This window comes from Piscibacillus halophilus (assembly GCF_900110685.1).
Classification (GTDB): domain Bacteria; phylum Bacillota; class Bacilli; order Bacillales; family Alkalibacillaceae; genus Piscibacillus; species Piscibacillus halophilus.
Genome location: NZ_FOES01000011.1, coordinates 1 through 57096, shown reverse-complemented (window position 1 = coordinate 57096; position 57096 = coordinate 1). Strand labels below are relative to the sequence as shown.

63 protein-coding genes, 2 pseudogenes and 1 riboswitch are annotated in these 57096 nt (G+C 37.2%); of the genes and pseudogenes, 36 read left to right on the top strand and 29 right to left on the bottom strand.

Annotation, left to right across the window (positions count from 1 at the left end; translation table 11 throughout):
- Positions 1-117: 117 nt before the first annotated feature.
- Positions 118-354, top strand: a pseudogene (locus BMY57_RS07205) (GNAT family N-acetyltransferase); the annotation flags it as partial.
- A 168-nt stretch (positions 355-522) separates the two neighbouring features.
- On the opposite strand, the gene BMY57_RS07200 reads toward BMY57_RS07205, so the two are convergent.
- From BMY57_RS07200 to BMY57_RS16270, 4 genes are all read right to left on the bottom strand, one after another.
- Positions 523-3147 carry a DUF2309 domain-containing protein gene (locus BMY57_RS07200; protein ID WP_091773351.1) on the bottom strand — a complete coding sequence of 875 codons (2625 nt, stop codon included), beginning with the start codon at positions 3145-3147 and terminating at the stop codon, positions 523-525.
- Positions 3147-4688: an NADH dehydrogenase subunit 5 gene (locus tag BMY57_RS07195; RefSeq protein WP_091773350.1), complete on the bottom strand. Its 1542-nt coding sequence runs from the start codon at positions 4686-4688 to the stop codon at positions 3147-3149. The genes BMY57_RS07200 and BMY57_RS07195 overlap by 1 nt, the downstream gene beginning before the upstream one ends.
- 305 nt (positions 4689-4993) lie before the next feature.
- Positions 4994-5368 (bottom strand): Na-translocating system protein MpsC family protein, encoded by a 375-nt coding sequence (locus BMY57_RS07190; RefSeq protein ID WP_091773349.1) that lies wholly within the window; start codon positions 5366-5368, stop codon positions 4994-4996.
- Positions 5369-5615: 247 nt separating this feature from the next.
- Positions 5616-6080 carry a hypothetical protein gene (locus tag BMY57_RS16270; RefSeq protein ID WP_256205266.1) on the bottom strand — a complete coding sequence of 155 codons (465 nt, stop codon included), beginning with the start codon at positions 6078-6080 and terminating at the stop codon, positions 5616-5618.
- A gap of 214 nt (positions 6081-6294) precedes the next feature.
- On the opposite strand from BMY57_RS16270, the gene BMY57_RS07180 reads away from it, so the two are divergent.
- Genes BMY57_RS07180 through BMY57_RS07170 form a run of 3 tightly spaced genes read left to right on the top strand, consistent with a single transcriptional unit; the run spans position 6295 to position 7872 of the window.
- Positions 6295-6786 (top strand): hypothetical protein, encoded by a 492-nt coding sequence (locus tag BMY57_RS07180; protein WP_091773348.1) that lies wholly within the window; start codon positions 6295-6297, stop codon positions 6784-6786.
- A 26-nt stretch (positions 6787-6812) separates the two neighbouring features.
- Positions 6813-7550 (top strand): hypothetical protein, encoded by a 738-nt coding sequence (locus BMY57_RS07175; RefSeq protein WP_091773347.1) that lies wholly within the window; start codon positions 6813-6815, stop codon positions 7548-7550.
- 22 nt (positions 7551-7572) lie between these two features.
- Entirely contained in the window at positions 7573-7872 is a 300-nt protein-coding gene (locus BMY57_RS07170; protein ID WP_091773346.1) for a hypothetical protein, read from the top strand.
- Positions 7873-8008: 136 nt separating this feature from the next.
- On the opposite strand, the gene BMY57_RS07165 is transcribed toward BMY57_RS07170, so the two are convergent.
- Positions 8009-9388, bottom strand: a complete 1380-nt coding sequence (locus BMY57_RS07165; protein WP_091773345.1) for an alkaline phosphatase — start codon at positions 9386-9388, stop codon at positions 8009-8011.
- Between the two features lie 268 nt (positions 9389-9656).
- On the opposite strand from BMY57_RS07165, the gene BMY57_RS07160 reads away from it, so the two are divergent.
- From BMY57_RS07160 to BMY57_RS07130, 7 genes are all read left to right on the top strand, one after another.
- Entirely contained in the window at positions 9657-10052 is a 396-nt protein-coding gene (locus BMY57_RS07160) for a VOC family protein (RefSeq protein WP_091773366.1), read from the top strand.
- 216 nt (positions 10053-10268) lie between these two features.
- On the top strand, positions 10269-10955 hold the full coding sequence (locus BMY57_RS07155; RefSeq protein ID WP_091773344.1) for a DUF4386 domain-containing protein: 687 nt from the start codon (positions 10269-10271) through the stop codon (positions 10953-10955).
- 302 nt (positions 10956-11257) lie between these two features.
- Positions 11258-12034 carry an amino acid ABC transporter substrate-binding protein gene (locus tag BMY57_RS07150; protein ID WP_091773343.1) on the top strand — a complete coding sequence of 259 codons (777 nt, stop codon included), beginning with the start codon at positions 11258-11260 and terminating at the stop codon, positions 12032-12034.
- Complete coding sequence (locus BMY57_RS07145) at positions 12018-12722, top strand: amino acid ABC transporter permease (RefSeq protein WP_091773342.1); 705 nt, start codon at positions 12018-12020, stop codon at positions 12720-12722. Before BMY57_RS07150 ends, BMY57_RS07145 begins: the two co-directional genes overlap by 17 nt.
- Before the next feature lie 15 nt (positions 12723-12737).
- On the top strand, positions 12738-13481 hold the full coding sequence (locus BMY57_RS07140) for an amino acid ABC transporter ATP-binding protein (RefSeq protein ID WP_256205268.1): 744 nt from the start codon (positions 12738-12740) through the stop codon (positions 13479-13481).
- Between the two features lie 136 nt (positions 13482-13617).
- Complete coding sequence (locus BMY57_RS07135; RefSeq protein ID WP_091773340.1) at positions 13618-14244, top strand: flavodoxin family protein; 627 nt, start codon at positions 13618-13620, stop codon at positions 14242-14244.
- Positions 14245-14327: 83 nt separating this feature from the next.
- A complete protein-coding gene (locus tag BMY57_RS07130; RefSeq protein WP_143063797.1) occupies positions 14328-15755 on the top strand; it encodes a LysM peptidoglycan-binding domain-containing protein in 1428 nt (475 codons plus the stop codon).
- A 44-nt stretch (positions 15756-15799) separates the two neighbouring features.
- Here BMY57_RS07130 and BMY57_RS16580 read toward each other — a convergent pair whose 3' ends face one another.
- Positions 15800-17149 (bottom strand): N-acetylmuramoyl-L-alanine amidase, encoded by a 1350-nt coding sequence (locus BMY57_RS16580; protein WP_091773338.1) that lies wholly within the window; start codon positions 17147-17149, stop codon positions 15800-15802.
- A gap of 514 nt (positions 17150-17663) precedes the next feature.
- On the opposite strand from BMY57_RS16580, the gene BMY57_RS07120 reads away from it, so the two are divergent.
- Positions 17664-17879 (top strand): YczO family protein, encoded by a 216-nt coding sequence (locus BMY57_RS07120; RefSeq protein ID WP_091773337.1) that lies wholly within the window; start codon positions 17664-17666, stop codon positions 17877-17879.
- Positions 17880-17918: 39 nt separating this feature from the next.
- On the opposite strand, the gene BMY57_RS07115 is transcribed toward BMY57_RS07120, so the two are convergent.
- Entirely contained in the window at positions 17919-18833 is a 915-nt protein-coding gene (locus tag BMY57_RS07115; protein WP_091773336.1) for a phosphatidate cytidylyltransferase, read from the bottom strand.
- A 98-nt stretch (positions 18834-18931) separates the two neighbouring features.
- On the opposite strand from BMY57_RS07115, the gene BMY57_RS07110 reads away from it, so the two are divergent.
- Both BMY57_RS07110 and BMY57_RS07105 read left to right on the top strand, forming a co-directional pair.
- On the top strand, positions 18932-19483 hold the full coding sequence (locus BMY57_RS07110) for a C40 family peptidase (RefSeq protein ID WP_091773335.1): 552 nt from the start codon (positions 18932-18934) through the stop codon (positions 19481-19483).
- 95 nt (positions 19484-19578) lie between these two features.
- A pseudogene (locus BMY57_RS07105) lies at positions 19579-20926 on the top strand (TrkH family potassium uptake protein).
- 98 nt (positions 20927-21024) lie between these two features.
- Here the strand turns inward: BMY57_RS07105 and BMY57_RS07100 are convergent.
- The 3 genes from BMY57_RS07100 to BMY57_RS07090 form a co-directional block, all read right to left on the bottom strand.
- Positions 21025-21828 (bottom strand): nucleotidyltransferase domain-containing protein, encoded by an 804-nt coding sequence (locus BMY57_RS07100; protein WP_091773334.1) that lies wholly within the window; start codon positions 21826-21828, stop codon positions 21025-21027.
- A gap of 70 nt (positions 21829-21898) precedes the next feature.
- Entirely contained in the window at positions 21899-22465 is a 567-nt protein-coding gene (locus tag BMY57_RS07095; protein WP_091773333.1) for an NADPH-dependent FMN reductase, read from the bottom strand.
- 11 nt (positions 22466-22476) lie between these two features.
- Positions 22477-23532: an LLM class flavin-dependent oxidoreductase gene (locus BMY57_RS07090; protein WP_091773365.1), complete on the bottom strand. Its 1056-nt coding sequence runs from the start codon at positions 23530-23532 to the stop codon at positions 22477-22479.
- A gap of 436 nt (positions 23533-23968) precedes the next feature.
- Between BMY57_RS07090 and BMY57_RS16050 the strand changes: the two genes are divergently transcribed.
- Both BMY57_RS16050 and BMY57_RS07085 read left to right on the top strand, forming a co-directional pair.
- Positions 23969-24106 carry a hypothetical protein gene (locus BMY57_RS16050; protein WP_175616026.1) on the top strand — a complete coding sequence of 46 codons (138 nt, stop codon included), beginning with the start codon at positions 23969-23971 and terminating at the stop codon, positions 24104-24106.
- Positions 24107-24157: 51 nt separating this feature from the next.
- The gene (locus BMY57_RS07085; protein ID WP_091773332.1) at positions 24158-24331 is read left to right on the top strand and encodes a YozQ family protein; all 174 of its coding nucleotides are present in this window, start codon (positions 24158-24160) and stop codon (positions 24329-24331) included.
- Between the two features lie 32 nt (positions 24332-24363).
- On the opposite strand, the gene BMY57_RS07080 is transcribed toward BMY57_RS07085, so the two are convergent.
- The 5 genes from BMY57_RS07080 to BMY57_RS07060 all read right to left on the bottom strand — a co-directional run bounded on the left by BMY57_RS07080 (position 24364) and on the right by BMY57_RS07060 (position 29231).
- Positions 24364-24699 carry a four-helix bundle copper-binding protein gene (locus BMY57_RS07080; protein ID WP_091773331.1) on the bottom strand — a complete coding sequence of 112 codons (336 nt, stop codon included), beginning with the start codon at positions 24697-24699 and terminating at the stop codon, positions 24364-24366.
- Positions 24700-24758: 59 nt separating this feature from the next.
- Entirely contained in the window at positions 24759-25979 is a 1221-nt protein-coding gene (locus BMY57_RS07075) for an MFS transporter (RefSeq protein WP_439895791.1), read from the bottom strand.
- Positions 25980-26055: 76 nt separating this feature from the next.
- The gene (locus tag BMY57_RS07070) at positions 26056-26517 is read right to left on the bottom strand and encodes a DinB family protein (protein ID WP_091773330.1); all 462 of its coding nucleotides are present in this window, start codon (positions 26515-26517) and stop codon (positions 26056-26058) included.
- A 259-nt stretch (positions 26518-26776) separates the two neighbouring features.
- Positions 26777-28033, bottom strand: a complete 1257-nt coding sequence (locus BMY57_RS07065) for an MFS transporter (RefSeq protein WP_091773329.1) — start codon at positions 28031-28033, stop codon at positions 26777-26779.
- 61 nt (positions 28034-28094) lie between these two features.
- On the bottom strand, positions 28095-29231 hold the full coding sequence (locus tag BMY57_RS07060) for a winged helix-turn-helix domain-containing protein (protein ID WP_091773328.1): 1137 nt from the start codon (positions 29229-29231) through the stop codon (positions 28095-28097).
- A 117-nt stretch (positions 29232-29348) separates the two neighbouring features.
- Here BMY57_RS07060 and BMY57_RS07055 point away from each other — a divergent pair, with 117 nt between their 5' ends.
- The 3 genes from BMY57_RS07055 (at position 29349) to BMY57_RS07045 (ending at position 30602) form a co-directional block, all read left to right on the top strand.
- Positions 29349-29750, top strand: coding sequence for an HI0074 family nucleotidyltransferase substrate-binding subunit (locus BMY57_RS07055; RefSeq protein ID WP_175615956.1), 402 nt, complete (start codon positions 29349-29351; stop codon positions 29748-29750).
- Between the two features lie 81 nt (positions 29751-29831).
- Positions 29832-30113, top strand: coding sequence for a hypothetical protein (locus BMY57_RS07050; RefSeq protein WP_091773326.1), 282 nt, complete (start codon positions 29832-29834; stop codon positions 30111-30113).
- 117 nt (positions 30114-30230) lie between these two features.
- Positions 30231-30602 (top strand): YckD family protein, encoded by a 372-nt coding sequence (locus BMY57_RS07045; RefSeq protein ID WP_091773325.1) that lies wholly within the window; start codon positions 30231-30233, stop codon positions 30600-30602.
- A gap of 29 nt (positions 30603-30631) precedes the next feature.
- Here the strand turns inward: BMY57_RS07045 and BMY57_RS07040 are convergent, their stop codons facing one another.
- Positions 30632-30871 carry a DUF2164 domain-containing protein gene (locus tag BMY57_RS07040; protein ID WP_091773324.1) on the bottom strand — a complete coding sequence of 80 codons (240 nt, stop codon included), beginning with the start codon at positions 30869-30871 and terminating at the stop codon, positions 30632-30634.
- A 38-nt stretch (positions 30872-30909) separates the two neighbouring features.
- On the opposite strand from BMY57_RS07040, the gene BMY57_RS07035 reads away from it, so the two are divergent.
- Positions 30910-31731 carry a hypothetical protein gene (locus BMY57_RS07035; protein WP_091773323.1) on the top strand — a complete coding sequence of 274 codons (822 nt, stop codon included), beginning with the start codon at positions 30910-30912 and terminating at the stop codon, positions 31729-31731.
- A gap of 36 nt (positions 31732-31767) precedes the next feature.
- Here BMY57_RS07035 and BMY57_RS07030 read toward each other — a convergent pair whose 3' ends face one another.
- Positions 31768-32163, bottom strand: a complete 396-nt coding sequence (locus BMY57_RS07030; protein WP_091773322.1) for a secondary thiamine-phosphate synthase enzyme YjbQ — start codon at positions 32161-32163, stop codon at positions 31768-31770.
- Positions 32147-32587, bottom strand: coding sequence for a VOC family protein (locus BMY57_RS07025; protein ID WP_091773321.1), 441 nt, complete (start codon positions 32585-32587; stop codon positions 32147-32149). The genes BMY57_RS07030 and BMY57_RS07025 overlap by 17 nt, the downstream gene beginning before the upstream one ends.
- A gap of 221 nt (positions 32588-32808) precedes the next feature.
- Between BMY57_RS07025 and BMY57_RS07020 the strand changes: the two genes are divergently transcribed.
- Both BMY57_RS07020 and BMY57_RS07015 read left to right on the top strand, forming a co-directional pair.
- Positions 32809-33999 (top strand): CynX/NimT family MFS transporter, encoded by a 1191-nt coding sequence (locus BMY57_RS07020; protein ID WP_091773320.1) that lies wholly within the window; start codon positions 32809-32811, stop codon positions 33997-33999.
- 17 nt (positions 34000-34016) lie between these two features.
- On the top strand, positions 34017-34832 hold the full coding sequence (locus BMY57_RS07015; RefSeq protein WP_091773319.1) for a putative RNA methyltransferase: 816 nt from the start codon (positions 34017-34019) through the stop codon (positions 34830-34832).
- A gap of 228 nt (positions 34833-35060) precedes the next feature.
- Here BMY57_RS07015 and BMY57_RS07010 read toward each other — a convergent pair whose 3' ends face one another.
- Positions 35061-35300: a DUF362 domain-containing protein gene (locus BMY57_RS07010; RefSeq protein WP_091773318.1), complete on the bottom strand. Its 240-nt coding sequence runs from the start codon at positions 35298-35300 to the stop codon at positions 35061-35063.
- Positions 35301-35820: 520 nt separating this feature from the next.
- Here BMY57_RS07010 and BMY57_RS16045 point away from each other — a divergent pair.
- Positions 35821-35964, top strand: coding sequence for a hypothetical protein (locus BMY57_RS16045; protein ID WP_175615624.1), 144 nt, complete (start codon positions 35821-35823; stop codon positions 35962-35964).
- Positions 35965-36118: 154 nt separating this feature from the next.
- Entirely contained in the window at positions 36119-36865 is a 747-nt protein-coding gene (locus tag BMY57_RS07000) for a metal-binding protein ZinT (protein WP_091773316.1), read from the top strand.
- Positions 36866-36931: 66 nt separating this feature from the next.
- Here BMY57_RS07000 and BMY57_RS06995 read toward each other — a convergent pair whose 3' ends face one another.
- On the bottom strand, positions 36932-37303 hold the full coding sequence (locus tag BMY57_RS06995; RefSeq protein ID WP_091773315.1) for a VOC family protein: 372 nt from the start codon (positions 37301-37303) through the stop codon (positions 36932-36934).
- 113 nt (positions 37304-37416) lie between these two features.
- Between BMY57_RS06995 and BMY57_RS06990 the strand changes: the two genes are divergently transcribed.
- The 4 genes from BMY57_RS06990 to BMY57_RS06975 all read left to right on the top strand — a co-directional run bounded on the left by BMY57_RS06990 (position 37417) and on the right by BMY57_RS06975 (position 42000).
- The gene (locus tag BMY57_RS06990) at positions 37417-38268 is read left to right on the top strand and encodes an MBL fold metallo-hydrolase (protein ID WP_091773314.1); all 852 of its coding nucleotides are present in this window, start codon (positions 37417-37419) and stop codon (positions 38266-38268) included.
- A 125-nt stretch (positions 38269-38393) separates the two neighbouring features.
- Positions 38394-38503: riboswitch (SAM riboswitch) on the top strand.
- A 97-nt stretch (positions 38504-38600) separates the two neighbouring features.
- Positions 38601-39656: a homoserine O-acetyltransferase MetX gene (metX, locus tag BMY57_RS06985; RefSeq protein ID WP_369678852.1), complete on the top strand. Its 1056-nt coding sequence runs from the start codon at positions 38601-38603 to the stop codon at positions 39654-39656.
- A gap of 23 nt (positions 39657-39679) precedes the next feature.
- A complete protein-coding gene (locus tag BMY57_RS06980) occupies positions 39680-40999 on the top strand; it encodes an O-acetylhomoserine aminocarboxypropyltransferase/cysteine synthase family protein (RefSeq protein WP_091773312.1) in 1320 nt (439 codons plus the stop codon).
- Positions 40999-42000: a homoserine dehydrogenase gene (locus BMY57_RS06975; protein WP_091773311.1), complete on the top strand. Its 1002-nt coding sequence runs from the start codon at positions 40999-41001 to the stop codon at positions 41998-42000. Before BMY57_RS06980 ends, BMY57_RS06975 begins: the two co-directional genes overlap by 1 nt.
- Positions 42001-42185: 185 nt before the next feature.
- On the opposite strand, the gene argH is transcribed toward BMY57_RS06975, so the two are convergent.
- The 3 genes from argH to argF are packed head-to-tail and all read right to left on the bottom strand — an operon-like array spanning position 42186 to position 45783.
- Positions 42186-43559, bottom strand: coding sequence for an argininosuccinate lyase (gene argH / locus BMY57_RS06970; protein ID WP_091773310.1), 1374 nt, complete (start codon positions 43557-43559; stop codon positions 42186-42188).
- A 16-nt stretch (positions 43560-43575) separates the two neighbouring features.
- The gene (locus tag BMY57_RS06965; RefSeq protein ID WP_091773309.1) at positions 43576-44814 is read right to left on the bottom strand and encodes an argininosuccinate synthase; all 1239 of its coding nucleotides are present in this window, start codon (positions 44812-44814) and stop codon (positions 43576-43578) included.
- Between the two features lie 39 nt (positions 44815-44853).
- Positions 44854-45783 carry an ornithine carbamoyltransferase gene (gene argF, locus BMY57_RS06960; RefSeq protein ID WP_091773363.1) on the bottom strand — a complete coding sequence of 310 codons (930 nt, stop codon included), beginning with the start codon at positions 45781-45783 and terminating at the stop codon, positions 44854-44856.
- A gap of 413 nt (positions 45784-46196) precedes the next feature.
- Between argF and trhO the strand changes: the two genes are divergently transcribed.
- The gene (gene trhO / locus BMY57_RS06955; RefSeq protein WP_091773308.1) at positions 46197-47174 is read left to right on the top strand and encodes an oxygen-dependent tRNA uridine(34) hydroxylase TrhO; all 978 of its coding nucleotides are present in this window, start codon (positions 46197-46199) and stop codon (positions 47172-47174) included.
- Positions 47175-47584: 410 nt separating this feature from the next.
- Here trhO and BMY57_RS06950 read toward each other — a convergent pair whose 3' ends face one another.
- Together BMY57_RS06950 and BMY57_RS06945 are read right to left on the bottom strand one after the other, a co-directional pair.
- A complete protein-coding gene (locus tag BMY57_RS06950) occupies positions 47585-49000 on the bottom strand; it encodes a PH domain-containing protein (protein ID WP_177176345.1) in 1416 nt (471 codons plus the stop codon).
- On the bottom strand, positions 48993-49475 hold the full coding sequence (locus BMY57_RS06945) for a PH domain-containing protein (RefSeq protein WP_091773306.1): 483 nt from the start codon (positions 49473-49475) through the stop codon (positions 48993-48995). Before BMY57_RS06945 ends, BMY57_RS06950 begins: the two co-directional genes overlap by 8 nt.
- Positions 49476-49603: 128 nt before the next feature.
- On the opposite strand from BMY57_RS06945, the gene BMY57_RS06940 reads away from it, so the two are divergent.
- A complete protein-coding gene (locus BMY57_RS06940) occupies positions 49604-49903 on the top strand; it encodes a hypothetical protein (protein WP_091773305.1) in 300 nt (99 codons plus the stop codon).
- Between the two features lie 54 nt (positions 49904-49957).
- Here BMY57_RS06940 and BMY57_RS06935 read toward each other — a convergent pair whose 3' ends face one another.
- The 3 genes from BMY57_RS06935 to BMY57_RS06930 all read right to left on the bottom strand — a co-directional run bounded on the left by BMY57_RS06935 (position 49958) and on the right by BMY57_RS06930 (position 52274).
- Complete coding sequence (locus BMY57_RS06935) at positions 49958-50680, bottom strand: DUF3231 family protein (RefSeq protein ID WP_439895790.1); 723 nt, start codon at positions 50678-50680, stop codon at positions 49958-49960.
- A complete protein-coding gene (locus tag BMY57_RS16575; protein WP_439895789.1) occupies positions 50665-50958 on the bottom strand; it encodes a DUF3231 family protein in 294 nt (97 codons plus the stop codon). The genes BMY57_RS06935 and BMY57_RS16575 overlap by 16 nt, the downstream gene beginning before the upstream one ends.
- 95 nt (positions 50959-51053) lie before the next feature.
- Entirely contained in the window at positions 51054-52274 is a 1221-nt protein-coding gene (locus BMY57_RS06930; protein ID WP_091773304.1) for an MFS transporter, read from the bottom strand.
- A 206-nt stretch (positions 52275-52480) separates the two neighbouring features.
- Between BMY57_RS06930 and BMY57_RS06925 the strand changes: the two genes are divergently transcribed.
- The 5 genes from BMY57_RS06925 (at position 52481) to BMY57_RS06905 (ending at position 55096) form a co-directional block, all read left to right on the top strand.
- Positions 52481-52810, top strand: coding sequence for a PadR family transcriptional regulator (locus tag BMY57_RS06925; RefSeq protein ID WP_091773303.1), 330 nt, complete (start codon positions 52481-52483; stop codon positions 52808-52810).
- The gene (locus tag BMY57_RS06920; RefSeq protein WP_091773302.1) at positions 52807-53481 is read left to right on the top strand and encodes a DUF1129 family protein; all 675 of its coding nucleotides are present in this window, start codon (positions 52807-52809) and stop codon (positions 53479-53481) included. The genes BMY57_RS06925 and BMY57_RS06920 overlap by 4 nt, the downstream gene beginning before the upstream one ends.
- 76 nt (positions 53482-53557) lie before the next feature.
- Positions 53558-54205 (top strand): SDR family oxidoreductase, encoded by a 648-nt coding sequence (locus BMY57_RS06915; protein ID WP_091773301.1) that lies wholly within the window; start codon positions 53558-53560, stop codon positions 54203-54205.
- Positions 54206-54222: 17 nt separating this feature from the next.
- Positions 54223-54675 (top strand): DinB family protein, encoded by a 453-nt coding sequence (locus BMY57_RS06910; RefSeq protein ID WP_091773300.1) that lies wholly within the window; start codon positions 54223-54225, stop codon positions 54673-54675.
- A gap of 160 nt (positions 54676-54835) precedes the next feature.
- The gene (locus tag BMY57_RS06905) at positions 54836-55096 is read left to right on the top strand and encodes a hypothetical protein (RefSeq protein WP_091773299.1); all 261 of its coding nucleotides are present in this window, start codon (positions 54836-54838) and stop codon (positions 55094-55096) included.
- 26 nt (positions 55097-55122) lie between these two features.
- Here BMY57_RS06905 and BMY57_RS06900 read toward each other — a convergent pair whose 3' ends face one another.
- Positions 55123-56676: a catalase gene (locus tag BMY57_RS06900; protein ID WP_091773298.1), complete on the bottom strand. Its 1554-nt coding sequence runs from the start codon at positions 56674-56676 to the stop codon at positions 55123-55125.
- A 187-nt stretch (positions 56677-56863) separates the two neighbouring features.
- On the opposite strand from BMY57_RS06900, the gene BMY57_RS06895 reads away from it, so the two are divergent.
- A partial coding sequence (locus tag BMY57_RS06895; RefSeq protein ID WP_143063796.1) for a transposase occupies positions 56864-57096 on the top strand: 233 nt, incomplete at its 3' end.

Genomic DNA, 57096 nt, shown 5'->3' with positions numbered 1-57096 from the left:
GGAAGGATGTTTGGCGGTGCAAAAGGGGGGAGAAAGGCATGAGTAAAAGCATGAAAAATTCCTATCCTTTCTTCTTAACCCTTATCTCTATTTTGTAAAACTAGGGGAGAAACAGATAGCCTTGATTTTCTATACATAAATCCAAATTTCATAGGAAAAGGCTTTGGAAAGAAATTGTGGAATTACGTCATTCAAACAGCGCGGGAATTAGGAATAAAGAGCTTCACTATTGATAGTGACCCTAATGCGAAAGGCTTTTATGAAAAAATGGGCGCGAAAAAAATTAGTGAAAACCCGTCTACTGTTTTTGAGGGTCGTATGCTGCCATTTATGAGGTTTACTATTGAAGATTAAGTTTATTTGTTCTTGAACTGCAATTAAATAAGCATAAATGTGAAATTGCACTAAAAATAAAGAAGTATTCACATATAATTTAGGACTTAGAAAAATTCTAAGTCCCTTTAACATTCTAAACCTCTTGTTGAGCTAGAAATCTCAAATATAACAAGTCATTTAAAATAGCTACCAATTTTTCCAACGTCCTTCTGGATCAACATTAGCAAGTCGAACCCATCCATTTTGAACTTTTTCTCGAAATACAGAATCCTCTTTTAGTAATCGTTCTACATATTCGTTAGGGGCTTGGATGACAATCAGCAATCGAAGAGGAGAATGATAGGCTTCGTCATCTGATTTCATGACGGATTGCCAAGGTAATCCAGCTAATAAGTCACTCCCATTCCCCTGCATCACACCGATACCCGAAGTAACGGTTTGAGTAGCTTTATTTCCACTTCCATAATAATGAGGTGCTACCGTGGAAGCATAATATTGCAGGTTAATCCATTGGGATACGGTGCCTGGGCCTGCCATGATGTTAGCTAAGAGATCTCCGTTTTCATCCTGTTTCCAATCATAATTATGAAGGAAGGCTCTACCTTCCAAGTCACATTCCTTAGTTAGCTCACGTTGTCCGATAATAAAAGCAGCATTACGAGCTAACCCCCATTCGGGACGTACTTCACTCCAATCTGTCGCAAATCGGTGTGCCTCAGCAGTCGGTTTATTAAGTTTCCGTTTAAAATTAGGTAATTGGGACAGACGCTCGGCATTTGCATGTTCGCTCACTTTCGGCATAATAGCTTGGATACGATCAAATGCCTCTTTTGCTGCTTCGGAAAGTTCGGGAATATAAATCCATTCTAATTCGTCTACTGTTGTTTTATGCTCAGCTGCTACGAAAACAGTGTCTTCAGGGATTTCAATTCCTTCAGATGAAAGCTCTTCTCTTACCTCTGGAAGGTTACATAAAGTAGCTAACACCTTAGCGTTAAATCCACCAGCCGCTCCACCACAGGCACCACATTCGAGAGCAGAAGCATAAGGGTTGTTTGTGCTCTGACTGCCATGGCCGCAAATTACGACTAGTGGTGCAAAATTAGCTGTTAGCCCCATCAACTTTAATGCTTGGTTCACATATTTCACTTTTTCTTCTTTAGAAAAACCAACCGGTAATTCTTCTTCAGTGTTATGAACATGATCAAGTGATAGTTTTGTATTAGGTTTACGTAACCATGACTCACGAAGCTTATGAATGAAAGGGTCTGCACTTCTTGGTGTAAAGCTACGTGCTACCATTTGTAGAGTAAGCCACGGTCCACTGAGTTCAGGTAAAAGTAGACTCGAAAGTACATTCTGCTTCATATTTTTAAATGTATTACTTAAAGAGTTAACGATTTTCTTACGTTGTTGATAGGAATTAAATGCATTTTCCTCTGCCAACTCTTTAATTTTGTTTTGAGGCTTGAGTATAACAGGTAAGGAAGAATGACTGTGTTTATTCCCGAGTTCACAAGTTGCTATAGGTAAGCCAAAGAAACCGGCGATTCCTATTGTTTCAAATGGACCTTCTTTTTCAAGTTGACGACGAAAAGGTTCTGAACGTACATCAATACAGAATGCTAATTGAGCTAATGTCGATTTTTTATCGTTGGTCTGAGACTGTTTAAAGTTGATCTTTTGGATCAATCGATTGGTATAAGTGAGTTCCCAAGCTTCAAGCCAAATTTTTCGGCGAACTATATCGTCAAATTGATAGGCTAAAGTTAAATATTCGTTTTGTTCAGAAACGGACATATTGGACCATTCCTCAATTGAAAGACCTCCCCAATGGACCCAAGATGCTAAAAGGTGGCCAATCGACACTTTATTTTCAGGAATTGGTTTAGAAATCGGTAAGTAAGGTTTCATAAGAGCATATTCCATAGAAACTCGTACTGCTAAATACTCAGTTAAAAGTTTCTGTTCATGGTTCGATTGTTGTGAGCGCCAAAGCATCATTCCTGCCCATCCAGGTAAGGAAAGTAAATGGCCTTCTAGATAACTTTGTAGTTGTGATTCAGGTATTTCTAATGCATATAGCGCTTTTTTTAATGCAGATTTAGCGTCTTGTGGAAAATCTTTTAAACTGTCACGTTGTTTTTTACTCAGTGCTGGATCATACTGAGTGAGACGTTTCCATGCACGATAGAAGCCGTCCTCACGGTTTGGCATTTTCCAACCTGCTTGGGAATCATCAAGATATAATTTACACCACTTGATGACATGGTAATCGAGAATATCGAGTAATCTTTCACTATCTTGACCTTTTATATGCGAACTTATCGGCTGCATAGAGCCATGATCGATATTATTTGTATTTAGTTCACTAAATTCCTCTGCCAATTTCTCTAACTCATGTGATGATAACAGGTTAGAAGGTAAGGAATCTAATTTTAATGCAGAATGGCAAAAATGTTCTACTTTATCCTGAGAGATATTAAAGGATTGTGAGTCAAGCCAACGCTGTAGGCTTTCTTTCACAAAGGATTCATCTATTTCACCTTTACGCTTTGCCGAAAGGATCATAGAAACACTTGGGTATATATCAACATCACGAGTATGTTTTAACCAACCCGCAACTTGGTCAAAAGATTGCTTTTCAAGTCCCATCCACGGATTACGTGCTGCGAATGTAGAAATTGGCCAAAGAGGTGCAATCACTTGTCTAGCTGATTCAATGATTACGTCAAAATCACTATTTTGAAAGCCAATATTTGTATCCTCCTTTGTTGCGTTTTCATTTTTTAATACGGATGTTACGCTCATCACTTATTACCTCCTTGTTCCAAATTTTGTATAAAGTAGTTAGGATGGGGGTCTACTGCCCTTGGTTTTGCTTCACCTAACTTTAATAACCAAAGATAAAGAACAGTGAAGGAAATTGAAGAACGATTACGAGCAACCCAAGGACCTATAGCACTACCAAATACTAAAAGACTGACGACAATCAATACAATTGACATTGGAGGCTGAGCACTTTCATAAAAGATGGTGTCTAACCAGTTATAAAAAAGGTGACTAATGATGAAATAAACGCCTGCAACACTTCCTAATATGAATAAACCAGCAATTCTACCAATTTTACCTTCTCCAAAAGCAATAAGCTGTGTCCAAGAGAGGGACAACGACCAACCTAAGATGATCGCACTAATCAACTGATACCCCTCTCCAGGAGCCATGAGCCAAAAAGCAACCCCTACTATTAAACCTAAAGCCCGGCCTGCCAGGATCCATAAGTAGGATAGATTTTCATTAACACGATTCGATGCTTCAAAACGACGGACTGCTGAACCAGCTTGTAAAAACAGGGTAGCTTTGAATAAACCGTGTAAAATAAGATGAATAATGGCGGCTATATACGCACCTAATGCACACTGAATGAGCATAAATCCCATCTGTCCAATCGTGGATCCGACTAACTGACGTTTATAGTCAACCTGGACTAAACTAATTCCTGATCCAATCAATACAGAAATACTGGAAAGAATAAGCAATGCAATCGATGCAATATCTCCATTAAAGAGAGGCGAAAATCGAGTAAGCATGATCCCGCCTACATTGACTAACCCAGCGTGCATAATAGCAGAAACCGGAGTCGGAGCAACAACAGACTCAATTAACCACCTTTGGAAAGGAAATTGGGCTGCAGGAATGATTACGGCTAATACAATTAATAAATTAATTCCTGTACTTTCCCAACCTTGGATTTGGGCTAAATTTTCATTTGTTAATGCTAATGATAATTGCCATTGGCCTGTAACTTGAAAAAGCCAAATTACTGCAATTAATAAGGATAGCCAACTTACTGCGAGTAAACGACCAGTCACCTTGGCTGCTTCACTAGCGACTTTCCACTGATTGTTTATTTTTATAAGGAAAGTTAAACCAATGAGAGTTGCTCCCCAGAATGTCACTATCAAGCGAAGATCACTACTTAACCATGCCACTGAAGCAACACATGTCGTGAATGTAAAAAACAAAAAATACTTTCGATAAGAGCGATCTCCCATTAGAAAGCGTACAGAAAATCGTTGAATGATTAATCCAATTGAAAGAACAAAGAAAGCCATTAACCAAGCTAAAGAATCCAAGTGCCAAGGTCCAATATGATCATTAATACCATTAATAGTCGTATTAGCAAAAGCTAATAGGGAAACCAACGGCGGTAAAGTCACGATCCCAATATGAAGGCGAACAAAACTCAAGGGTACTCGTGGGTGTAAATACAATAGTCCACTTAGCCCAGAAGCTATAAGCATAATAAAAAATAATGTTAACAATGATAACGAACTGAGTGAAACTAACATCAAGTATTCTCCCCTCAAAGTAATATAAATATTTCATTAAATATCTTTATAAAAAGTCATACATATTATTTGTCCATTACATGCTTAAGTGAATTGGAATATTTTTACAATAAAAAACCGACAACTTCAAAACTTCAATGATGATTTAAAATCATTGAACTTTGGAAATTGTCGGTTTCACTTCAACTAACTTTCAGTAAGTTTTTTGAAGAGCTCCCTTTATATAGGTCAAATCAATTTTATTTGATTTTTTTATGTAAGTCAAAGAAAAATAAGTTTATGTCAATTTTACCATTTAAACTTTTTTAGGTTAATTTTTTTTGTAAATCACTTGATAATTTAAATACAATTAGACGTTCGCCGTTTTTTGTACTAATATCTGTGTGAAATGTTGTCACTTCTTCACCCGTTAGTTCCTTTATTAATTGACTGAGATCTTGTCGACCTGATTCAACTAAACTGGAACGGGTATTTTTGATAGAGATAGCCCCATCAGTTGTTTTACAGACTCTATATTCAGCGGGGGTTAAAATACCTTGTAATGTAACAATAATCATATCTCTTAGAATATCAGTTTTGACGGAGACTGGTCCGCGCCCGAGGAAGTCTTTTTCCCATTGTGTTAACTTCTGGCTTATTTCGGCCTCTAATGACCCTTTTGTTTTTTTGGAAAGGTCCATAAGTATTATTCTCCTCCTAAACAAAACAAAGATATACTTTACCCTTTATCAAAATAGGATAGATAAAGTATACCCGACAAATCATAATCTTAACCTAAAACATCTAAAGGGACTTTTTTATCAAGTTACCTTATAAAATAACTGGACACTAAAGTCCTTAATGTGAAAAGGTTAATATTAATAATCTTTCGAATGTCTTATTTAATTGTAAATTGAAAAAATATTAACGTCAATATACTTCTAGAATTTAGATGATTTTCCCTCTTTTCTTTGCATCTGCATCCAATCCTGTTCCTATCGCTATACCGATGCTCATTCCAATAGGCATCCCGAGTGCAACATTGTCAAAAAGGAGCAAACCTATTGGGATTCCCAAACTTATCCCAACAGACATAAAGATTGTCATATAATAATTTTCAGAGGTTAAATGGTGTGTTTTTTGTAAATGCGAGGTCACCTGGTTTGTTTTTGTATTGTGATTTTTATAATCTTCTTTGGTGAATTGATGAACTTGAGATGAAATATTTTCAAAATGATTCTCCAACTCAACCAAATACTTCTGGCATTCTTCACAATTGGTAGAAAATGAGTCTAACCTTTTGATGATTCGTATGTATTTGTCCAATTCAAGTTTAGTGACTGTTTTTTCGTCTACGTCATGCTTCATCTCTTCTATATTTTTGATTAATTCTTCTACACGTTCGGGATTCACGGTCTAGCCTCCTAAATGTCCATTATAAGTTGAGAATCTATACTTAGAGTATACCCTAGCGAAATAGAAAGTAGATTGAATAACTTTTCTCTTATATTAACATAGTTACGATTAGTAAATAAGAAGAGCATCATGCTTAAAACCTTATGAAACTTAAATGGTAGTTATAACGTAAGAATAATATAATTTACTAATAGTTAGGCAGGTTATAAAAATGGATGATAGATTGCAACGAATCGTGGATGAAATTTATGAGAAATTTGGATTAACATCATACGTATTGAAGCGTCATCATTTAGATCGACAAGTGGATTGTTTTCAAAATACTTATTACACATTAACAACAGAATGGTTTCCGTTTGGTGTAGAAGAACCAGAAGATGGTTCTAATCCAACTGGTACGGCTGTCATTGAAGTAAATATTCATACGAAACGAGTGTGTTCAGCCGTTTTTGTTCAAGAAACAACTTATGCTGATGGTGTGCAGTTTCCAGATCAAAGGTTGGATACGATTGTATCTTGGATAGAAGATGAAACGGGCCTTACATATGGTGAACAATTTTGTTTGGAAAAAGAAGAGCCTGGTAATTATTTATTTTATTCGTGTTGGCAAGGGATTATAACATCTCCAGTCGGTTCAATAAAGGTTAAGCTTAACTCTGATAACTGTTTGTTGTTTTTTCCATCATTGAGCCTTTTCCTTTAAAGGAATTAATCGAAAGAGATACTTTTATGTTGGAAATAGACCAATTAGAGGAGACAATTTATAAACAATGTCTGTTGCTCGATTACCCAGATATGAATCATGAGACTATTACACCTATTTACGGTTTTGAAGAGGTCTATATTACGAATAAAGGTAAGGAAACTGTATCAATCATACAGGCTCATCCAGCTAGTGTGGTAATAGACTATATCGTAACTTGGGATACGTTAAGTCCATTTTCGTATCGAGAAGAGGAGTTACTTGTAAAACAGGACATTACAGTTGAAGAAGCTTGGAGTAAAGAACCGAGTCCAGATACAAAACCAATCACAGAAGAAGAGAAGCTAGAGGCTATAAAACTAACACGTCAATTTTTAAGTAATTTATATAATGAAGATTCAGGTCGATGGTCTTTGAAAACATTGCACCGTGAAAATGGTTTTATCTTAGCGACTTTAAATCTTGTTAACGATCCATTTCAACTAGGTATACCTAGGAAGTTGGTCATATTTATTAACGCAGAACAACAAAAGGTGATAAATTATATAGATAATAAGTTTTTTCAAGATGTGTTTGCTTCGTACGAGCGTATAGGAAATGTGAAACTCAGTCAAGAAGAAGCTTATAACCTGTTAAAACCTTATATAACCCTCACGCCACGTTACGTTTATCAATCGAACTTGAAGAAGTATGTACTCTGTGGAAAGTTAGACTGTGACATTGGCATTAATGCAACTAATGGAAAAATACAATACTTTGATTAAATAACAGGGATGGAGGATTCACATGGAATGGGGTATTATTCTATTTCTATTAAGCATGTTTTTTACCATGTTTTTAAGAGTCATGCACTTAGAAAGTAAAGTGACAGCACTCGCAAATCAACAGAAGCGTATTGAACAACAAGTCGATTTACCTGAACATCCTGTTTATGAGGATATTCGTGTTAAAATTCGAGAGGGTAAAGAGGCTAAAGCGGTGAAATTAGCACGAAAGACATTTGGATTATCGTTAATAGAAGGAAAACAACTTATCGATGAGTTGAGAAATGAAGCCCTAAATCAGGGGACATCCTCATCGAAATAATCCAGATGTTCCACATTATTTCTGCTACAGCTGTTGCAAATTGTACGTGGCATGCTGTGATGGCTAGAATACCATAATAAATAACCACCTCAAGAATCACTTTCGATTCATGATGTGGTTTTGTGTTCATGACGAATTAATTTATTTTCTTGTGATTCATAAGCTCCATAATCATTTGACCTACCATGTGATTATCATGGAGACCGTGGAATAGTTCAGATTGTGGGCCATAAGCGTAAATATTTACATCGACGCCATCATGGCCACCGGTTGTCCAGCCAGTGCCTGATCTTTTATTGAATATTTCTTCAATCGCGTTATCGATTTCAGTTTCATCCTCTGTTTCAGCTGCTTCTTGTACGGATTGGACTTCATCTGAGTTTAAGTCAAAATCAATATATTCGTTTAATACTTGATCTACGTCTTGTCCTTCAACTATTTTTTCAGCCATGAAGTCAGGGGTGCGTTTAGCTGCTGAGATAGGAGTAGGGTCGAATTGATATTCGCCATCAATTCCTAAAGTTAATCCACCCGTGGAGTGATCGGCGGTTGTGACTACAAGAGTATGTGGATCTTCTTTGGCATATTCAATAGCTACTTCAAAAGCTTTTTCAAAGTCTCTCATCTCGCTCATCGCTGCGACGATATCATTATCATGTCCTGCCCAATCAATCTGACTGCCTTCAACCATGAGGAAGAATCCGTCTTTATTCTGACTTAGCCGCTCAAGAGCTGCATTGGTCATTTCTTCTAAGGAAGGTTGATTTTCAGGACGATCAATGGCATAGTCTAATCCAACAGGAGCGAATAATCCGAGTACTTGGTTATTTTGATCGCTTAAAAGTTCTTCTTTAGTGGTGACATAACTATAGCCATCTTGTTTAAATTCTCCTGCTAAGTTTCGGTCATCTCGTTCGAAATAATCTGTACCGCCACCTAATAAGACATCGATTTTGTGTTCACCATTGATCATTTCATCAAAATAATCGTCTGCGATCTCATTATAGTTGTGTCGGGATTCATCATGAGCTCCAAAAGAAGCTGGTGTTGCATGGTTGATTTGTGATGTGGACACAAGCCCAGTAGATTTTCCTTGTTCTTTGGCTATTTCAAGAGCTGTTGGAACTTCATGAGTCTCCATATCCACTGCAATAGCACCATTATATGTTTTAATACCAGAAGATAATGATGTCGCTGCAGCGGCTGAATCAGTGATGCTTTCTTCTTTGTCCCATGAATAAGTTTTTTGCATTCCAACAAAGTAATCATCGAATGCTGTATTTTCCATGTAAGGTGTGGATGGGTCATCTTTTAAATAACGATAAGCTGTATTATAAGCAGGCCCCATGCCATCACCAATTAAAAAGATGATATTTTTAATCTTAGATTGTCGGTTTTCGCCACGATCCGCTGTTACATTATCATTTGTTAAAGAGAAGCTAGAATAAATCGTTCCTACCAAGGCTCCTATTACGACTACCGTGAATATTTTTTTGAGAAACGTTCTTTTAAACAAACTATTTCCTCCCTTAGAGATTGATCATGTAACATTGGCCAATTAGGAAGTTTCATTATTAACAAAAATTGTGCACAATTTTTAAAAGAACCTCCCTTTAATTTTGATTGTATAATAGAGTTTCAATAGACTCTATAACCTTAGTAAACTATTTACATAACTTTTACATAATGATTTTTGAAGTGAAACTATGGACATATTAAATGGAATATTAAGTCATTTGAATGGTATGATGAATTTAAGTATAAATACGGAGGGTGATTCAAAGATGAAACAAGTAACACCTTTTTTGATGTTCCAAGATGGAAATGCGGAAGAAGCGATGAATTTTTATACGTCACTTATTGAGGATTCGGAAATAACAAGTATTTCTCGGTTTGGCTCTGAAGGTCCTGGGGAAGAAGGGAAGGTATTTCAAGCAACTTTTTCTCTAAAGGGTCAGGAATTTATGTGTTTTGACAGTTTTATTAAACATAATTTCTCTTTCACACCATCGTTCTCAGTCTTTTTAACATGCGATACAGAAGAAGAGCTAGATGAGTTATTCGAAAAGCTAAGTGAAGGTGGAGAAGTATTAATGCCATTAGATAACTACGGGTTTAGTCAAAAGTTTGGATGGGTTAATGACCGATTCGGTATTTCGTGGCAGATTAACCTTCCATAAGAAGGTCATAGTCACCAATTCTGAAGTAATTAATTTTATGAATTAAAGATAGTACGAGTAAATAAATTAATGATTCATTGTTTAGCTGTTCTTTTTAAATAATCCTTATCATAAGCTTATAAGAACAGTTTTTTTGGAATTTACACTTTACTTTTTTAAAACATTAAAATGACTTTTGCGGGATAAGTGGAATAAAGATTATGAGGAAGTGAAAAAATGCTACTTGAACAAGCCTCACAGCAGAAGGCGGCCAAGGTTGCAGGAATTAGTTTGCTGATTATGGCAATTTTAGGTCCCTTTGCTTATTTATTTGTGTTCCAGAGTTTGGTTGTTTATGACAATGCTGCAGAAACGGCACTAAACATCATGGATTCTCAGGGACTGTTTCGTGCAGCGATTGTAAGTCTTGTCATAGTCGTGATTCTTGATGTTATTGTAGCCTGGTCGCTTTATATAGTATTTGAACCATTTCATCGTAATCTTTCGTTGCTAGCAGCAAGCTTTCGAATTGTGTACGCTGCTATGTTTGGTGTGGCGGTTTTCCAGAATTATAACGCGTTAAAAATCTTGTCGGATGCAGAATATTTAGTGGGATGGGAACTAACGGAACGCTATAATCAAGCTATGTTATATATAAATGCGTTTAACAATGGATGGAATATTAGTCTTATTATCTTTGGCATCCATTTATTAATTCTTGGATACTTGGTTTTTAAGTCGCTTTATTTTCCGAAATTTTTAGGGGGCTTAATCATCATTGCTGGATTAGGATACCTCATTGATTCACTTGCCTTGATTCTCTTCGGATCTTATAGCTTTGAGCTTTCCGTGTACACTTTCATTGGTGAGCTGTTATTAATTATCTGGCTTTTTATTAGAGGTAGGAATGGGTTTCCGTCTTAGTTAGTTCATGTCAACTTGTTAAAAATAAAATAGAAATAAAAACGATATTAGGATATAGCTCAGTTCATATTGGACTGAGTTTTTTTGTGAATAAAATACTGCTAAATAATAAGGGTCAGATCACTATTAAAAGAAGTAACAAAACTAATATGAATAAGCCCCAAATATTGCAGATACTAAGGTTAATCAAAACTAAACAAACGTATAATGCCAATTAAAGTAGTATATCAAACACCAAGTCTTCCCAGAATATATATCACGTTTGTTGCCTTTAATTCTGATAAAATTTGGGGGTTATTTACATGAAGAAATCGATGTTTTTATTCTTAACTATAGGACTATTCGTTATGTTTTCTGCTTGTGGTTCTAGTGGAAATTTATATGAACAAATCAAAGAAGAGGGGGTCATCACCGTTGGAACGGAAGGTACATACCCACCATTTACTTTCCACAATGAAGAGGATGAATTAACAGGTTATGATATCGAAGTGATAACAGAAGTAGCAAATCGTCTTGATCTTGAAGTTGATTTCAAAGAAACTCAATGGGATTCCATGTTTGCTGGATTAAATGCGGAACGATTTGATGTCATCGCAAACCAAGTCGGTATTGATGAAGAACGTCAAGCCAAATATGACTTCTCTATTCCATATACTTACTCAGGCGCAGTTGTTGTTGTACCAGAAGATAATAACGATATTACGTCGTTTGAAGACATAAAAGGTAAAAAATCTGCCCAATCGCTAACAAGTAATTTTGGTGAAATTGCGGAAGGACATGGTGCTGAGATCGAATCTGTAGAAGGACTCGCACAGTCAATTGAATTAATTAACCAAGGTCGGGTTGATGTAACAGTTAATGATAAATTGGCTGTTCTAGACTATATGAATCAAAAGCAAGATTCGACTATCAAAATTGCTGCAGAAGAAGAGAATGTTTCAGAATCAGCATTTATGTTTAATAAAGGAAACGAAGAATTGGTTGAAGCGGTTAATGAACAGTTAGAAGAAATGAAAGAAGACGGTACACTAGCAGAAATTGCAGAGAAATGGTTTGGTGAAGATGTCTCTTCAAAATAATGTTTTATTAACTGTAGCAGAGGGTGCAACGGGATGGGAACTGATAGAGAAATCTTTTTGGCCGATGGTTGAAGGGGCGATTAAGTTTACGATCCCCCTTACGTTAATATCGTTTACATTAGGATTAATCATAGCTTTAATTACTGCGGTTATGCGGCTTTCTAATTCGAAAATTTTAAGAGCTCCTGCGATTATTTACGTATCAGCCATTCGTGGTACGCCTTTACTTGTTCAGCTTTTTATCGTTTTCTATGGAATGCCAAGTATCGGATTAACGATTGATCCTTTTCCAAGTGCTGTTATTGCTTTTTCTTTAAATGTGGGTGCTTATGCCTCTGAAATCATTCGTGCTTCTATTTCATCTATTCCAAAAGGACAATGGGAAGCAGGCTATTCGGTTGGTATGACTTATAGAACGACACTTAGAAGAATTATTCTTCCTCAAGCATCAAGGGTGTCTATTCCGCCACTTTCCAACTCATTTATAAGCCTTGTGAAAGATACTTCTTTGGCATCGTTAATTCTTGTAGCAGAACTATTTAGACGGGCACAGGAAATTGCTGCGCGGACGTATGAATTTATGATTATTTATGTAGAAGCGGCGGTTTTATATTGGGTCGTTTGTTTTCTTCTATCTATTGGTCAAGAAGCACTTGAACGTAGGCTTGATCGTTATATTGCAAAATAAGGAGGGTCCAATATGTTGTTATCCATTAAAAGGCTAGCAAAATCATTTGATGACCTTGAAGTACTAAAAGATATTAATATGGATATAGAAAAAGGTACAGTTGTAACGATTATGGGACCTTCAGGATCGGGAAAAACCACTCTATTACGTTGTTTGAATGCGTTGGAGGAGCCTACTAATGGTGTTTTCTCATTTGATGATGGCTTTACACTAGATTTTCAACATAAAATCAATAAGAACGACTTACTGACTCTACGTCGTAAATCAGGGATGGTATTCCAATCTTATAATTTATTTCCTCACAAGACGGCTATAGAAAATGTAACTGAAGGACCCATCATTGTCCAAAGAAGGTCGAAAGAAGAGGTATACGAACAAGCGAATAATCTACTGAAAAAAGTTGGGTTAGAAGATAAAAAGGACCTTTATCCACACCAATTATCGGGAGGTCAACAACAGCGTGTTGGAATCGCTAGAGCATTAGCTATTGAGCCTGATCTTCTATTGTTTGATGAGCCAACATCTGCCCTTGATCCTGAGTTAGTGGGTGATGTCTTAAGTGTGATTAAGGATTTGGCAAACGAAGGGTGGACCATTGTAATCGTGACACACGAAGTCCAATTCGCTCAACAAGTTTCGGACCAAGTTATTTTTATGGATGGTGGGTATATTGTAGAGCAAGGCCCACCTGAAAAAGTACTTCAAAATCCGAGTGAAAATAGAACACAACAGTTTTTACAAAGAATATTGAACCCATAAAAAATCCACAATCAATTTTATTGACTGTGGATTTTCTTATTAATTGAGTCTTTTTATCCTATTTCTTCTAACAGGTTATCCGAAATCATGTTTTATACATTCAATAAAGGTTAATGGACTTGTAAGGAGGGATATCATGACGTCTCTTAAGGCTTTAGTGTTAAATGCGTCGCTAAAATCCTCTGATCAATTGTCCAATACAGAGGTGCTAACTAACGAAGTTCTAGACATTCTTTCAAAAGAAAATGTTGAAACCGAAGTGATTAGGCTGGCAGACTATAATATTTCTTTAGGTATTAGTAAAGATATGGGAGATGGAGATGAGTGGCCGCAAATATTTGAAAAGATTAAGGAAGCGGATATTCTATTAATGGGAACGCCAATATGGTTAGGTGAAAAAAGTAGTTTGGCGACATTAGCTATGGAACGATTAAATGGAAGTAGTGATGAAACCAATCAATATGGCCAGTCCGTTTTTTATAATAAGGTTGCAGGTGTCGTTGTTACCGGGAACGAAGATGGAGCGAAGCATGCCGCAACCTCAATTATTTTCGGACTTTCACATTTGGGTTTTGTCATCCCGCCACACGCTGATGCTTATTGGGTAGGAGAGGCAGGACCTGGACCATCTTATATTGAAGGAGAAGGTCAAAATAATTCATTTACTAAGAAACATGTTGAAATGTTGGCATACAATACACTCCATCTCGCCAGAATGTTTAAAGAGAACCCGATACCTGCTAAAGGGAATTTATTAGATTAGGAAGAGGCTCATTCATTGGGCCTCTATTTTTAATGAATATCTAATTTGTTTCAGGAATATGGATTAGGCAGGGAGGAGTGAGTGTGATGATCGAAGCCCCTGTCCAACATTTTTATACGGTTCAACCAGGTGATACGATCTATCAACTATCACGAAGGTTTGGGGTGACTGTTGAAAATTTATTAGCAGCTAACAACATTTCATCTCCTAACCAACTATTGGTAGGTCAACAGATTTCCGTTCCTCAAACTTTCATTCATTATCGTGTAAGACTTGGAGATACGGTATTTCGCATTGCTCGAATGTTTGGTGTTTACCCAGAGTCCATCATAGCTTTCAACCAATTACAAGCTCCGTACTTTATCTACCCTAATCAACTCTTATTGATCCCACCAGGGTTACCTTATTACACGGTTCAGCAAGGAGATACACTTTTTCAAATTGCTAGAAAGTATAATGTTATAACGAATCGTTCTATTAATACTCAATTAATTCAAGAAGTTAATCAGTTGCCAAATTCTAATATTTTCCCAGGTATGCAGTTAGTCATTCCTTACGCTCCGCCTGGAGGCCAAGGTTTGATTACGTACAACTCGAATCATTCAGGAACTTATGATTTATGGCTTTATAATACCAACAATGGTTCACATCAAATGCTCACCCAAAATCTAACCGATTCATTTACAGTACCTTATTGGTCACATGATCGTCGTCTATTAGCGTTTGTTGGTCAACATTATATAGTTTATGTGTTGGATGTAAACAATGGTCAAATAGCCCAATTAGACCAATTGACACCTGATGACATTTTGACATTAGATTGGTCACCTGATGATCAAAAGATAGTTTATACAAAGAATAACCAAATTGTGATATATGATGTTATAAAGCATGAGTTTCAAACAATTACCAAGCAATTACCAAGAGATGCTCAATGGTTTCCAAATGGTGATCAACTGTTGTATTCAGCATTAGACTCCAATGGTAATAGACAAATGTATAGAGCCAATATAAATGGTGGCGATGAACAACAGTTGACTAATCAACAGGTGCCAGTTAATTTCTTGAGATTATCACCAGATGGGGAAATGGCTTTGTTTACATCTCCAGGAGTGAGTATATCGATTATTCATACACTCGAACTGGATACAGGCAATATGTACAGTTTAGAAGGTGGGCCATTAGGTAGGGATTATAATCCAACTTGGTCACCTAATTCCTCTCAAATAGCTTATAGTTCGAATGATTTTTCTGATTTAAGAGGGTATTATTCGCAGGTTAAAACGGTAGGGAGCAGAGGAGAAAATGATCAAATCAACGCGTTATCCAATTGTTTTTCCACGCCTTTAAGTTGGTCACCTGATGGTCAAAGTCTTATTTATTTATCTGGTTGTACAGAAGAGACGTTTGCTAATTCGATGTGGTATTTAAATCTTAATCATCCTGCACCCATTCAGTTATTTAATGTGAATGGAGTTATAACGTCCATGAGCTGGTCACCTTTGCCATAAATAGAACTGAGAACAACTTGAGGTCCTCAGTTCTTTTAAAAAGGTTACAGATCGATATTTTGATTGACACGATTTAATTCTTTAACCGCGTAAACAATCATGGTTTTATATAAACGAATAATGGATTGACCGTAAGAATCACCTGGAACTGCCCACTTACCATTTAACCCAAACCAAGTTGGAGCACTTGCTCTTGTGACTAAATCAAATCTAGGATCTACAAGTTCTTCTTCTTCTGGCAGCGATCGATTGGATGCATATGCATATAAATGTTGAATGTGCGCTCGAACACCCTCTTCAGGTGTTTCAAAGCTTGCGCCGCTATTTTCAGGACCTGTTGCACCAATTCCAGCATAATTGTTTTGGTCAGGTTGAACGAGACCTGTGAAGCGGAAATAGTCTGTCTCAAGGATTGCTTGAGCAAATGCAACATCACCACGAACACTATACTTTTTTCCTAATTCAAGATAATAATTCGCAATATCGGGGGCGTCTGGATTAACATTTTTGACGAAGCGTTGCATTAGTTCTGGTGATAAATAGGTGGCTCCTTGAATGGTGTGGCCAGTTACTTCACTTTTTTTTTCCTCTTGAGAAGTTGATTCGGTTAAAATATAAGCATCTTGTATTCCAACTGATTTTACCTCTTCTAGGCGCTTTTCAGCATTTTCACGATTGGAGAATGCACCGGCTTGAACACGATACCAGACTGTTCCGGAAATCGTTGTGGTTGTGACAAAGGACTCAATTCCACGATTATCAAGATATTCTACACGACGATCTGCATTGTCGCGTGTTTGAAAAGAACCAGCAATGACTTTATAAATAGCATCTCCATCATCTTCTTTTGGAGTTAAGTTAAATGCTTTTACAAGTCCGTTAACATGTCCTTGAGCTACATCTTGGCGCCAATTTGGATCCCCTATTAACGCAGCATCTTGAGCGTTGTCGATAAATCCATTTTCAGTGAGCATCGCAGACATTGTTGTTTCCCTTAAAACATGAAAATTAGCTTTCTTTTTCCCTCGATTGGATAGTCTATTAAGTTTAATAATTTCTTCATGAATTGTGTCGCGATATTGTGCAGTTTGTGATGAATCTGAAAGGCTACTATGAATATAATCCTCATAACCTCTCGCACTACCATTGAAGGCATTACAGTGAATGGATAAATAAAAGTCAGCTCCCCATGAATTGGCTTCATCAGTACGCTGATTAAGTGTTTTGGTTATATCACTTGTTCGACTCATAAGGACTTCTACGTTTTCATAGTTTTGAGTTAATAGATTGCGAATTCGGAGAGCGATATCGAGGTTGACACTTTTCTCAGTTAATCCATGCCCAGTTGCGCCAGAATCAGTTCCACCATGTCCCGGGTCTAAATAAAGTTTCATTCCATTCCCTCCTAAATAGAGATTTAATACATAATATTATATGAAATCTCTTAATTTTGAAGTGGACCATTATAGTATTTTGGTGAAAATGAGATAGGTATCATAGATAGGTTTTAGTTCAATCATCCTATAGTTGAAGTTATGAGGATAGTGTAGAAACGATTAGTTGGTAGGGCTCTTCTAAAGATTTATTAAAATGTAAAAGTAAGAGCATGATCTAATAGAGGAATTTTTTTCAACGCTTGGTCTTACTCTAATATTGAATGTTATAAAGCAGTTGTGAAGGTGTTCCTCGAATGAGTTCTAGGACCCAGTATCGCCAAAAATGGAATCGACAAAATAAATTAGTACTTTCCATTATCTCACCTCCATTTTGAGTTAATAACGGTTAATTCTAGATTGATTCATAGATTCCTGCAACGTATTAAAATTAATTTTTAAAAATCAGATGTTTAATAAATATCTTAAACAGGAAAACATATAACAAATCCTAATTTAGGTGGTGATTCTGATAATGGATCAGAACAAAAAACATCTTAAGAATAAAGATACGGTTGATAACAAGCGAAAAAGTGTAAACGAAGAACGCCGAAATGAATTGCATAAATATAAAGATGAACAATTAGTCGATGATATTCCGTTAAAAGATTTAGAGATTGAAGAGAAAAATACTAAAAAGAAGACGAATAGTCAAAGTACGTCTCAGTCTGAGCAAAAGTATAACAAGTAAAAAAGAGTCAGGCATTCGGATGCCTGACTCTTTTTGTTTTTACATAAAATCAAAAAAGTAACGGATGACGTGAAAGAAAACAGGCGATGTATAAGCGAGACTATCAACACGACTCAAATATCGGCCTTTCAGAGTCTCCTGTTTTTTATGATCGTTTATTAATAAATCGCGTTTCAAGAAGGAGATCGTGACACATCCTAAAAATCCTGTCACGCTAATAAGGACACCAGATAAGATTCCAAACGTTAAATCAAATACGGTGAGATATGGATATAAGTAATAAGATACAGCAGTGGTGGTGAGTAACGCGACAAAAAATCCTTCCCACGTAATATAAGGATTAGCCGTTGGGACGACCTTGTTTTTACCTATGTAAATGGATACGATATATTGAACGACATCATTAAATTGAGTTAGAACAATGAGAAATAATACTAAGTTAGGACCGTACTCCGGTGAAGCAACTGAATAATACGATAGGTGACTAAGACCAAATACCATTAGCATCAAGCCCCATTGTGTGAAGCTCACCGACCTTAAAAAACCTAACGTCCCTTTTCCGAAGATTCGAGGCAGTGGTAAAAATAAGAAGACATAAACCGGGATAAAGATAATAAACATTCCGTACCAACCAATGTAAATCCAATAAAATTGAAATGGGATGGTCAGATAAGCCCAAAGAAATAATCGACGATCGGATTTTCTTGTTTGCATCATGGAAAAATACTCTCTTAATGCAACTAAGCAAAGGACCATAATCGAGATTAAAGATACAAGTGGATTAAATAATGTTGCAAAACTAAAGACGACGAGCATTCCCCACCAAGTCACGACCCGAGATTGAATAGTGGTGAAGTCTTTATGAGGTTGTTTCTTTTTAATTATATAAAAAGCTGTTGTGGCAACAGTTAATACGAATAGTAAGATGGATAACGTCCAAATCGTTTCGGTCATAAAGTCTCCCCCTCATTTCTAAAAACTGCATTCATTTTACAGGAAATAGTATATAATGAAAAGTAAGAATTTTTTGCATGGGTTAAAGAGGGGATACGATGAGTGAACAACATGTATATATCGTGCTTTCAGATACAGGGACGTTATTTACCAGTTTAATTAAAACGTACACGAGAGCACCTTATAATCACGCGTCTATTTCGTTTGACTCCGAGTTGAAGGAAATGTATAGCTTTGGTCGAAAAAAACCTAGAAACCCTTTACGTGGTGGGTTTGTAAAAGAAAATGTACTCACTGGAACGTATAGCTATTATCCTGAGACGACATGTGTTATCTATAAAATGAAAGTGACAGCTCGAGAGAAGGAGAAGATGAAGCGGATTTTAAATGTCTTTATCCGGAATAACGATAAGTTTTTATATAATTTTTTAGGTGTGGTAGGTGTATCGATTAAGGAACCGATTGAATTTAGTAATTCTTATTTTTGCTCTCAATTTGTAGCAGAAGTTTTAAAGCGATCTGGGATTAGATTGTGGGATAAACTTCCAGCTATGGTCACACCCGAAGATTTTAGAAAAAGTGAGAGGCTTGAATTAATATATGAAGGTAAGCTGTTTGAGTTTGGATCAGTGAAGAAACAGATACCTTAAATCTATTATAAGTATTGTATTTTAAATCTATTAATGTTTTACTATTAAAATAAAAATATTAAAGTGTTTTTCCACTTTATGTGGGGGAATGTTAAATGAAGTTTTTCTCTAAGATCTTTAAAGTTACTCAATTATCAACGATTAGATTAATCGTATTATTTTATGTTTTTGCAGTTATCTTCTCTATGGCACTATTAAGTATTCCATTTTTCCATCGTGAAGGTGTAGAGTTATCATTTATAGATTTGTTATTTACAGCGGTTAGTGCCGTTAGTGTAACTGGATTAACGGTCGTTCCAACAGCCGAGACATTTAATTCTGCCGGGAGTATTGCGTTAGCGGTTGTTTTACAGTTTGGTGGAATTGGAATAATGACTCTTGGTACTTTGATTTGGGTGCTACTTGGGAAGAAAATTGGAATAAGAGGTAGAGCACTGATTCAAATTGATCAAAATCGTGCCACTTTAGGTGGATTAGTTGGATTATTAATTACGGTTTTTAAAATTGTTTTATTAATTGAATTAATCGGGACAGTCATTTTAAGTATATATTTTTTACAGTATTTTGATACCTGGCCAGAAGCTTTACTCCAAGGTTTCTTTGGAGCAGTTAGTGCGACAACGAACGCGGGTTTTGATATTACAGGTTCATCACTGGAGCCATTTGCAAATGACTACTTTGTTCAATTTGTTAATATGTTGTTATTGATTTTAGGTGCAATTGGTTTTCCGGTTTTAGTCCAAGGGAAAACGAGAAATCAACCCTAAATATACCTTTTCATTATTTACTAAATTGACGACCATTACGTTTTTTGCGTTAATATTAATCGGATGGATTTTGATTTTATTGTTAGAAAGAAATGGAATGTTTTTTGCTGATAAAACCTGGCATGAAAAAATGTTTTATAGCCTCTTTCAGAGTGTTACGACTCGAAACGGTGGATTAGCTACAATGGACGTAAGTTTGTTTTCCAACCCTACATTACTCATGATGTGCGCGCTCATGTTTATTGGAGCATCACCAAGTAGTGTGGGGGGAGGAATTCGAACCACCACCTTCGCCATTATACTTTTGGCGATATATAATTTTGCTAGAGGTCGGCAAAATATTAAAGTTTTCGGTAGGGAAATAGCGACTGAAGATATTATTCGTTCTTTTATTGTCATGTCGACCGCTGGTATGTTATGTTTGTCTGCTGTGATTATTCTTGCTCAGATAGAAGAGTTTCAATTAATGCCGATCATATTTGAAGTATCTTCTGCTTTTGGGACGACTGGATTATCAATGGGGATTACTCCAGAATTAAGCACAGCTGGTAAAGTAGTCATTATTTGTTTAATGTTCATTGGAAGGATTGGGATCTTTTCATTTTTATTTTTAATAAGAGGAAATCCAATCAAAGACAATTATCAATATCCACAAGAAAAAGTGATTATAGGTTAATTTAAATGAAGGGAAATAGCTTGATACACGAAAAAACGCTTGGATTAATGATATATCCAAGCGTTTTGCTGTGTTGTTTGACGAAAGCTCTTGTTAGTTCAAGGAGAAATATTGGCCTCATGAGCGAAGTTCTTACAAGCCCATTCTCCTTCTCTCTTGAATAACTCATATACAGATTCATAGTCAGTCGGCGGTTCATCTATCCAATTAAATAGGATGCGAATGATAGCTTCTTTTTCTGGGAAGTGGCGGATAAAGACTTCCGCTTGTTCGTGAAGTCGTGTCGTCCAAACTTGAGAACGTACCATCACCATGGAATAGTAAGTTCGAATGAGTTTGCGTGCGAAGTTTTGTGTATATGTCTTGAAGTCTTGATTGGAAGCTGATTCTAACCTGTTTAGCGCCCTAGTAAGGGACTCACAAATATCACCATTGAAGCGATCAGCAATCTCTGATGTTAGTTTATAAGGACCAAACCGTTCCCCTAAATCCTCTCCATAAACACAAACACACAATTCCTTAAGAAATGCATTTTCGTAATAATTTTCCGGGTCAACTGTATAGTCGTAATATGCAACAGCAATCCCAACATCCCGAACTAGGGAACGATACTTCTTAGACAGTTCATCCGAAAGCGTTTTTAATTCAGTCAACTTGTTGGAACTAAGCTCGCCAGCAAACAGAGCGATAAGATCTAAATCTGACTTAACGGCAACGGCATCACCTCTGGCTACGCTACCGTACAGATAAACACTATGCAATTGTTGATGAAACCAATTTCTAAGACTCTCGACAGATTCTTGAATACATGGCTCATAGATAGGATCAATTTTGTCGATCCTAACATCGCTTACAATAAACCCATTACGATCTAGACCATAACCCGCTCTTAAATGCCTCATTTCAATTTCCGCCTTTTCTCTTATTCGTTTTATCCATTATAACATCAAGAATGTGGACAAATGGCGGTGATTAAAAATCATACTTCGCATCCTCTTCATCACGAATGCGTTGGTATGTTTCAGTTAGGACAACGGTATCTTCTACTAATCGTTCTAAACGGAAAAGAACATCATGGTTAATTATTTCTTTTCGTTGAAAATCCTCTTCTTCAATAAAGACATAAGACTGAACGATTTGCGCTTTCATATAGCTTAGGATCGGTTTTAACTGGTTTTCTAATATTAAATAATGTTTGGGAGAACCAGCTGTTGCTAACATACTCACTACTTTATCACGAAAAGCATTTACCGGAAGTAAGTCAAAAATGTTTTTTAACGTTGCCGGAATAGATGCTTGAAAAATAGGCGTTCCAATGATAATCGCATCTGCTTCCATAAGCGTTTTGGTCACATAGCCGGTATCGCCTTCATATTCAAGGTAATTACGACCATCACTAAATTGAATGTCATAATCGGCTAAATCCAATAAAGTGACGTCGTGGTCTGGGTACTTGTCTTGTAGAACCTGAACGGTATAGTCTATGGCGGTTCGTGTTTTTGAACCAACACGTGAGCCTGATAATGCTACAATTTTCATCTGTCATCCTCCTACTTCTTCGTATACTTTCGAATTGCTGGCAGCACTTCTGAACCAATGGTATCGATGTTTCGTTTTAACCGATCAAAGGTCACTCCACCAAAATCCATCTGAGCGATATAACGTTGGTGACCAAAAAGTTCATGTTGATATAAGATTTTTTCAATGACCTCTTGCGGGCTACCGATGTTCATCACATCGCGCGGGTCAGCTCCTTGGGCGAAGTGTTGCTTTGGAAAGCCTTGGCCGTTAGTGCGCTTCATTCCTTCATTGATATGAGGATAAGTCTCACGCTGGGCTTGTTGGGTCGTTTCCGCAGTATAGAAAAAGCCTGCAGTTGAAACGGGAAAATCAGCTGGATCAAACCCTCTGCTTTCTAAGGCATCACGGTAAGCGTCAATAGAACGTTTGAAAATGGTAGCAGGACCACCTAGATGAGCTAAGTACATCGGAACACCAGCATAGCCTGCTTTACGTGCACTTGCGGGTGTTCCCCCAACTGCACGCCATATCGGCATAGAGCCATTTTTCGGACGTGGTAGAACTTTGGCATTACGAAGCGGTGCTCGATATTTGCCTTCCCAATTAACGATTTCGTTTTCATTAATTTGAAGGAGTAAATCAAATTTTTCTTCAAACAGATCTTCGTAATCTTTTAAGCTGTAGCCTAATAGGTCAAAGTTTCCAACACGTGATGCACGACCAGCCACAATTTCAGCACGGCCTTTTGAAATCAGATCAAGCGTTGCAAAATCTTCATACGCCCGGACAGGATCCAGCGTGCTAATAATCGTAGATGAGCTTGAGATTTTAATCTTTTCCGTCGCTTGTGCAATCGCTGCTAACACGACCGTATGAGCCTGTGTCGTAAAGAAATCCTGATGGCTTTCACCGACACTGAAAAAATCAATCCCCGCTTGTTCAGCAAGTTTTGCTAATTCAATAATCTCATGAATTCGCTGCTCCGCAGAAATTCGTTCACCTGAATTAGGATCTGGTAGGTGATCCCCTAAAGTATATAAGCCAAATTCAAGGCCATTGTTCGGATCTATACGATATTGTTCCATATGAAGAATCCCAACCTTCTTTGTTTTATTATCTAAATTGGAGAATTTATTATCTGTTTTTTGGATTTTATTATTTAAAATTAGAGCTTTATAATCTAATTCATGAAATTTATTATCCAAAATTAAAATTTTATTATCTAATTTCTAATGTTTATTATCTTTTGATTTACATTTATTCTCTAATTTAGAATTGGTACCATAATTTATGATAACTCAATCTGTTATTCAAGTTAATTTCAACGACTTGGAAACGAGAATCAGTTATGTTCGGATTTATACTCAAGTTTATAATTCTTATACTAAACTTTTTTAAGTTCATACTAAACTTTTTAAGCTTCATACTAAATAAAATTCCATTCATACTAAACAAAATGCTGATTATACTGAATAAGACAACCTCTCTCTAACATATTTCTTTATAAAGGAGAGGATGGGAATGCTTAGACATATTGACTGGCAAATGGTCTCTTTTGTTGGTGCTTCGATGTTGAAGGAGTACTGGATTTATTATAGATTACCGCAGGTTTATTATTGGGAAACGCATATCGAATATAATGTTAATAACTCAGCCTAGGTGTATGAACTCAATATCTGTTCATAATAAGAATATGAATGGAGGTTGAGTATGAGTAAGAAGAAAAAGCAACAAGAAGAAAACAAAGTAGCCGAGAAGAATTATGAGCCTTCGGATTATGAGGGACACACTCAATTAGAGGAAGGTCTTGCTGAAACACATGAGCAGGTTTCAGATGGTTATCACGAGGGTACGATTGATCGTGCTAAAGGGAAGGAAGATTAAGAAAGAGCTCCAGTGCAGAACTGGAGCTCTTTCTATGCGTATTCAATCAATTTTTCACATTCATTAGCGCATTTACGGCAAGCTTCAGCGCATTGTTGGCAGTGATCATGGTCGTGTTTGGCACATTCATCACCACAAGCACGGCAAACAGAAGCGCAAAGTTGGGCGTATTCATTTACGAACTGAGTATCAAGGGTTAGAGCTTGTTCAAAATTTGAACAAATGTCTGCGCATTCACGGTCTAATCTTACACATTCAATCATTTGCTCTAAGTCCGATTCTTGAAGGCATGCTGAGTAACAATGATTACATGCTTCCATACATTCGTGTAAAGCTTGTATGACTTGGGCGTATTTTTCGTGGCTCACATCCATACCTCCTTAATAGGTTATATAGATATATTGCCACCCCCAAATTAATCTAAACATCACGAGGCGAGTTTTTCGTCATGAGGTTTTTCGTCTATAAATTTAAAGTATGGAAGCAGAATACCCAATAAAGAAGTTAAACAAATAATGCCACCGATCATGAAATACATAGGTCGGATGCCGTACAGTTCACTAAATACACTTCCCATCATCAAACCGAGTAGCATAGCGCCACGCACAATTAACATTCTGACGGAGACGACTTTTCCCATTAATCGGTTTGGGACAACCTGTTGAACAAGCGTAATATTGTGAATACTAAAAATTGCCATCATAACTCCGCCAATACTTTCAGTAAAAATGGCCAAGTAAATACTATGGTTTAAACCGAGAGCGATAAACGTCATACCACCTATAAATAAAGCGCCAAGCATGAGAAGGCGACGACTGTTGATTTTAATATATCCGATTAGTAATGTTCCAATGACATAACCAATTGGAAACCCTGCAAGGAATAGACCATAGTGGAATTCAGTTCCAGAGAGTACATCAATAATATAAGGGATCCTAATGACAATCGTGACACCGACTCCAAGTTGAACAAAACCTACAAAAATTCCAAGCCAAACAATCATTTTTTGAGTAAAAAAGAATGATGTTCCTTCCACAAATTCTTGAATCCAAGGTTTACGAATGTCTCTTGGACCTCGTTTTTCCTGAACTTGTAAGATTAAAAAGCCGCTCAATAAAAGTAATGTGCTAACCATTGCTAACGTCAGCTCAACACTTAAGTATTGGACGACAACACCAGCGCCAATGGGAGCTACAACCGTCATAACACGTACGGTACTTTCAAGATACCCATTCGCAGTCGCCAACTGTTCTTTATTGACTATCGTCGGCGTTATAGCCTGGTTAGCTGGTACGTAAAGAGGTGTAATTATCCCTATTAAAATTTGAACACCATACAGCTGCCAAACTTCAAGTTGACCCATTGCTAAAGCTAATAAGGGCAATAGAAAAATGATCCCTCTCGTCCATTGAGTCAATACCATAATCCATTTTCGGCTCCAACGATCGATATACGGCCCAATGATCAGTTGAAGAATTAAGGATGTTGCATAATATAGGATCCACATGCTTCCAAGAGCAAATGGGGATCCAGTTAGTCGATAGACTAAAATAGACATGCAAAACGTTCCAAATGCTCCGCCCAGTTCTGGTACGCCATTACCTAGCCAGACCGAGATAAAGGAACGATTTTTCAATAAAGAATTCAATATGGACACATCCCAAGCTTTTTTAAAACAAAGATCTGGACCTCTAAAAATTTCATTTTTATTTGTCCTACCAAGGTTATTTACGAATAAACTTTTTTAAGTCGTTAATGGCTTGAGTGTGCATGCCTTCATGAAAAATAGTCCGACTTAATACTTGTTCGATTGCAAACATTCCCATTTCGGTTGGAGGGAACTCTTCTTCTAGACGATCACCATACATGTCTTTAATTTTGTTTGTCTGTTCTTTTAATAATTGCTTTAGTTCTTCAAATGAAGGTGTGTTCTCATCAAAGTCAGAAGGGTTCGTACCAAAACCAAACCACTGGTTAAACGATTCAGGATACAAGTCATCTTTAGTTAACACCTTAATCCACATATATTGGTCTAGATAAACATGGCCTAAGTTCCAGCGAATATTGTTGTTAAACCCTTCTGGTACGATTTCTGCCTCAACTGCACTTATATCGTTGACATCAAATAATAGCCCCTCACGATATGTTTCAAGTTGATTAAATAAAACTTCATGTCGTTTTTTCATAAAAATAACCTCCTATTCCACTTAAATGTTTCGACAAGGAGGTTCGATATCCTTTATAAACTAAACTTAATTTTTTGTTCTTAAATGTTCAGTAAAAAAATATAAGTTGTTGCAATTATGTAAATAAAAGCCATCACAAAAAGAATGATCGAGTCTTTTCTTTGATTGTTCATTAAAGAAAGGATGGCTTTTACAAAAAAGACAGAAAATTTCAAAACAAAAATAACACCTCCTAATCCAAGGAGGTTTGTGATTCAAATTAAATGGTCTCTTTTAAATGGGTTGGAGAGGGTTCTTGACAAGGCTTTCGCCATAAAAAATTTTTAAATAATATCCCTAAAACACCTATAATTGTTAGGGTGATTCCAATCATTTGAAAAACTAACTTAACGCCAAATATCGTTACTAAGCTTCCTCCGATAATAGGGGCCATCAGAACCATTAAACTGGTGAGCGAACTAAAGATCCCAGATACCCGACCAATAGTGGTGTGATCAGTTTCACGTTGTAATATATAATTTTGTCCTACGGTGAACAACCCAGCTCCGATCCCTGCAGTGAATCCTAAAAGTGTGATTAACATATTCGGTAGTCCATTTAACCAAAAACCTGCTCCTCCAAAACCGACTCCAATAAAAAAGAGACTGCTTCCCAATATTAATCCATATGATTTAAACTCTTTAAACCTGTTTAGAATAAATATCATAGTTAATGCTCCAGCACCTGCCGCACTAATGACTGCCCCTACCAAGCTAGGTTGATTAGGAGCAATTTCTCTTAATAACACAGAGAACTGAATGTCGACCATTTGAATCGCCATAAAACCCAATAGTGAAAACAAAAAGCTCACCACTAATATCCGACTGTTAAGTACATAAGACCAGCCTCCTCGCCATAATTTCCAAAAAGGCTCCTGCGATGTACTTTCTTCACCTTTTGAGGTTTCGGGACTTTTATTTAAAATGGTCATTAATATAATGGCTGAGACGATATAAGCAATGCCATTGAATAATATACAAAGCTTAGCTGATAAAGCCGCAGCTATGGCAGCCCCTACAAATGGTCCAATAATTTTAGTGAATTGATCAGCAGCACCATTTAACGTAATTGCTTTTACAATCAGCTCTTTAGGTACAACATGTTTTATGAGAGATTGCTCAGCTGGATAATGAATGACTGTTAAAGTGGCTCTAACTAATACAATACTTATCGCTGTCCATGGACCTGGAGCTAAAACCAAGATAAACGTCAAAATAGCAGTAGAAATATCCGCAATTAGCATCAATTTAACTTTGTTAAAACGGTCGGCTAATATGCCTGCAAATTGGCTAAGAAAAGCATGCGGAAACGCATATGCAACAGGAATAAGCGCAATGATAAGCGGGTCAGCCTTCCATACATAGCTAAATAAAATCATAATGGCCACCATATCGAACCAGCGGCCTAAAACTGAAATGAAGTATGAACTAAACAAACGTAAAAAAATATCATTTTTCCAAATCGAAAGCTCTGACATAAGACATCCCTCTTTTAAACTTTATTTATTGTCATTTTAAAAAAGAGATGTCAGAGGAATATCAGATGTATAAGTTTTGTTTAATTTGTTTTTCGATTTCTTGTTCCAGTTTTCTAAAATCGTATTCCATGGCCATTTGATTCCAATTTTTACGGAATTCAGTTTCTAACTTAGAATCCTCAATATAATGTTCTAAATAAAATAAACATACACGATGAAAAAGCATAATATGTGATTTGAATTGCGTTTGTTGGGTGATTTGTAACCCTTTATAAATGTCTTCTTGACCCATTTCATATTGTTGTTTTTTGATTAAAAATAATCCTTTTATTAAGTAAAAAATCCCCAATTCACGTTGAAGTGGTTTATGTTTAAAAAATTCATCCATGTGCTTCTTTTTCTCAATAAAACACTCATCATTACCTGTCGATAAGCTATACATCATGCGAATTAGTTGATGAAACGGGTAAAACCCATGATTCTCATCTGTTATTTGATTTTCAGCAAATGTTAATTGTCTATGGGCTCTGTCTAGATGATCGGTTAGGATGTATATCATGGTTGGTAATAAGATCGTGGCTTCTTCAACAGTAAGCTCAGAAAAAACTTTTTGATCTAAAGCTTTTTCCAAATAATCGATCACTTTATCCTTTTTAGTGGTGATAAAGGTATAGATGAAAAATAAATATAATGCCTTATCTGAAAAGGCCAATTCATTTGAATGAACACATTCCCAAATGTCACCACGCATATAGGATAAATATATTTTCATATCTTCAAATTCCACACCAAGTTCGTTTTGAGTGGTTAAAGTATTCAACGCATTCCCGTGACCATATAAGTGGTATTTACTAAATAAATTCATGGTTAATTGTTTAAATTCGGGGTCATGTGATAAGAGCGACTTAGGCTCATTTATGTGGATTACAAGCTTATAGCCATAACCTTTTACTGTTTCAACGGTCAGTACATGTTCCCATCCTTTTAATTTTTTTCTTAAACGATAAACATGATCATCAACTGTACGGTCTGATGGGAATTCTAAAGGCCAAACAGCTTCTAATAATTGATCACGTGTGAAAGCTTGATTAGCGTGTTGATATAAGTATTGAAGTAGGGCAAATTCCTTTCGGAGGAATTGCCTTGTTTCGCCAGCATATGTAATGGTAAAGTCATGATGATGAAAGGAAATGGACATATCAAGGACCTCCCAAAAGTTGTTAAAACCATTATAACAGCCCTTATATTAATCGTTGCTTAAAAACTCAAAAAAGTTTACCCTTGGATTAAAGTAGCGAATAAAGGAGTTATTCCTGTGGAAAATAGTAAAGAAATACGTTGGAAACAATTTTTCGAGAACTATGAACAAGTTTTAGATCAACTTCAAGAACATAGTGATGCGATGTTAGAAAATGAACTTGAGAAAGCTGGTTACATACATTTTTTTGAAATGGCGATGGAGCACGCTAATAAAGTGATTTATTCTTATTTAGAAGCAAAAGAAATTGTAACGGAGACTCCTCGTCAGTCGATTAAAGAAATGGCTAAATTAGGTTTAATTAAAAACGAACGAGTCTGGTTTAAAGCACAAAATCGTAAAAATTTGACGTTGTATATTCATAACGATGAATTAGCGAACGAGTTAGTAAACGATATTGACCACACATATTTACCTGAGTTAAAAATCTTTTACGATAACATGAGGAATTTGCTCTAAGTGCCAGCAATTGTTAAACATACTCGCCCCTATAAGAACCAAACTAAGAAAGATTACAGATATGAAAAGGGGTGTGAGTAAATGCGTATGGGAATGAGAAATGTTGAATGGCTTCCGATGATTGCATCGATTGGGATCGGTGTTGCAGCATATAGTATGATGACTGGTCGTGGTGGACAGCTTCAGAGCTTTTTACCAATGATCACGAATATGATGGGTCAACAAAACCAACAAGGCACGGCTGGTCAGCAGGCACAACAGAAGCAAGGTCAGCAGCAGAACCCAATAGGAGCGTTAGCCCAACAAGCACAGCAAGGTCAACAACAAAAGCAACAGCAAAACCAACAACCACAAATTCATTAATAAATGTAGGAGCAGGGAGACGACCCCCTGCTCCTTTTTTGTCATTAAATTGTAATGGATAAAATGGACATTTTGGCACAAGTTAACAAATGAATTTTAGTGAAAGGAGAATGACTAATGAAAAAATTATGGTTAAGTATTTTAACAGTAGCTGTCTTAAGTATGGGTGTGTTTGGATCGGTATCAGCTGAGCCAGCTGTAAATGAAGATGTGGAGTTAACTGAGGAACAGAAAAGTGAAATGGCCGCTATGCAAAAAGAAGTTCTAGAGAAGGAAAAGGAAATTATTCAAAAGTACGTTGAGTACGGTGTTTTTTCTCAAGAAAAAGGGGAAAAAATCATCGGTCATCTAGACAAGCATTATGAAAAGCTTGAAGAAAACGGGTTTATACCAAAGTGGGACAAAAAGCATAAAAGGAGCCATGGAGACAAAGATGTAGACGATGAAAACGATGAAGAAGACGACAACATGGACGAAAACGAATACTAATGGAAAAAAGCCAACGTAAAAGTTGGCTTTTATTTCGTAGGGCGTTCAAGTGCAAGTATATCCTCATCAAGGTTCGTTATTTTCTCTTCTACGATGTTTTTAGCCTCTTCTAATCCAAGATTGTAAAAATGAGGACCTAATTCCTCCATCATAAATTCTAAAAAGCGCTCTGCCGCAATCTCTCCAATTTCTTCTGCTCGCTCTTCATAGAAGAAAATTTTAACTTGCTCTAGCATTTGACGTTTTTGTTCTGGTTTAATGTTAAACATATAATCCTCCTACATCATTCTCTAATGAGCAGTATACCATGTTATGCTATCATTGGGATGAGCAGATTAAAGAAGTGGGTGATTTTTTGTTTTTAACATTTGCGGATCTATCAGCGTGGTTTTTAATCGCTGTGGTCGTCGTCATCATTGTTAACGTCATTAAATATAAAAGTGGATTAAAACGATTCGACTGGTTGGTGTTAGCGTTACTCGTAATGACCAACGTCGTCTTTCTCATATTAAGTAATTTTGATCTTTATGCCTTTAATATGTTGTGGAAACAATTTCTTGTCTTAACTATATCAGCTGTTATTCTCAATTATTTTTTCAATTTGTCGATTGAAAGTCGTATGAGTGAGAAAGGGAAGGAAATCGAGTGGCAAGAGGACCAAAAGATAGTCAGGAGCTTATTAATTGTGGGTTCCATTGGTTTGTTCGGTTTTCTAGTGTATACCATTTGGTACACAACACCTACACAGATTGACAAGTCATTAGAAGGTATCCACTTTCAACTAGAAGATCCTGACACCGAAGAGATGGTCATGATAGAAATAGAGGGTGAGTTAGAACGTACGATAAAAGGTGGAGGTTTTTTCGAAGGAGAGTTGACCATCCAAGGTTCAGAAACGACGATCCCTCAAGATGATATGAAAGTTAATATTGATTATCGGGATAATGAAGAAGGAATGCTGTTATATTTTTCTGATGAAGATACGCACTTAGCGGGAAATATTTTTGTGCATAATGACTTTGAACAGGTTGTCATCCATGATGAAAATGGCTCGATTGTGGCTGCACCTGCTAGAGACCAAGACGAAGCTTTAGATTTAGCTAGAGATTTAACGGGTGACGAGATATAAGAGAAATGAAACGCTTGGGGTTGACCCCAAGCGTTTTTATAATATTTTTACATAAAAATGTCTGTTGCGTGGTCCATCGAATTCGCAGAAGTAAATCCCTTGCCATGTTCCGAGAATTAAACGACCTTTTTCGATGATGACATGTTGGGACGCTCCTACTGTGCTGGCCTTCATATGAGCTGCTGTATTCCCCTCCATATGCCGGTCAAGCTTGTGGTCCCACGGATAAACCTCATTGAATCGTCTTAGCATATCGGTTTTGACGTCTGGGTCAGCGTTTTCATTAATCGTAATGCCCGCTGTCGTATGTGCACAATAGACGACTACGGCACCATCTTGAACACCTTGTTTATCAATGAAGTGCTGTACCTCACGTGTGACATCAATCATTTGATCATGTTTGTCAGTACGTAGATTAATTTTTTTCAGCATTAAGAATCACCTCGTCAGGATAATCGCAGTACTCAATAATCGTTCCATCTGTATCGGCGGGGTTTAAATAAATAAGACGTCGGCCGTGTTTGTTAATTCTTCGTGTTTCCGTCATTACTCGAATACCTTTTTCCTTTAGCTCATGAATCGCTTCATCTAAATCCGCTACGCGATAAGCAATATGATGGACGCCTTTTCCTTTTTGCTTAATGAAGCGTGCAATGGGTGAAGTGGTGTTATTCGTGGGTGCCAAGAGTTCTGTTACCGTTCCATTGACCTCCATCACAGCAATTTCACTTTCGACCCCCGGCTTTTCACTTCTATATCGATCAACCAGCTTTGCCCCAAGCACATTTTCATAGAACTGGATGCTGTGGTCTAATTGTCGGACCGCGACACCGATATGGTCTAAGGTTTTTTCCATAATCTCAACTCCTAATTATAATGTAACAGCATTTTTAATTAGAACTCAACTTTTTGATAGGATTTGTTTGTTCTCTTTGATGGAAAAAACGTGTTTTAAAGAGGTTGAACATGCCATTTTTGATAAAAATTCATTAATAAATGACAAGCAGTTCCAATAAAATCAAAATTAAAGACATTATGATAAAATTAGGACAGATAGATGAGAATGAGGGGAAGCCTATGGGATTACATAATGAGAAAATGAAAAATGCAATATTAATTGCAGGAATTGTGTTGGTGGCATTTAATTTACGTCCGTCGATTACGGCCGTGGGTCCTGTGATTAGTGATATTCGCTTAGATACAGGAATGTCGAATGGAGCTGCTGGCCTACTGACAACTGTTCCATTATTAGCTTTTGCCTTATTGTCGCCATTAGCGCCCAAAATCGCACAACGTTCCGGTAATGAGTGGACGGTCTTTGGTGGTTTACTATTATTAGGGATTGGAATTGCCATTAGACCAACAGATTTGGTTTATTTATTGTTTTTTGGAACATTACTGGTTGGGGCAGGGATTGCGATCTGCAATGTGCTTCTTCCGGGTATTGTGAAAAATCGTTTCCTCAAAGTCGGGATGATTACCGGGGCTTATACATTATCGATGAACTTTATGGCGAGTTTAGGCTCAGGTATTAGTGTTCCGTTAGCCCATGGCCTTGAACTAGGTTGGAAAAACGGTTTGTTGTTTTGGGGAATCTTTACCGTTATCGCTTTATTGGCTTGGATCCCACAGCTTCGAAAAAAAGAACAGACAGAAGATATAGTGAAGCCTAACCCGGCTAAAAGTTCTTTATTGAAATCAAAAATCGCTTGGCAAGTGACCTTTTTTATGGGGCTACAGTCATTTTTATTTTACTGTTTAATCGCATGGCTGCCTGAGATCTTAGTGAGCCGAGGAATTGATATCTCTACTGCTGGTTGGATGGTTTCCATCATGCAAATTGCAGGCCTCCCGACCGCATTTTTAGCTCCATATTTAGCCGATCGTTACCCGAACCAAAGGGGAATTATTATTGTCCTTAGCACATCCTATATCATCGGTTTGACGTTACTTTTATTCGGAAGCAATATGGTCATTCTATCCATAAGTATTTTATTAGCCGGTGCGTCACAGGGAGCAAGTATTGCCTTATCCTTAGCACTACTAAGTCTTCGCGCACGGGATGCGAAGCAAGCAGCGAATTTATCAGGTATGGCACAGTCAATTGGTTACTTACTTGCAGCTATTGGACCTTTCACAGTAGGGATTATATTTGATCTGTTCAGTTCTTGGACGCCTTCACTTGTCTTATTTATAATAGTTGCAATCGCCATGTTTGCAGCTGGACTTGGTGCTGGGCGAGATCAATATGTCACTGCAGAAGATTAAAAACGGAGTGTTTTAGAATGAAAAAAATCGATCTCTTTAAAAAATACATGAAACAGCACGAACAATTATGGAGTTGCCCAATCTGTCAGAACTCAATGACGGTAAGGGATAACCATGTCGTTTGTGCAGAAAATCATTCGTTTGATCTAGCGAAAAAGGGCTACGTTAATATGATGACACAGCCAGTTCATACGAAATACGATAAAGAGCTTTTTGAAGCACGTCATTGCATTATTGAAAGTGGCATGTACAAGCCATTACATGAAAAAATCACCGAATTAATAAATGCGAACTCTACGGTTGTGGATTTAGGATGTGGTGAAGGCTCTCATTTAGCCCATATTAGAGAAAAAGCGGATGGTGAAATAATCGGTGTTGGCCTTGATATTGCAAAGGAAGGGGTTATGACAGCAGCCAAACATCATTTAGATACCATTTGGTGTGTTGGTGACTTAGCCCAAGTCCCTTTTAAAGATTCGAGTTTTGATGTCGTTTTGAATATTTTATCTCCAGCCAACTATACAGAGTTTAAACGCTTATTAACGGATCAAGGAATCGTGATAAAAGTGGTACCGAACAGCGGTTATTTAAAGGAATTACGTGAAGCTTTTTATGAACAAGATGAATATGATAATCATGACACAAAGCAGCGATTCCAAGAGAACATGGAAAAGGTTCAACAAGAACGCATCACTTATAAATTCCCAATGACAGCTGATTTACTACCTTCACTGATAAAAATGACACCATTAACGTGGAACGCAAAAAAACAAGACGATCTAGACATCTCAGAAGTAACAATCGATTTAGATATATTAATCGGAGAACGATAAAGGGTAACGATTTTGGTTTTGTACATACGCAATCAATTTTATCTGAAGATATTATCATCCTCCTTTGTGTCTAGTAAGCATATGTTGAGAGCGGGAAGCATCCGTTTAGTCAATCAAAAGGGGATCCCAGGACCAGTATTTGCAGAAGTCAATGAGGAGCGTGTTGAGGATAGTTTCATCTAATAAGTAAAAAAGGACTTGAAAATTTCAAGCCCTCATCTAGTCAATCTATTTATTTCCGAAAAACTTCTCAGCCTCTTCTAAGTATTTTTCTTCCCCTGGCATGAGTTCAAAATCTTCTACAATAGCGGCAACGGGGCAGACTGATACACAAGCGCCGCAATTAATACATACATCAGGGTCTATATAAAATTGATCCTTACCTTCTTCAATACAGTCAACGGGGCACACTTCAACACATTCGGCTGCTTTTTCTGTTTGGCAAGGACTTGTAATGACAAACGCCATACTAGTTCCTCCTTTTTCACCTTCAATTATACGATAATCACTATAAGAGGGGTATGTCAAAAGATTGAACCTTAGTAATACGTCCATTTTTGTTAACTACCTGACAGGTGCACGGTTGAAATCTATTAATTTTAATATGATAAAACAAGCAGTAAAATATTGTTGGTTTCAGTTTACCTCACCAAACGTCTTTTAATGACCCGGAAAGGGGTGAGGCCAATGGGTGAATACAAGTGAGCTTTTGTTTCCGTAATACTATTGGTCCTGTTCCTTCAGGATACCTATAGTATTATCCCTCTCATTTTCGTGACTCATAATGGTCGCAACTAGCATTTAGTCGGGGACTATAGAAAAAGATATAGGTCCTTTCAAAGGCTGAGCTAACAATAACTGCTGTAACAAGGAGCCTTGCCGCATGGTGAGGCTCTTTTCCATTACATATTTATGGAAAATAATACTAATAATGTCGAATTTAATATATAATTTAATCAATAGTATTTTTAGTTGGGAGCGTGGTCGTTTGAGTAAGAAAAGAAGAGAACCAAAAGACCGTAAAGATCGTTCGTGGATCGCTGATGTTTTATTGTTTTTCCCTGAACTAATTGTGTTTTTAATACGTGGACTCATTCGTGGGCTAATGAGTTTGTTTAAATGGTACACCTGATAAAAGCTGTTTCAATAGTCATACTGGATGACTAATTGAAACAGCTTTTAATTTTAAAAAATAGAATTTTTTAGATTGACGTTTTTGTAAGAGATATGTATAATTCAAATCGTAATCATTACGATTTACATATTTTCAGGAGAGGAGCAATGAAATGAAGGTTTCTATTGCAATGAGATTAAGTATTTTGATTCTAAGTTCATTATTACTATTGGTAGGGTGCCAGACGTCAGACTCATCTGAGAGAGAATCAAATGAAACAACAGAAGACGCTAATAATACAGAGGAGCAAAATTCTGAAGAAGATCACACACATGAAGGTGACCACGATCATGATCACAGTCATGCACATGATGAGGAATCTCAACAAATTTACGATGGCTATTTTGAAGACAGCCAAGTAGAAGATCGTTCACTTTCAGATTGGGAAGGTGACTGGCAATCTGTATATCCTTATTTGCTGGATGGGACACTAGATGAGGTGTTTTCTCACAAAGCAGAACACGAAGGTGATAAGACAGAAGAAGAATATAAGGAGTATTATGAAAAAGGGTATCAGACAAATGTGGATCGGATCTTGATTGAAGAAAACCAAGTGACCTTTTTCGAAGATGGAGAAGAATATGCGGGTGAGTATATCTATGATGGATATGAGATTCTAACATATGAAGCGGGTAATAGAGGAGTCAGATACATATTTAAGCTAGATGAAGAAGCTGAGGGACTTCCTCAGTATATTCAATTTAGTGACCACAGTATCTATCCTACTGAAGCTGATCATTATCACTTATATTGGGGTGATGATCGAGAAGACTTACTGGAAGAGGTCGAAAATTGGCCAACTTACTATCCTTCTGATATGAGTGGGCATGATATCGCCCATGAGATGATAGCACATTAATTTGGCACCATTTAAAACACCTCCGATTTAGTACTTAACGTACTATTTCGAAGGTGTTTTTAGCTATTAATCATCGCGGCAAACCATTAACAGGTTCCCATCTAAATCTTTAAAGACAAAAAATTGATCAAACTGCACATCGGTAACTAACTCGATCCCTTTTTCTTTCATAAATTGATAGGAAGCATGTATATCATCGGTTCCAAATTGGATGACGGGTGCGTTGAGTCTAGGGAGATGTCCCTCTTCATTTCGCCATGCTGGCATTGAGTCTAATATGACGCCAGTGCCTTCTGTTTTTGCGACAAACAAATGACCTTGATGAAACTCTCCTTCGTCTAACCCTAATACTTCTGAATACCATTCTTGCGCTTTAACTACATCATTGACAGGGATAAACACAACATTAACTTTATTTTTAATGGGACTCTTAATCATTTTGATTCCTCCTTATTTATATACTTTTATTCGACTTGATACTAAATTTTCCTTGTTATCATACTTCATCAAAACTAGTAAATACTAAAACAAAGTTATAAGGAGGTCATTGCGTGGATCAAGAGATGAATTACGGTGAGGATTATAAGGTCATCCCTGCGACTTCTGTTGAAAGTGGAAAGGGCGTAGAGATTCTACCTGATGTGTATTGCCATACGATTCAAATTGTTAATATTGTTTTAGTTGGTAATCGTGATGGTTTTGTTTTGGTTGATGCTGGAATGCCTCAATCTGCGAATAAGATTATATCGGTGACTGAGGAGCGATTTGGTGAAGGGAGCAGACCTAATGCCATCATCTTAACTCATGGTCATTTTGATCATGTCGGAGCCATCATTGAACTCATTGAACATTGGAATGTCCCAGTTTATGCTCATCACCTTGAAATACCTTATTTAACAGGAAAAAGCAGTTACCCTGAACCTGATGCAACGGTTGAAGGTGGAATGGTGGCAAAAATGTCTCCATTCTTTCCAAATGAACCTATCGATATAGGGGACCATGTCCAAGAGTTACCTAAAGACGGTGCGATTCCTTATATGGACGGGTTTAGTTGGGTCCACACACCAGGTCATACTCCAGGACACGTGTCGCTGTTTAGAGATGAGGACGGAGCATTGATTGTAGGGGATGCTTTCGTAACCGTTAAGCAGGAAAATTTATTTGATGTAATGATGCAGCAAAAAGAAATCAGTGGTCCTCCGCGTTATTTAACAACCGATTGGAAGGCTGCAAAACAGTCGGTAAAAAAACTAGCTCAATTACACCCAACTGTGGCCGTTACAGGACATGGCGTTCCATTGTTAGGGGAAGAGTTGACCGAGAACTTAGCAGTACTTGTACGTGATTTTGAAAAGATCGCAGTTCCTAATCGTGGAAAGTACGTCGATCCAGATGTCCATTAGAAATTTAATAATTTAATGCATATCACATAAATAACGACATATATTTTTGTATATAAATTTTGTTGACATCACGAACGGACCATGCTAATATATCAATTAATTCAAAATTAAATAACAATTTTTAACTCTTATCTAGAGTGGCTGAGGGACTGGCCCGATGACGCCCGGCAACCTTCAAACAACGGTTTGAAAGGTGCTAATTCCTGCAAAGCAAATGTGCTTTGAAAGATGAGAGGGACCAATTTATTAGGCATTTGTATATATTGGCCTCTCTGCTCAAAGCAGGGAGGCCTTTTTAGTTTTTAATAAAGAAAGTGGAAGGATGGATGGTTATGAGAAGTACCATCTCGTATCAAACAGGAACTGTTACGATTCCTAACTTCAAACTACAAAATGGGGAGAAGTTTGATGAGGTACAGCTCGCTTACGAACGATGCGGAAATTCAAATGGACCGACGATTTTGGTTTGTCACGCTTTAACAGGCAATCAATACGCTGTTGGGACGAATGACCAACCAGGTTGGTGGAGTGGCTTAATCCATGACGGTGGGTACATTGATACTCGATCATACGAAGTCATAACGTTCAATGTTTTAGGTGGTTGTGACGGATCAACTGGCCCAGGGTTTATGAGTCCAACTGGTGAAGCGTATCAGGAACAATTTCCATCATTGACGGTGAGAGATCTCGTTGAAATTCAATTTGTTGCTTTAAATGTGTTAGGGATAGATCATCTTAAAGCGGTTATAGGTGGATCGCTTGGAGGCATGCAAGTGTTAGAGTGGGGACTTATGTATCCCGATTTTATGGATGCGATTTTTCCGATAGCTGTTACGCCCATTTTTAGTGATTATGCTATTGCATTTAATCATATAGCAAAAGAAGCCATTAATCAGGATTTAGCTTTACAAAATGGGGGGCAACCTGAAAAAGGGTTAAGTCTGGCGCGAATGGTTGGTATGGTGACATATCGATCAGATGATTTATTTAGTAAACGATTTTCGAGGGGGGAACTCAATGGAGAATTTGATGTGGAATCTTATTTGGATCACCAAGGGGAAAAGCTAGCCAAACGTTTTAATCCCTACAGTTATTTAAGGTTACTAGACGTTATGAATGGTCATGATATTTCTCGAGATCGTGGCGGTTATCATCAGGCGATTCAGAAATATCGAGCACCTATTTTTGCGTTAAGTTTTAACAAAGATTTACTTTACCCGCCTAGTGAGCTTAAACGCTTTGTTATTGATGTTCAAGAAACAGGCGGCTATGCAGAGTTTTATGAAGTAGATACGATTTTTGGCCATGATGGATTTTTAGTTGAATTTGAAAAGTGGGGACCATTTATTCAAGAAAAGTTATCGTCATTAACGGCTAAAGCCGTATAAAAAATAAAAAGGGAGCGATTTAAATGAGTGAAGAGAAAAATTATCGATTAGAAACGGTGAATATTCATGGGGGATTAGAGGCGGACCCAACAACAGGCGCACGAGCATTACCTATTTATCAAACGAATTCTTATAAGTTTAATAACACGGACCACGCAGCAAATTTATTTGGGTTAAAAGAAGAAGGCTTTATTTATACACGTATTGGCAACCCAACTGTTGGAGCTTTAGAGGAGCGGGTCGCTCAATTAGAAGGTGGAGTGGGTGCCTTAGCACTATCTAGTGGGATGGCGGCAATTTCAACTGCTATTTTTAATATTGCCGAAGTTGGAGATGAAATTGTATCAGCATCGACGCTTTATGGAGGAACATATAATTTATTTTCAACGACTCTACCAAAGCATGGGATTACGACACATTTTGTTGATCCAAAAGATCCTGAAAACTTCCGCGATGCGATAACACCAAAAACGAAAGCCATTTTTGCTGAAACGATTGGAAACCCAGGGTTAACGGTATTAGATATTGAAAAAGTGGCTGAAATTGCTCATGAAGCAGGCATACCACTTATTATTGATAATACATTTGCTACTCCGTATCTGTGCCGTCCGATTGATTTTGGTGCTGATATTGTCGTTCACTCTGCGACCAAATGGTTAGGAGGAAATGGGACGACATTAGGTGGCATTATTGTCGATGGCGGTAAATTTGATTGGAATTCAGAAAAATTCCCTGGTTTCACGCAACCAGATCCAAGTTATCACGGTCTTGTTTATGCCGAAGTTTTACCGGAAGCGGCTTATATTACAAAGGCTCGCGTTCAATTACTTCGTGACACAGGAGCTGCCTTAAGTCCGTATAACGCTTTTCAAATTGCACTTGGTATCGAAACATTGCATGTTCGTCTAAAAGAGCATGTTGCGAATGCGCGTAAAGTAGTTGAATATTTAGAAGCTCATCCAGGTGTCGAGTGGGTGTTATATCCCGAACAAGAAAATCATGATTCAAACGAATTAGCTAAAAAGTATTTACCAAAAGGTGCAGGTTCAATAGTTGTCTTTGGAATAAAAGGCGGTCGCGAAGCTGGAGCTGAAGTGATTAATAACGTGAGGTTATGGTCACATTTAGCAAATGTTGGTGATGCGAAAAGCTTAATCATTCACCCGGCAAGCACGACGCATCAACAATTGAGTGAAGAAGAAATTAGATCAACTGGTGTAACAGAAGATTTGATTCGATTATCTGTCGGAATTGAACATATTGATGATCTATTAGAAGACCTAGAGCAAGCGATTAATGCCGCTAATGGTATATCTTCAAAGAAAGAATTTGTGAGATCATAATGAGTGACGAGAGTTCCATTAAAGTTGCGTTACTAGGTTTTGGAACTGTAGGAAGCGGAGTTTATGAAGTCATTGAGAGTCGGCAAAATCAATTGAGACACTTAGTTGGCCATCCAATTGAAGTCGTTGCAGTGTTAGTGGATGACATTAGTAAAGAACGCAAAATGGGTTCACATGTATTTGTTACAGATGATTTTCAGGAAATTTTAGCTCTGCCAGACTTGGATGTTGTCGTTGAAGCAATTGTAGGAGTGGAACCGGCCTATACTTATTTGTCGCATGCAATTGACCAGGGTTTACATGTCGTGACAGCAAATAAAGAACTTTTTGCACATAAGGGGTTTGAGCTTCAAAAGAGAGCTAAGGATCAAGGTGTCGAGTTAAAGTTTGAGGCGACGGTAGCTGGTGGAGTGCCAATCATTGGAGCTCTAACGAAGCTTTTACAGGTTAATCAGGTTCTTAAGATCGAAGCCATCTTAAACGGAACGTCGAATTATATTTTGACAAAAATGAGAGAAGAGCAAATCTCTTTAGAGAAGGCTTTGACTGAGGCACAGGCATTAGGGTATGCAGAAGCAAATCCAACAAACGATATTGAAGGTTACGATGCTCTTTATAAAATTATGATTTTAACAGAATTACTAACTGGGCGAAAAGTGAACCAAAATTATGTACGTTGTGCTGGCATAAGTACGATTTCGACAGATGATATTAATCAGGCGAATTTGCGCCATGAGAGAATCAAACATGTTGGAGTAATAGAAATTAGTGGGGAAAAGGTTTTCTCCGAGGTGAGTCTCCTAACTGTTAGTGAGAGTCATAAATTATATTCTGTTGAAGGGGTGGATAATGCGGTTTTAGTGACAGGAGATTTAATTGGTGAATTAGTTTTTCAAGGGCCAGGAGCAGGTAAGTACCCAACGGCAAGTGTTATGGTTGAAGACCTCGTTGATATTTATAACCCCGTAAGCAAATCGATAAAACTTGTAACTAAAAAGTAGTAAAGAAGTTAAGATAGAAGGTCATTAGATAATTAAATTTTGAACAAAAATGTCGTCAAAATGTGAAGACTTCAGTGGGAGAAGCATCACTTATTCGAATGAATATATACAACCCGAACTATAACTGTCCCAAGGTTCATTTATAGCTCGGGTTTCTTTTTGTCTGTACTTCTTCAACTAAAATGCTAATTAAGCGTTTGTTTGGCTAATTCGATTTGATTTGAAACTTGTTCAGGAGACGTTCCACCATAGCTATTTCGAACGCTTACCACGTGTTCAGGTGACAGTATTTCATAAATGTCATTTTCAAATAATGAACTAAATTGCTGGTATTCTTCAAGGCTTAAGTCTAATAAGTATTGATCTTGATGAATGGCATATAACACAATTTTTCCTATAATCTCATGTGCTTCTCGGAAAGGGAGCCCTTTAGTTACTAAATAATCTGCGATATCGGTCGCATTTGAAAAATCTTGGTTTACAGCTTGACGCATAGTATCTTGATTAATTTTCATAGTTTCAATCATGGGTGCTAAAAGTTGTAACGCCCCTTCGACAGTTTCAATGGTGTCAAACATACCTTCTTTATCTTCTTGCATATCTTTATTATAGGCTAATGGAAGCCCTTTTAAGACAGTTAATAATCCGAAAAGGTTCCCATATACTCGTCCCGTTTTAGCTCTCAACAGTTCAGGTACATCTGGGTTTTTCTTCTGGGGCATAATACTAGACCCTGTACAAAAGGAATCATCCAATTCTATAAAATTAAATTCTTCACTGCTCCAAATAACAAGCTCTTCAGAAAGTCGTGAAATATGCATAACCAAGATAGAGCAGTCAGAAAGAAACTCAAGAATAAAATCACGATCACTGACTGCATCCATGCTATTTGGATAGATTTGATTGAACCCAAGTAATTCTGCAGAACGTTTACGGTCAATCGGAAAAGTTGTTCCAGCTAAAGCACCAGCTCCAAGTGGTGACCAATTTATACGCTTAAGACTGTCGGTTAATCTTTCTTTATCTCGTTGGAGCATCCAAAAATAAGCCATTAAATGATGGGCAAATGAAATTGGTTGAGCCCTTTGTAAATGGGTATATCCTGGAATAGTCGTATAAATATGATCCTCAGACTGTTTTACAATTGCAGACTGCACTTGGTTAATAAGTTTAATAATGTCATTCGTATGGTTCTTTAAATAAAGGTGCATATCCGTTGCAACTTGATCATTTCGGCTACGACCGGTATGGAGTTTACCACCTAATGGACCAATTTCATCTATTAAAAAAGATTCTATATTCATATGAATATCTTCATCGGCAACTGAAAATGTTAGTTCACCATTTTCAATTTTTTCTTTGACTCGGTTTAGTCCTTGAACGATCGTTTGCATCTCTTCATTAGTTAGAATATTATTTTCTGCAAGCATTTGGACGTGAGCGATGCTTCCTTGAATATCCTCGTTCACTAGTTTTTGATCGAAAGAAATCGAAGCGGTGAGCTCTTCTACTAATTGATTCGTATTTTTCGTAAACCTTCCACCCCATAGCTTAGACAAGGTCGATTCCCCCTTTTTAGTGAGATTCAGTTTTTATAGTTTCTAAAGAATTTTTCTTATTTTGGTTGACTTCGGAATAGACCTTTGTACGTAATCCCCATAGTTTTATAAAGCCAACTGCTGCGTTATGATCGAATAAGTCGCCTTTCGAATAGGTTGCGAGCTCCTCATTATAGAGGCTATGGTCAGAGTGACGTGCGACTACAAGGTGATTACCTTTATGAAGTTTGACGCGTATTTTTCCTGTAACAACTTGTTGTGTTTCTTCAACGAATGCGTTGAGTGCGTCTTTTAATGGAGAATACCATAGCCCATCATAAATAAGCTGTGTTAATTGTTCATCGACTTGTCGTTTAAACTTAGTAACTTCACCTGGAAGAGTTAAAAACTCAAGCTCCTTATGGGCATTAATTAAAATGAGAGCACCTGGATTTTCATACACTTCACGAGATTTGATTCCCACCATACGGTTTTCAACATGATCAATTCGACCAACCCCATGTTTTCCACCGAGTTCATTAAGTTGTTCAATTAAATCTACTAAAGGTAGCTCTTCTCCGTTTAAGGCAACGGGTTCTCCTTTTTCAAAGTCGATGTCAATGTATTCTGGGGCGTCTGGAGCATCTGATATAGGCGCTGTCCATTCAAACGCCCCCTCTGGTGCTTCATTCCACGTATCTTCTAAAATACCAGCCTCGCATGCACGTCCCCAAATGTTAGCATCAATTGAATAAGGGTTATCAAGGTCGACTGGGATCGGGATGCCTTTTTTCTCAGCATAGGCAATCTCTTCATCACGAGTCATTTGCCATTCTCGAACGGGCGCAATCACTTCTAAGTCAGGGTCAAGTGCTTGTAGTGAGACTTCGAAGCGTACTTGGTCGTTCCCTTTTCCAGTACAACCATGAGCAGCAGCTACGGCCCCCTCTTCCTTGGCAATTTCAACGAGTAATTTTGAAATAAGTGGGCGTGATAAAGCTGACGATAATGGATATTTTCCCTCATATAAACAATTAGCTTTTAAAGCAGGTAAAATATATTCTTTAGCTAATAGTTCCCGTGCATCAATCATAATGGCTTTTTCTGCCCCGACCTTTAAGGCCTTGTCTTTGATTTCTTCTAGGTTTTTACCCTCACCAACATCTAAACCAACTGCAATAACATCGTATCCATACTTCTCTTGTATCCATTTAATAGATACAGAGGTGTCTAATCCTCCTGAATAGGCTAATACGACTTTACCTTTTTGATTCATTTGAGATCCCCTCCGAATGATTATTTTTTATATTGAAATTTAATCAGATAACAAAACCTTTAATAAAGCTTTTTGGGCATGCAAACGGTTTTCAGCTTCATCAAAAACTACATAGTGTTTTCCGTCAATAATTTCTGCTGTTACTTCTTCACCACGGTGCGCTGGCAAACAATGAAGAAAAATATAGTTAGGTTTAGCTTTTTCACATAAAGCTTGATTGATTTGATAAGGTGCGAGTTGTTCCATTCGTTCCGTTTGTTCGTCTTCTTGCCCCATACTTGCCCATACATCTGTAATGACTACATCTGCCTGGTCAATCGCTTCCTCTGGATCATTCGTTAAAGTGATATGGCAGTCGTTAGTCGTAGCTATTTGTATGGCTTGATTTAAAATACTTTGATTAGGTTCATAGTTCTTAGGACTAGCGACAGATATATTCATTCCTGTTAGAGCAGCTCCTTCTATTAAGGAGTGCGTCATATTGTTATTTCCATCACCGATAAAACAAAGTTTTAACCCTTTTAAGTCACCTTTGTATTCCTTAATGGTCATTAAATCAGCTAAGACTTGTGCTGGATGATGAGAATTCGTTAATCCGTTTATAACGGGTATACTAGATGCTGAAGCAAACTCTTCAATCGTTTGATGATCAAAGGTTCGAATCATAACGCCATCTAAATATCTTGACAACACTTTTGCCGTATCATTAATGGATTCTCCTCTACCTAATTGAAGATCTCTAGAGCTTAAAAAGCTAGCATGCCCACCAAGTTGATACATGCCCACTTCAAAGGAGACTCTAGTTCTTGTTGAGGACTTTTCAAAAATCATTCCTAATGTTTTCCCTTTTAAATACTCATGTGGGATGCCAAGTTTTTGCTTTTTCTTTAATGTCAAAGCTAATGAAATTAAATACTCAATTTCACTAGATGAAAAATCAGCTAAGGTTAAAAAATTCTTTCCATACATGTCTTTCTCGATCCTTAAATCATTGTGATTAATGGATTTCAAACTCAAAGTCTCACCTCATTTTGATTTAGTATAAAGCGCTGAGCAGTTTTGGGTTGGTTAGCTCTTCCTTTTGTATGTACTTTCTCGAATGATTTTACTATAGTTTATAAGAAATTATACGTAATATTGTATATATATTCAATAATTAAAAATAATTTTGATGTTTTTTGTATAATTATTTATTTATCAATACATAAAAAGTGGGAAAAATAACTTTTAATAGTAAAAAAAGAAACCGTTACGTATATCACGCAACGGTTTCCTGATTTTTCAATTGCAAATGCTTATATTTTATTGTAAAATTTATGTTTGGAAAAAATCATTCTACGTACTTATGCGTAAGAAAATTCAATTATGAGGTGGTTTTATTTATGGGAGATAAAACTTATCGCGTATTACTTTATTATAAGTACGTTCACATTGACAATCCAGAAGAGTTGACGAATGAACATCTGAAATTCTGTAAGGATTTAGGTCTTAAAGGACGTATTCTAATCGCGGAAGAGGGAATCAACGGTACTGTTTCCGGTACTGTGGAACAAACTGAGGAGTATATGAACACGCTTCGTCAAGATCCTCGCTTTGAAGACATTGAGTTTAAAATTGATGAAGCAGATGGACATGCATTTAAGAAAATGCACGTTCGCCATCGTCCAGAGATTGTTAGTCTTCGTTTAGAAGATGACATTGATCCGAATGAATTGACTGGCAACTATCTGGAGCCTAAAGAATTTTATCAATTACTAAAAGATGAAAATACAATCGTATTAGATGCACGTAATGACTATGAGTACGACTTAGGTCATTTCCGTGGTGCCATTCGTCCAGATATTAAAACGTTTAAAGAATTACCAGAGTGGGTTAAAGAAAATAAAGAGATGCTTGAAGGTAAGCGGATCTTAACTTACTGTACAGGTGGAATCCGTTGTGAGAAGTTCTCTGGTTGGTTGAAAAAAGAAGGTTTCGAAGATGTTAACCAACTTCACGGTGGTATCATTAATTACGGTAAAGACCCAGAAGTACAAGGTGAACTTTGGGACGGTAAGATGTATGTGTTTGATGAGCGCATCAGCGTGCCAATTAACCAAAAAGAACATGTGGTAGTAGGTAAAGACTACTTCACTGGTGAACCTTGTGAACGTTACGTCAATTGTGCAAATCCAGAGTGTAACAAGCAAATTATTTGCTCTGAAGAGAACGAACACTTCTTCATGCGTGGCTGCACACATGAGTGTCGCACAGCTGAACGCAATCTGTATATCGAAGAACACGATTTATCAGAAGAAGAAGTTCAAGAGCGTTTAAGAAAAATTGAAGAATACTACGAAACTCAAGCTCAAGAAGCTTAATATAAGAGTAGAGTCTGGACAAAAGATAAATTGATCAATAAAATCCGAATGAAAATGGAGTTAGCGTAGTCAAAATGCGAGACTCCTGGTCGGCTAAAAGCGGCCACGTCCTACGCCTGCGATGACTCGGCGTAAATTATTTCAAAGAGGTATCACAAGTAGCATTTGTGGCCAACGCCGACACTAGATCGTCGCAGAACAGCACGAGCTGAGGGGCCACAGGATGTTGCGTCATTAGCCGAACATCCTTAAATCTTCGAACGGAAGTGAGTTTGGGGAAGTTGAAGCTGTGCCTGCGGAAAGCGAAGCATTTTGACGAAGCTATAAGAAAGAAGGCGAACTTTGGATGTTTAATACAGTCTAAGGTTCGCCTTCTTTTATTTAATCATTATTTTTGTCTCAGCCTCTTTTTAGCGTTCTAACCATTTAATTAAATAATCATTGTCCTGTTGCTCAAGTTCTTTTATCCAAATTTGACGTCCAGACTGTTTGCTTAAGATGGAAACTTTAAAACTCGCAAGCTCTTGTTTTCTGTGAAGAAAATGATGGATCACTTCAATCGCTTGGATTCGTTTTTTCGGAATTAATATGGTTTCTTTATTAAAAACTCGAAAGCGTACAGTTAAAAATTGATCATCAACATGGTAGCCAGCAGTTCGATATCTAGCATACCCAAGAGTTAAGAATAATAAGAACAGGACCGTCAGATATATCCAAATCGTTGGGGTAAAAATGAAGGCCAAGATCAATAAAATAATAGGTATCAATAATGAACGAACCAAGTAATAAGGCAATGCCCGAACTGGGACTCGCTTGTAGTGGTGGGGTACTTGATTATATTCAGGTAAAATATCATTCAAAAACTCTTCTACTTTCCTTTTTCTGATGACGGGAAACAACAGTGTATGGGCATCAGCTGTTGTACCAATTTCACCACCTGCAATAACGACGTATATAGTTGCCAATCCAAATGGCTGTCGGATGAAGTTTTCCTCAATTCCAACGGCTTGAATCCGTTTTAAAGGGATTGTCATTTGTTTTTTCTCTAATAAACCACGTGTAATAAAAAGCTCTTTTTCATATCTTATAATTTGAAACTTCCCATATTTAATAAGTGAACCTAAAATTCCTAACCCCCATAAAATGATAGCAATCATCAGAGCAAAAATCACAAGCGACTCTAAGGCTTGTGCCAGTAACCACCTCGTCGTTACATCATAAACGTGATCTGGAATGAGATTCTCAATTTGGCTAAACACTAAACCAAATAAACCGATGATTACCCCAATACTGCCAGATGTCGCTCCGGCAATTAATAAGTCCCGATTATTCACGGTTCGCTTAGGATATTCTGGTTCTTGAGCTACTTTTTCTTCCGTGGCCAAATTGCGATTTTCTTTTAACATTTCCTGTATACGGATACCTTCGTTATATCTAACAGCACTTAAGTTAGCATCAACGTCACGATCATTACCAGCCGTTTCAATTTCTACTTTTGTTAAACCAAAAGGTCTATGAATAATCCCTTGAGTGAGATCAATCGATTGAATTCGGTTACGGGAGATGTAGCGATCTTTTCGAATAAATATTCCATGTTTAATGTGGATTTGATCAGGTGTTACCTCATATGTGAAACGTCTCCATGAAATAATCCCTAATATAATAAATAAAACAGCTAATCCTAATATTCCTAACAATACATATTTAAAAAATCCATCACTAATCGCAAGGACGGAAAATGTCACAATAAAGTAAAAGGCGTTTTTAAACGATTTAAAAACATTAAATACAACCGCAAGTGGATTTAAATGTTTTGGGTTAGACATCATCTTGTTCCACCCTTGCTAATTCCGAGATTAAATCCCTTAACTCCGTTGCTTCATTCTCAGGTAGGGCAGGGATTTCATGAGTCGTAGCTGCTGTTGTAATCGTTAAAGTAGCCAGTTTATATTTTGATAAAATAGGCCCTTGCTTTGTATCAACATGTTGAATTCGTATCATAGGAATCAACGTCTGTGTTACGATCAAAATTCCGTGCTGGATATAAATCTCTTCATCCACCACTTCATATCTCCAACGACGCCAACGCCATTTAGGGATGAAAAATGGTGTAATAATTAAATCTAATAACGTGATGATGGATAGAACAATAGGAATCCAAAATACTAAAAAGTTAAAAGTGTACATTAGATACCATGAGGCGCCTGTTAACGCAATGGGGATGATTAATAATATCAAGGCAGTTAATCTCCATGCCTTAATCGCATCTTTTGCAATTCTTTGTTTTGGAGGTTGTCGCATTTATAATCGTCCTTTGAGTATGAATTTAGTCCTATTTTATTATAACAAAAAATTCCAACAACTTAACAAGGAATTTATGAAACGAAACATAGTTTTATCCGTAGTAAAGGTAAAAAGGGGATGAGGGAATGAAGAATTTTATTCTTAAACTTTTAATCGCTATGGCGGTATTGTACATAATCATTTTGACAGTTCATTATTTTACAAGCTTTGAATTAGTCAACATAGTGTTTATTGTGGGCATCATCAGTTGTTTTTTTACCTATGGTGGGCGAGTATCCGTTTTAGGAGAAGGGACAGCTGCTTCAACAACATTTGGGCAATATAAACCAAGAACAAAACCGAATAAATTTGTTGGTTTTGTTAGTCCGTATTTTTTCGGTTCACTTTTAACAGCCTTATCAGCTTTTATATTTCTTTATATTTAACCAAAAAATAGCACCCTAAAAGTTACATTCTTTTAGGGTGCCATTCTCAACTTATTAATTTAAAAGCTGATTTCGTTCTTCCATTTGTGGTGGTTCTCCCATCCAACCATGTTTAATCATCAGTTTTGCGCCTTGATGAGCATATTCAAAAATATCCTTTGTTAAGACTGTTGCTTTAGCAGGTATATCATTCCTTAAACTAAAGGCAGTACCTAGTGCATTTTTACTTAAAGAAAAACCACAAAATAGACTGGTACAGTACATCATGATTTTATCGGAAAAAGGTGCCACAGTTGAACTGGTTGCATTCCCACCGGATGTAGATGGAGGTTGAACCCCACTTTGTAATAGCATTTCATTAAATTCTTTTATAATACTTTTAGCCAGCTCGACACCTTGTGAAAAGTATTGTTTCACTTCCTTTTCATGAGCACACTGAGCAAAACCAGTTATCATTTGCATCCCTGTGACGTTTGTTTCGATTGTATAATAGATATGAGCAGCTTCTACTGTATTTAGCGCTCGTTTATTACCGAAAGGATTAAATCCACTCATATAACTTTTGTCATGCACAAACTCAACTGCGTCTGGCATCGTTACATAAGGTGGGCGAGGTAGAAGTCCTTTATTAATCAAATATTGGGTGCAGTCATTAGATGTCTCTTGAGTAATGGCTGTTAGTTCTTTATACATCATCACAATATCTTCACGATAGGACATACTTGCGTGTAACGTATGCATCCCCATACTAATGGCTTTTATTAATCTAACAAACATAATGTCGAATCCATTATCATAAACTTAGGAGCTCCTTTGTTGACGTCTTTAGCTGTAAAACCAACTGGTACTACTGCTCCTTCACTTTCAAAAATCTCTATGATTTTTTTGACATATGGATCAATTTGTTCATATAAAGATGTCATAATATTTTTAGCTTCTTCGTCATCGGCTTTTTCAATAAAATATTCTAACATTCGTAAAATCATGGTCTTTTGTTGATAAGTCATCCATAATGTACCGAGTTCCGTTGAAGAAATTTTTGGACGTTCAGGCACACAAATCACTCCTAATAGTATTTAGAAGTATTTTTCCCTCTCATATGTCAATTATCCATATTTTAATAAGAACTTATAATTGGGCACCTGATTTTTTATAACAATTCCATTGTTTCTTTCATTCGGATAGCTCTCAATCCTGCGATGAGAGGTAAGAGCGCGACAAGCCCAATCGCCCAATTAACATTGAGTAAGTCTGTGAACAGTCCTGCCATTAAAGCCCCAAATGCATATCCACTATCACGCCAAAAACGATAATATCCCATCGATGTAGCTCGCCATTTAGGGTGGGAGGCATCCCCGATCGCAGCAATTAAAGTCGGATAAACCATGGCTGTTCCAATTCCTAATAAGATTGCAGTTGTTAACCATAGAGCATAAGTGTCAACTAATAAGAACATCCAAAGTGATAGGGCTTGAATGATCATACCACTAACAATTAACCCTTTTCGCCCGATTTTATCACTTAAGATTCCTGTGAATAATTGAAAGAATCCCCATGCAGCTGGATAAGCCGCAACAACAGCTCCAACTTGTCCAACTGTTAAGCCACTTGTCGTTAAAAAGACAGGGAATAGCCCCCATGCCATTCCATCTTTTAAGTTCGTTGAAAGTCCAGCAAAACTAATCGTCGATAATTCACGGTCTTTCCAAGTAGTTTTTTTGAAAACTTCTTTTGCATCAAAATTTTCATCTTCACCGTTATGATCCTCTGATTGTACTTGCACATGTTTTTCTGTATCTTGTGCAAAAATAGATAAAATAAAACCTATGACGACAATCGCGATTCCAAGATAAAACGGTTCAGGTCGAATAGAAGTTTGTGAGGCAACATAACCGGAAATCGCGGCCATTAATCCAACCCCTATGTATCCCGCAAACTCATTAAAACCAACGGCAATACCCCGTTGATTGCTGCGAGCGAGGTCCACTTTCATGTTTAACGTCATAGACCAAGTTAAACCTTGATTAATACCTAATAAAATATTTGCAAATACAACGACCCACCATGCGTGAGCGAAAATAATTAAGATCGGAACTAATAAGCCAATTCCCCAGCCAATCAATAGAACCTGACGTCTTCCAAAGCGATCTGCCAGTCCACCTGCAAAGAAATTCATGACAGCTTTAGAAAAACCAAAGCTCACGATAAATGACAGTGCAGCACTTGCTGAAGCTAGACCGAAGTGCTCTTCACCAATAATCGGAAGGACGGTTCTTTCCAGTCCCACCATAAACCCGACAAATAGGTTAATAAAAACAAGTAAAGTAAATTGAATAATGTTTTGTTTGATTCCAATTTGTGTCTGACTCATAATGCAACTCCTTTTTGTGTTCCAATATTATTGTAAACGTGAAAAGTGAAACTGTCATGGAAAAAGAAAGGTTGATGTTTGGAAAGAAAAGGTATATAATAAACATTAACTACTTTGTATAGCAAGTTAGCTATTAAGAAACAGCTATTTGATTATACAAAGTAATTTTTAGCATGGCTATATGGTTATACAAGGTAGGTGGAAGAATGGCCATTAGAAGTCAATTATTAAAGGGCATTTTAGAAGGATGTATTTTAGCTGTTATAGAGAAACAACCAGTTTATGGTTACGAATTATCCGTTAAACTGCACGAATATGATTTAGATGTTAGTGAGGGTTCCATTTATCCCATTTTATTAAGGCTTCAAAAGGAAAAATTAATTCAAGGTCAGATGGAAAAATCACCAAATGGTCCAAACCGTAAGTATTATTACTTAACGGATGAAGGGAAAGATTCTCTAGAAGAATTTCGGCAAAAGTGGGATTGGATTAAAAAGCCTGTGGATCAAATCTTAGAAAAGGGAGAGAGTTTATGAACACTCAGCAATTAATTAGTGAAAACAATAGGAAGCGAGAGTTCTTAACAAAAGAAAATAAAGAGTATTACGAAGACATGTTAGTTTATATTAGGCTATCTTTTGATAAATCGGATCAAGAGACAGAAGAAGTATTAAACGAAATGTTAGATCATGTATTATTAGCTCAAGAAGAAGGAAGAACAGCTAAAGACATTTTTGGATCTAACCCCAAACAGTATGCGGATGAGGTCATAGGTGAATTGCCGAGAATGGTGACTAAGAAGCAATTACAATATTTTGTTATGGGAATTTTTTATTTACTAGCAGCGTGGGTAGGTATGTCAGGAATCATTAGTACAGGAGCTTATTATTTATTCCATGTTGGGGAACTTTATGAAGACCACTATTTAGTCTCCCAAATTCTTATTTTACTTATTTCAATTCCACTTGCATTCTTATATTTAATTTTAACTCTACAATATATCCGATGGTCAACGTTTAAATCCATTAATAGAGTGGGCGAATTTCTATTATTATGGTTGATAGGAATGCTTTCATTTGGCGTCTTTTTCTTAATTTACTATTTCATGCCTGATATAGGTCCGAACTTACAACTGCCTGCTTATATAAAAATCATTATCGGTGTCATCCTATTTATATTTGGTCGGATCTTATATAAACGAATATAAACAACTTCTTTGATAAGAGGAATTTTTTATGAAATACTTTTAACTAGGTTCTATTTAAATAAAAGGAGCTGATTAAATGAAAGTATTAGTTGTTGGAGCCAATGGGAAAATTGGAAAGCAAGCAACAGAGTTATTACAAAATCATCAGGAACACCATGTAAGAGCGATGGTACGTAAAGAAAATCAGCTTAATGAATTTAAAGAAAAGGGTATTGAAGCCGTTCTAGCGGATCTGGAGGGGCCAGTCGATCAATTAGCGCAAGCAGCGGATGGTTGTGACGCAGTGATTTTTGCTGCAGGTTCAGGTGGTCAAACAGGGGCTGATAAAACACTACTGATTGATTTAGACGGAGCCATTAAAATGGTTGAAGCCGCTGAAAAAGCGGGAGTCGAACGATTTTTAATGGTTAGCGCACTACAAGCTCATAACCGTGAAAACTGGAATGAAAAAATTCGTCACTACTACGTTGCGAAACATTACGCAGATAAAGCTTTAGAAGCAAGTTCTTTAAATCATACAATTGTTCGACCTGGAGGACTCTTGAATGAACCAGGAGCAGGGAACGTGCGGGTTGCGGAAGACTTACCAGAACGTGCAACCATTCCTCGTGAGGACGTGGCTCGCGTACTAGTGGCCGCCCTTAATGAAGAAAAAACATTTAATCGTGGATTCGATTTACTTTCTGGGGAAAACTCTATCGAAGAAGCATTAAAGTCACTTTAATGTGAGGAGGTTATAGTATGTCAAATGTCGATCAGTTTTTAAAAGATTGGTTAAACCATAGAGAGGTTCTTGAGCAGTTACTTGAACAAATAGATGATGAACATGTCCATTACAAGCCTTGGGATGGCGCAATGACGTTAGGGACTATGGCCCTTCATGTTGCCACTGCAGGCGATATGTTTGCAGACATGGTTAAAACAGAGAAGATGGTGGCGCCAGATATGCCTGAATTTGATACGATGGAAGATGTTCGTCAAAAGGTTAGAGAGTTTACAGAGAGTACGAAGAAGAAAATTGAAGATATGACGGATGAAGAATTACAACAGTCAAATGAAGCGGAATTACCGCAAATGAAAGGGACTAAGTTCAGTTATTTACAAGGCATGTATGAACACGAAATTCATCACAAAGGTCAATTATTTGTGTATGCTCGAATGATTGGTGTTAAGAATGTCCCGTTCTTTAGGTAATTTGTACACACTCTGTGGATGACAGGGTGTGTATTTTTAAGTTTTCAAGGATATCCACAGGGTTTAGGAATTTACTCTTCATGTTTTTAGTCTTTATCAACAGGTTTTCTTCATTAATCAACAGCTTTTAGTAAAGACTAAAATTGAAGAGGTGAAAGTTATGCACATAGATGGTCAAATTATTTCAGGGGACTATGATCACGGTAGTCAAGAATTTTTAATCACGAGTGTTAAACATTTAACAACGGAATCCGCTATCTCAGAGGAAGAACTCGGTTTACTGCATGATTATTTGTTGGCACATGCAGGTGAAGATGGTGGGCAAATTTTATCGTTAAACGACCAAATCTTAGTAAAGCTAAAACCAGAAGAGGTTAATCAAGTGCTTCAAGATTTAGATGATATTAAACGATTATTTTGAAAAGAGGTGCGATTTCGCACCTCTTTTTAGTAAGGATCAGACGGGTGACCCATTTCTTGGGCATCATGAACAGCTTCGGCTTTTTCATCGTTTGTTTTCATATTTTGAAGCCCTTCTTTAACACGTCGACCGTAATCTTCATCGGCCTTTGTAAAATGTTCAATCATCTGATCTTGTATTGGTTTACGGCATTGTGAAAGCGCACCGACTAAGTTATTGATTAAATCATCGCGTTCCCAATCGTTGAGGCGACGGTAAGTCTCGCCTGCTTGTCCAAAGTTGTTTTGACGTTCAATGGGTTCGCGTACGATCTTACCTTCCACATGGGGGGTATTTTCAACGCCTGGGTTCTTCGTTTCTTTAAGACCATTGATTAACGATGGCTCATAATTAATGTGAGGATTTTTCTCTTCAGCGTAGTCCATTCGGTAATCCATCTGGCCACCGGTTTGGTTTGTAGCTACTCGCTTGATTGGACTGTTAATCGGTAACTGTAAATAGTTTGGTCCAACCCGATAACGCTGTGTATCAGAATAAGAATACGTACGGCCTTGTAAAAGTTTATCATCTGAGAAATCGAGACCATCGACTAATACTCCAGTCCCAAATGCTGCTTGTTCGACTTCGGCATGGAAGTTTTGTGGGTTCTTATTAAGTACCATTTTCCCTACTTTATACCACGGGAACTGGTCTTTATACCAAAGCTTAGTCGGATCTAATGGATCGAAATCTAACTCAGGATGCTCATGATCTTCCATGATTTGGACATAAAGTTCCCATTCAGGATAGTTTCCATCCTCAATGGCATCATATAAATCTTGAGTGGCATGGTTAAAGTTCATTCCTTGAATTTTATTAGCCTCCTCTTGGGTTAAATTTTTTATCCCTTGAACAGGCTCCCAGTGATATTTAACTAACACCGTTTTTCCTTCCTTATTTACCCATCGATAAGCGTGAACACCTGAACCTTGCATTTGACGATAGTTTGCAGGTATTCCCCAAGGGGAGAATAGGAATGTAATCATATGGGTTGCTTCTGGTGATTGACAGATAAAGTCAAACTGTCTTTCAGGATCTTGAATATTCGTGACTGGGTCAGGCATAAACGAATGCACAAAGTCAGGGAATTTTAACGGATCACGAATGAAGAAGATTTTGAGGTTATTCCCCACTAAATCCCAGTTCCCATCCTCTGTGTAAAACTTCACCGCAAACCCTCGAGGGTCACGTAACGTTTCAGGAGAGTGTTTCCCATGGTTAACAGTCGAAAAACGTACAAAGACTGGTGTGCGTTTTCCTTTTTCAAATACTTTTGCTCGAGTGTATTTAGAAATTGGCTCTCCATTGACTTCTCCATAAGACTCAAAATATCCGTGTGCTCCAGCCCCGCGAGCATGGACAATTCGCTCCGGGATTTTCTCACGATCGAAGTGACTAATTTTTTCTAAAAAATCATAGTTCTCTAATACTAAAGGTCCTCGATTCCCAACTGATCTAGAGTTTTGATTATCGGTAACGGGATGCCCCTGTTGATTGGTCAGTTCTTGTTTTTCTTCTTGATCTTTTGGATGTTTTCTCATCCGAAAATTCCTCCTTTCGACTACTCAGATTTTATTGTTACCTTTGAAAGTCAAAACATTTATATCAAGATAGGTTAGATTAGATGACGTACAATAGTTTGTGTAAAACTCTTGAAGACAAAAAAAGAGGCAGGGTATCCTCAGAGTAAACAACGAAATCAACTCATGAAAGGAGATGCCCTACCTCATGTTTACAAGTATAGGACAAAACAACCTCGAAAATCAACTGGACGAATTAGTCCGCTCTTTCGTCCAAGAGAAGCTAGAAACAATTATGAAGGAAGAAATGAATCAATTTTTCGAAGAAAATCCTGAGCTAAAAAACTATAAGAACGGCAGTTACGGTCGTCAATTGGATACGAAATACGGTCGCATCCAAGACCTTCAGGTGCCACGAGATCGAGAAAACGCATTTCAGAC

Excerpts from the sequence above, each read along its gene's own strand:
- BMY57_RS07200 (WP_091773351.1), bottom strand. The coding sequence starts at position 3,147 with ATGAGCGTAACATCCGTATTAAAAAATGAAAACGCAACAAAGGAGGAT.
- BMY57_RS07195 (WP_091773350.1), bottom strand. The coding sequence starts at position 4,688 with ATGTTAGTTTCACTCAGTTCGTTATCATTGTTAACATTATTTTTTATT.
- BMY57_RS07190 (WP_091773349.1), bottom strand. The coding sequence starts at position 5,368 with ATGGACCTTTCCAAAAAAACAAAAGGGTCATTAGAGGCCGAAATAAGC.
- BMY57_RS07180 (WP_091773348.1), top strand. The coding sequence starts at position 6,295 with ATGGATGATAGATTGCAACGAATCGTGGATGAAATTTATGAGAAATTT.
- BMY57_RS07175 (WP_091773347.1), top strand. The coding sequence starts at position 6,813 with ATGTTGGAAATAGACCAATTAGAGGAGACAATTTATAAACAATGTCTG.
- BMY57_RS07170 (WP_091773346.1), top strand. The coding sequence starts at position 7,573 with ATGGAATGGGGTATTATTCTATTTCTATTAAGCATGTTTTTTACCATG.
- BMY57_RS07160 (WP_091773366.1), top strand. The coding sequence starts at position 9,657 with ATGAAACAAGTAACACCTTTTTTGATGTTCCAAGATGGAAATGCGGAA.
- BMY57_RS07155 (WP_091773344.1), top strand. The coding sequence starts at position 10,269 with ATGCTACTTGAACAAGCCTCACAGCAGAAGGCGGCCAAGGTTGCAGGA.
- BMY57_RS07150 (WP_091773343.1), top strand. The coding sequence starts at position 11,258 with ATGAAGAAATCGATGTTTTTATTCTTAACTATAGGACTATTCGTTATG.
- BMY57_RS07145 (WP_091773342.1), top strand. The coding sequence starts at position 12,018 with ATGTCTCTTCAAAATAATGTTTTATTAACTGTAGCAGAGGGTGCAACG.
- BMY57_RS07135 (WP_091773340.1), top strand. The coding sequence starts at position 13,618 with ATGACGTCTCTTAAGGCTTTAGTGTTAAATGCGTCGCTAAAATCCTCT.
- BMY57_RS16580 (WP_091773338.1), bottom strand. The coding sequence starts at position 17,149 with ATGAAACTTTATTTAGACCCGGGACATGGTGGAACTGATTCTGGCGCA.
- BMY57_RS07120 (WP_091773337.1), top strand. The coding sequence starts at position 17,664 with ATGGATCAGAACAAAAAACATCTTAAGAATAAAGATACGGTTGATAAC.
- BMY57_RS07115 (WP_091773336.1), bottom strand. The coding sequence starts at position 18,833 with ATGACCGAAACGATTTGGACGTTATCCATCTTACTATTCGTATTAACT.
- BMY57_RS07110 (WP_091773335.1), top strand. The coding sequence starts at position 18,932 with ATGAGTGAACAACATGTATATATCGTGCTTTCAGATACAGGGACGTTA.
- BMY57_RS07100 (WP_091773334.1), bottom strand. The coding sequence starts at position 21,828 with ATGAGGCATTTAAGAGCGGGTTATGGTCTAGATCGTAATGGGTTTATT.
- BMY57_RS07095 (WP_091773333.1), bottom strand. The coding sequence starts at position 22,465 with ATGAAAATTGTAGCATTATCAGGCTCACGTGTTGGTTCAAAAACACGA.
- BMY57_RS07090 (WP_091773365.1), bottom strand. The coding sequence starts at position 23,532 with ATGGAACAATATCGTATAGATCCGAACAATGGCCTTGAATTTGGCTTA.
- BMY57_RS16050 (WP_175616026.1), top strand. The coding sequence starts at position 23,969 with ATGCTTAGACATATTGACTGGCAAATGGTCTCTTTTGTTGGTGCTTCG.
- BMY57_RS07085 (WP_091773332.1), top strand. The coding sequence starts at position 24,158 with ATGAGTAAGAAGAAAAAGCAACAAGAAGAAAACAAAGTAGCCGAGAAG.
- BMY57_RS07070 (WP_091773330.1), bottom strand. The coding sequence starts at position 26,517 with ATGAAAAAACGACATGAAGTTTTATTTAATCAACTTGAAACATATCGT.
- BMY57_RS07065 (WP_091773329.1), bottom strand. The coding sequence starts at position 28,033 with ATGTCAGAGCTTTCGATTTGGAAAAATGATATTTTTTTACGTTTGTTT.
- BMY57_RS07060 (WP_091773328.1), bottom strand. The coding sequence starts at position 29,231 with ATGTCCATTTCCTTTCATCATCATGACTTTACCATTACATATGCTGGC.
- BMY57_RS07050 (WP_091773326.1), top strand. The coding sequence starts at position 29,832 with ATGCGTATGGGAATGAGAAATGTTGAATGGCTTCCGATGATTGCATCG.
- BMY57_RS07045 (WP_091773325.1), top strand. The coding sequence starts at position 30,231 with ATGAAAAAATTATGGTTAAGTATTTTAACAGTAGCTGTCTTAAGTATG.
- BMY57_RS07040 (WP_091773324.1), bottom strand. The coding sequence starts at position 30,871 with ATGTTTAACATTAAACCAGAACAAAAACGTCAAATGCTAGAGCAAGTT.
- BMY57_RS07035 (WP_091773323.1), top strand. The coding sequence starts at position 30,910 with ATGTTATGCTATCATTGGGATGAGCAGATTAAAGAAGTGGGTGATTTT.
- BMY57_RS07030 (WP_091773322.1), bottom strand. The coding sequence starts at position 32,163 with ATGCTGAAAAAAATTAATCTACGTACTGACAAACATGATCAAATGATT.
- BMY57_RS07025 (WP_091773321.1), bottom strand. The coding sequence starts at position 32,587 with ATGGAAAAAACCTTAGACCATATCGGTGTCGCGGTCCGACAATTAGAC.
- BMY57_RS07020 (WP_091773320.1), top strand. The coding sequence starts at position 32,809 with ATGGGATTACATAATGAGAAAATGAAAAATGCAATATTAATTGCAGGA.
- BMY57_RS07015 (WP_091773319.1), top strand. The coding sequence starts at position 34,017 with ATGAAAAAAATCGATCTCTTTAAAAAATACATGAAACAGCACGAACAA.
- BMY57_RS07010 (WP_091773318.1), bottom strand. The coding sequence starts at position 35,300 with ATGGCGTTTGTCATTACAAGTCCTTGCCAAACAGAAAAAGCAGCCGAA.
- BMY57_RS07000 (WP_091773316.1), top strand. The coding sequence starts at position 36,119 with ATGAAGGTTTCTATTGCAATGAGATTAAGTATTTTGATTCTAAGTTCA.
- BMY57_RS06995 (WP_091773315.1), bottom strand. The coding sequence starts at position 37,303 with ATGATTAAGAGTCCCATTAAAAATAAAGTTAATGTTGTGTTTATCCCT.
- metX (WP_369678852.1), top strand. The coding sequence starts at position 38,601 with ATGAGAAGTACCATCTCGTATCAAACAGGAACTGTTACGATTCCTAAC.
- BMY57_RS06980 (WP_091773312.1), top strand. The coding sequence starts at position 39,680 with ATGAGTGAAGAGAAAAATTATCGATTAGAAACGGTGAATATTCATGGG.
- BMY57_RS06975 (WP_091773311.1), top strand. The coding sequence starts at position 40,999 with ATGAGTGACGAGAGTTCCATTAAAGTTGCGTTACTAGGTTTTGGAACT.
- BMY57_RS06965 (WP_091773309.1), bottom strand. The coding sequence starts at position 44,814 with ATGAATCAAAAAGGTAAAGTCGTATTAGCCTATTCAGGAGGATTAGAC.
- argF (WP_091773363.1), bottom strand. The coding sequence starts at position 45,783 with ATGTATGGAAAGAATTTTTTAACCTTAGCTGATTTTTCATCTAGTGAA.
- trhO (WP_091773308.1), top strand. The coding sequence starts at position 46,197 with ATGGGAGATAAAACTTATCGCGTATTACTTTATTATAAGTACGTTCAC.
- BMY57_RS06950 (WP_177176345.1), bottom strand. The coding sequence starts at position 49,000 with ATGTCTAACCCAAAACATTTAAATCCACTTGCGGTTGTATTTAATGTT.
- BMY57_RS06945 (WP_091773306.1), bottom strand. The coding sequence starts at position 49,475 with ATGCGACAACCTCCAAAACAAAGAATTGCAAAAGATGCGATTAAGGCA.
- BMY57_RS06940 (WP_091773305.1), top strand. The coding sequence starts at position 49,604 with ATGAAGAATTTTATTCTTAAACTTTTAATCGCTATGGCGGTATTGTAC.
- BMY57_RS06935 (WP_439895790.1), bottom strand. The coding sequence starts at position 50,680 with ATGTTTGTTAGATTAATAAAAGCCATTAGTATGGGGATGCATACGTTA.
- BMY57_RS06930 (WP_091773304.1), bottom strand. The coding sequence starts at position 52,274 with ATGAGTCAGACACAAATTGGAATCAAACAAAACATTATTCAATTTACT.
- BMY57_RS06925 (WP_091773303.1), top strand. The coding sequence starts at position 52,481 with ATGGCCATTAGAAGTCAATTATTAAAGGGCATTTTAGAAGGATGTATT.
- BMY57_RS06920 (WP_091773302.1), top strand. The coding sequence starts at position 52,807 with ATGAACACTCAGCAATTAATTAGTGAAAACAATAGGAAGCGAGAGTTC.
- BMY57_RS06915 (WP_091773301.1), top strand. The coding sequence starts at position 53,558 with ATGAAAGTATTAGTTGTTGGAGCCAATGGGAAAATTGGAAAGCAAGCA.
- BMY57_RS06910 (WP_091773300.1), top strand. The coding sequence starts at position 54,223 with ATGTCAAATGTCGATCAGTTTTTAAAAGATTGGTTAAACCATAGAGAG.
- BMY57_RS06905 (WP_091773299.1), top strand. The coding sequence starts at position 54,836 with ATGCACATAGATGGTCAAATTATTTCAGGGGACTATGATCACGGTAGT.
- BMY57_RS06900 (WP_091773298.1), bottom strand. The coding sequence starts at position 56,676 with ATGAGAAAACATCCAAAAGATCAAGAAGAAAAACAAGAACTGACCAAT.